We start from the raw sequence: 57,671 nt of genomic DNA, 5'->3' as shown, positions 1-57,671 counted from the left end.
ATGGCTGAGCAAGGAATCGACATAGAATTCGAGAAGTTCTTCTTCTTTGCATTTCCAAAAGAAACACCAGATGAAATTGTCGAAACGTTCTCTCAAGCAGTAAAAGAAGTTGTCGAAAACAACGAAGAATACCAAAGTCGGGCAGAGTCTTACTACACGATTCCCGAATATTTAGACGGAGAAGAAGCCTTTGAACATATGGAAGGCGTTAGAGAATACTATACTGAATTAATTCAAACATTAGAAGCAGATGAAGCGTCATAGAATGAATAAAAATCCCCGTACCGATTCTGGTACGGGGATTATTCAGGCTGTTGAGAAACTTAAACGTACCAAAAGTGTACTCGTAAATGAGTAAGCGGCTTTTGTGGCTACGCTTGCCGCGGGCGTTGCCTCAGCTATCGTGCTTCGCACATGATCTTCGGCTAACGCTAATCCCGCAGGCGTCTTCGCCACGACAGCCGCTTTTTTAGGGCGCATTGGACGTACAAAATAAACACGGAGTCTATTGCTTTAATGCATTCAGATTTATAAATTCATTAGCATTCCACTTCTTTTATAAAAAAACAGCACTTTTTCGACACTCTGAATCCCCGTACCGAACTGGTACGGGGATTTGTATTATGAACCATGAACTTCGGTCATTGCGTTGAGTAGAGCACGAATATATCCAATTGAGTAGGCAAAACCAACACTCTGATAACTCCAGCCGATGTTCGAGTATTGCCAGTTTGCATCAAGGTCAGGAACGTCGCCTTGCATCACAGGAACGTGATCTGGATTTAGACAACCTGAGAATCCAGTTTTCTTTAATTCATAGAGAACTTTATACATGTTCATGTCCCCATCATCCAATAAAGCTTCTTCAAATGCACCTGCCGTAGGTAGTGCACCACGAACATTCCTAAAGTGGATAAGGAATAAGCGTTTTTTTCTTCCGTACTGATTGAGTTCATCCAGTACTAACGAACTGCCACCTTCTTCGGCACGTGTACCTGTACAATAAATGTAGCCCACTTTTTTACTTGGGAATTCATCGATAATTCTTCGGTAGCCAAGCCCTCCAAAGGGCGTCCCTTGTAACGGAGAATCTGATGGATGCATGCCCAGAAGGACATTGGCTTCTTCACAAGCAGGAACGAGCTGTGAATAGGCATTGGTGAAGCGCTTCCAGTAATGCTCATGGTCGTCTAAGGAATGAACGTGGTACGGTTCATCACTAAATACAAGACTTTCACCTCGCGCCAAGGCACCTCCACGTTGTGTCGCTTTGTAACTTTTCGTCAAATGATTAAACGTGTCACCCGCAAATCGCTGACGGACGATATTGACCCCAGCTTCACCGAAGACCTTTACGGCTTTAACGGAATTCTCTAATCCAGAATCATCATCATTCATATACGCTTCTGATAGATCAGGGAGAGTGACACGATTAATGTCTAGACCAAACGATTGAATTCGTCGTCTTTCTTGAAGCAGTGCATCAAGATCTGGCAAACCTTCCTCTTTCACTCCAGGAAACGAAGCGCCCGTTCCAAAATCAATATAGTCAACACCTAACTGTACCATTTGCTTTAAGTCATCATCAGACAAGTGAAAAGTCGTTGTCGTTACCGAAATATCCATGTAGTCAACCCCTTATGTTTGTTAATTTTATTGTAAGACAAATTAAATATTCGGTCAATTGAAATCTCGAGATGAATTATTTTAATTAATGGCTGGGAGATAGGAACACAAGAAGTATACTAATGAAAAAAGTCTTGCTTTATAGTACAAAATACCTTAGGTTTAATAATTGTGTTGAAAAGTATTTATCTATATTTTTCCATACTTGTTACATAGAGGAACGAAACTAGAATAAGGGTAAGGAGTAGTTTTTAAAATGGAAGAAAACAAGAAAGTGAAGAAGCCGTTTTATAAACGGTGGTGGTTTTTTGCAATTGTCGCGTTTTTAGTTATCGGAATGTTCGCGTCGGCCGATGACGAGGAAATGGCAGAAGGAGACGAATCTGCAGAAGACGTAAGTGCAGCTGAAGAGCCTGATGATCGTGAAGAAGAACAAGAGTCTACTTCCAATCAATCGATGACGCTTGAATACGATGAATTCCAAGAAGGCTTATTTGATCTTGTTAGCGTACATGGAACAATTACAATGGATAACGTACCGTCTACACAGCTTGATCCGTTTGTTCTTCTATACGATAGTGGCGATCGCCTAATTGATGTAGTATACGGTGTTAACGCTGAAGATACAGAGGATGAATTCTTTGCAGTGTTCTCGGACGTCCCTGACGGCGAGTATACAGTAAAAGCGTATTTGTCTTGTTTATCAAGTTTCGAAGCAATGCCGAATGAATTTGGCAATACGTGTACTGGATTAACGGATGTTGAGACAGACAATGAGGTTGTAGAGTTCGGATATTTGCCGAACTCATATGCGCTTTATGAGGATTATCACTTAACGGTGGATAATGGTTCAGAAGCTGATGCAATTAGTGAAGTGGATAACTTCTTATATGAAGCGAACTACCTTCTAGAAGATCTACAAATGCTTGTAGAGGACTTTGAGCAACGACCAACGGATGAGCTTGCGAATCATATCGCAGGAGATATGACGCTTGTTTCGTTTATGATGCAAGGGATTGAAGGCATCACTTTAGGGCAGATGAGCTAAGTGGCGCTGAAACCATTAAGAAGGCGAATGCGAATTCTGAAGAATGGTTCACAACGATTGGTGAAGAGCTTGACCGTGAGTCGGTCACATCTTCTTCAATTCAGAATGTGAGTGAACTGCAAGCACAGCTGCATGATTACGCAAATGCGAATGGCATTGAGATTCATGTGCACGAGTTATAAGAGCAAAGGAAAGCCGGGCTCTAGGATGAGTTCGGCTTTTTATGGTGAATAGCGTTCGTTCCGACGATCGACATAGAATTTTCCCTTCGCATTGTGTACAATAAGACTCTAAGACTATATGAAGACAGTGGAGTGAACCTGATTTGGCAAAAAAAATAAAAGCACCTGTAACGAAAAATGAATACCATCATGTCACCTTTGAAGATCTAACCCATGAAGGGGCAGGTGTCGCCAAGATCGATGGATACCCACTCTTCGTTCCGAACGGATTGCCTGGTGAAGAGGCAGAGGTCAAAGTGATTAAAGCGGGCAAAGGCTTTGGCTTCGGCAGGCTCATCGAACGACACACGACGAGCGATGACCGCGTTGAACCACCGTGTCCGATCTATGACCGATGTGGCGGTTGCCAGTTGCAGCACTTGTCTCTCGACGCGCAAAGCAACTTCAAACGCCAACAAATCGTCAACGCGTTGCACAAGTATATGGGCAACAGTGACATTCCGGTCCATTCGACGCTCACGATGGACGAGCCGTGGAGCTACCGCAATAAAGCGCAAGTGCCCGTCGGTGTGAACCGAGACGGTGAGCTCATCGCTGGCTTCTATGCCAAACGCTCTCACCAAATTGTTGATATGGATCATTGCCTTATTACGGGTGAGCAGAATGATCAAGCTGTCCAAGTCGTAAAAGGATTGCTTAAGAAATTCAACATCCCACCTTATGATGAGAAAACCGGTGAAGGCAATGTCCGCCACATCGTTGCCCGTAGCTCTCACCATACGGGTGAAGTAATGATCGTTTTCGTCATTAACAAAAAGCACTTGCCACATATCAATGAGATCATTGAAGAGATGCAAGCACAAATTCCGAAATTACGCTCAGTCGTGAAGAACGTCAATCGTGAAGATACGAACGTCATTTTCGGTGAAGAAACTGAAGTACTGTGGGGCGAGCGGACCATTGAAGATAAGATCGGCGACGTACGCTTCCTCATCTCGCCACGATCGTTCTTCCAAGTGAACCCGATACAGACCGAAGTGCTTTATAATAAAGTCATGGAGTACGCACAGCTTACTGGGAAAGAAACGGTCATCGACGCATACTGTGGCATCGGTTCAATCTCATTATTCCTTGCCCAACAAGCGAAGCACGTCTATGGCGTCGAAGTCATCGGAGACGCGATCCGTGATGCAAAGAACAACGCAGAACTGAACAACATGAAGAACGTCGATTTCGCTGTCGGCAAAGCCGAAGAAGTCGTCCCATGGTGGCAAACCGCCCACGGCATCCAAGCCGACGTCTTCGTCGTCGACCCACCAAGAAAAGGCTGCGACCCCGCCTTACTAGAGACGATGATCCAAATGAAGCCCGAGCGCATTGTCTATGTATCGTGCAACCCAGCGACACTCGCTCGTGACTTAAAAGTCCTCGCTGAAGACGGTGGATATGAAGTGAAAGAGATTACACCTGTGGATATGTTCCCGCAGACGACGCATGTGGAGAGTGTTGCTTGGTTGGAAAAGGTTTAGTCGATAAAAGTGAACTGCTATGAAGTCATGGCAGTTCACTTTTTTGTACAATAATTCTTGTCTAAGGGCTTACATGATAATCGTTAAGTATTGAGTTTATAAAATAGATTCATTACTATAAAACTACAATATAAACTAGGTGGTAGTATAAAATGAAGAAAAACATCCATGTCGTTGGGGCAGTAATAGAAGAAGACAACAAGATATTGTGTGCACAACGTGGTAACACAAAAACGCTTGCAATGAAGTGGGAATTTCCTGGAGGCAAAATTGAAAAAGGGGAAACGCCAAAAGAAGCTTTGTATCGTGAAATCCAAGAAGAAATGAAATGTGAAGTGGAGATTGGAGCTGAGATTGACACGACAGTTTACGAATACGACTTTGGCACCGTACATTTAACAACATTTTATTGTTCACTAAAAAAGGGATCACCAGTATTAACTGAACATATCGATATAAAGTGGTTAGATCGTAGTGAATTAAGTGATTTAGATTGGGCGCCTGCGGACATACCAGCAATAGAAAAAATTACTCTGCATGGTAAAGAGGACTGATTGATACGTGGGGGATTTTACGAATAACTTAGAGGCCTCATTACATAAGGGTTTTATAGATAAAGAATATGAGAAAGCAGCGAATTATGATCCTCAGTTTCTAGTGAACAGAGATCAGCAGCGTGTTCTCACTAGTATTCTTGAAGAGCTTGAAAAAAGTCAATCGTTTATGTTCTCTGTTGCTTTTATCACAGAGAGCGGTTTAGCGATGTTGAAATCTCATTTGCTGGATCTGAAAGCAAAGGGTATTAAAGGTAGAATTCTTACATCTAACTATCTATATTTTAACAAACCAGAAATATTTAAAGAACTTATGAAACTAACGAATGTGGAAGTTAGGATTACTAACGTCGAAGGGTTTCATGCGAAAGGCTATATCTTTCAACATAACTCTCATTATACGCTGATTGTTGGAAGCTCTAATTTAACTGCAAAAGCATTAAAAGTTAACCATGAGTGGAATATTAAGCTCCACTCTCTTAAAAACGGGGATATTGTTGATCAATTTATTTCTGAGTTCATGAATATTTGGGAAGAATCAACACTCTTAAACGATGCATGGATCCAAAGTTATAAAAAGGAATACGAATTAATTAAGCAAACTGAGGTAATCTCTCGAGTTGCAGAGGCAAAGAATATTTATAAACAATCAGATATTATATATACGATTACACCAAATAAAATGCAAGAGCGCGCTTTGACTGAAATTCAATCGGTTCGTGAAGCAGACAACAGCAAAGCGTTAGTTGTATCAGCAACAGGTACGGGGAAAACCTATTTATCTGCATTTGATGTAAGAGCATTTAAGCCAAAGCGAATGCTTTTCGTCGTTCATCGTGAGCAAATTCTGAAGAAAGCGATGAGTGATTATAAAAAGGTACTTGGTGGCAAAGATGAAGACTTTGAAATTATAGGTGGTTCTGTAAAACAATCTAATGCAAAGTATGTGTTCGCTATGATTCAGACTCTTTCTAAAGATGAGAATTTACGAGGTTTCGAGCCGGGTGAGTTTGATTATATTTTAATTGATGAAGTACATAAGGCTGGTGCGCAGTCTTATATAAACGTAATCAATTATTTTACTCCTAAATTTATGTTAGGCATGACAGCAACTCCTGATCGAACCGATCATTACAACCTGTACGAACTCTTTGACTATAATATTGCCTATGAAATTCGACTACAAGAAGCTTTAGAAGAAGACATGCTTTGTCCATTTCACTATTTCGGTGTGACTGATATAGAGGTTGATGGTCATGTACTTGAAGATGCAACATTAGCGGTTAAGCTAGTCACTGAAGAACGAGTAAAACATATTATAGAGAAAATATTTTACTACGGATACTCAGGTCAGAAATTGCGAGGGTTAATTTTCTGTAGTCAAAAAGAAGAGGCTAAAGAATTGGCATTAGCTCTAACAACGATGGGATATCTTAGTGTCGCATTAACAGGAGAGACAAGTGCTCTTGAAAGAGAAAAACAAGTGAAAAGATTAGAAGATGGTGACATCAACTACCTAATCACAGTTGATATTTTCAACGAAGGTATCGATATCCCAAGCATTAATCAAGTTGTCATGTTAAGACAGACAAAGTCTAGTATCATTTTTATTCAACAACTAGGTAGAGGTTTAAGAAAACATGCATCAAAGGATTATGTGACAGTCATTGATTTCATTGGTAATTACCAAAATAATTATTTGATTCCAATTGCTTTATCTGGAGATCGCTCACAAAATAAAGATAATGTCCGTAGGAGTGTAAAAGATACGAGTTATATAAGTGGAGTCTCGACAATTAACTTTGAATATATAGCCAAGCAACGAATCTACAATGCAATTGATGCGACGAACCTTACAAAACAAACGATATTAAAGAATGCGTTTGAGGAGCTAAAAAACAGATTAGGTAGGGCACCTTGGTTAAAGGACTTTGTTGATCATCGTTCAGTAGACCCTTATGTGATAGCGAATAAAAATGATAACTACTACCACTTTCTATTGAAGATGAAAGAAGACATTCCGGTGTTGTCAGCATATGAACAAGCTGTTTTAACTATGCTTTCAGCAGAAGTGTTAAATGGAAAGCGAAAACATGAAATTTATTTATTAGATCTGTTGCTAGATCGTTTCTCTGTTACGAAACAAAACTATGAAGCGTTGTTAAACGAGCTTGAAATTTATGTTGATGAAGAGACTATACGCTCAGTGGAGAGAATATTAAATTTATCGTTCTTTGTTGATCGAGATAAATCGAAGTATGGCAACAAGCCAGTTGTTGAGATGGATAATGATTGTTATTCATTTAATGAAAGTTTAGGGACTAGTATAAGAAACAATTCTTTTTTTAAAGAGATGTTGGTAGATTTAGTTCACTGTGCTAAAGCGAAAAGTAGCCGTTACGATAAAGAGCGACCATTAACAATTAATCAAAAGTATTCTAGAAGAGATGCGTGTAAATTGTTGAACTGGGATAAGGATGAATCATCAACTGTGTATGGATACAAAACAAAGCATGGAACGTGCCCAATTTTTGTTGATTATCACAAGGCAGAAGATGATGAGGACAGTATAAATTATCAAGAGGAGTTTATAAGTAGAGATATTTTTCAGTGGAGTACGAAGCGCAATAGGAAAAAGAGTTCTCCTGAAGTAAGTACGATATTGAATGCTGATCAACTAGGTATTGATCTCCATATCTTTGTGAAAAAAGATAAAGCTGAAGGTACTGACTTTTATTATCTAGGTAAAGGGATCTGTCAAGAAGAAACAGCAATTCAGACGACAATAGGTGAAGGTACAGATCAAAAGCCAATTGTCCATGTGAATATTCAACTCGAAGAACCCGTTGAACATCATCTGTATCGTTATTTGATTGATGCTGGATAATAGATAGTGGTAGGAAACCAAATGAACTTCACTTTTAGAAAAGAGCCTTAGGCATATAAGGCTCTTTTTATTGGCTACTAACAACATAACAGCGATTTAGTTGACTTTAAATAATAAAATAGTAAAGTATTATTTAAATATTTATTATATAGAGAATTATAATTGTAAGTGTATGCGTAGAGTTTTGTGTACATAAGGAGTTGAAGGCAGTGAAGACGACGCTACGTGTTGCTGGGGTGTATGTGGGCGCGGTTGTTGGTGCGGGCTATGCTTCAGGGCAAGAGATGTTGCAATTCTTTGTAAGTCACGGTGTGTGGGGAATTGTCGGTACGGCCGTTACGATGATTTTGTTGCCGATTCTCGGTTACCACCTCGTTCGACTAGGTGATCAGTTAAATGTGAAGAACCATAAGAAGGTCCTTTATCATCTGTGTGGAAAGTATCTTGGACCGGTGATTGACCTTGTCTTAACCTTTTTCTTGTTTGGACTAGGCGCCATTATGATTGCTGGGAGTGGTTCGCTATTTGAGCAATCGTTCGGTCTTGCGCCAATTTGGGGTTATCTATTTATGAGTCTTGTGCTCATCTTAACTCTTGTGCTTGATACGAATAAAATCATCACCATTATTAGTTCGTTAAGTCCATACATACTCGTACTACTGTTTATTATCGTTATTTATTCAATCTTTGCGAGCCAAGCCAATTTTGCGACTCTCGAAAGCTTAGCAAGTCAACAATTGACGGTGTCTCCGCATTGGACGCTGAGTACGTTAATTAGCGTATCCTTTAACTTTATGGTCGGATTTGCCATTATGGTTGTCGTTGGTTCAGTTGAAAAAGATAAGAGAGGCGTTCGGAATGGTGCGATCTTAGGTGGGGTTGCCCTAGGGGTCATTGCGATTATTGTAGCGTTAGGGGTTTACTTGAACTTAGACCGCGTTCACCAAGCTGAAATGCCAATTCTCTTATTGGCTAATGAATTCAACCCAGTTGTAGGGTTCTTCATGGCACTTGGTTTACTCATGATGATTTATAGTACAGCAGCTACTTCTTTTTACACGTTCTTAGTACGCTTTTTTGAGCCGAAAACGAATGGTTACAGAGGAGCGGTCGTAGTTACATGTATTCTCGGTTTAAGCTTTGGCTTTATCGGTTTTGTGGATCTTGTAAATACCGTTTACCCATTATTAGGGTACATTGGGTTTATTGTGATTGTGAGTCTGATCATTAATATTGTGAGAACGAGTAAGAGAGGACGTCAGACTTTGCAACCTTAGTCTAATGTTGATGTTTGAACAATTCTAGTGTGAGGGGTGATGAACATTCGTGTAATCTATGTAGTCAGGCATTGTGAAGCTAAAGGACAGGCGCCAGAAGCAGAGCTTACAGTTCAAGGGCGTAATCAAGCCCTTGAGGTAGCGAAATTTTTTAAAAACAAGAATATAAGTCACATCATTTCTAGTCCATATGAGCGTGCATTCCAAACGATTAAGCCATTTGCTAGGCAAAACAAGCTTTCAATAGAAACAACGACTTTGTTGTCAGAACGCGTGTTAAGCACGAAGAATGAACCGGACTGGCTAGAGAAATTACAAGCGACATTTGAAGATATGGAATTGAAATATGAGGGTGGAGAATCGAGTGTTGAAGCTCAGAATAGAATCGTGGAAGTCATAGAGCACGTCAAAGAACAGCACTCTGGTAATACGGTTGTCGTTACACACGGAGTAGTATTGTCGTTGTTATTAAAGACGATTGGGGAGTTTGACTTCTCAGACTGGCAAGGGCTTCGTAACCCTGATATTTTTCAACTTATCTATGAAAGAGATCAATGGAAGTATCAAAGGGTATGGTGATTTTCTATTAGTCAGGTCAATGCTTACAAACATTTTTAATCTGGTATGGCACTCCGTAAATAATAAGTTCTGTTAAGAGCCTCAAGCCTATGAGGCTCTTTTTTGATTGGCGACTAACGACATAACAGCGATTTAGTTGCATTCTCGGTTACCACCTCGTTCGACTCGGTGATCAGTTAAATGTAAAGAATCATAAGAAGGTCCTTTACCATCTGTGTGGAAAGTATCTTGGACCGGTCATTGACCTTGTCCTAGTTATCTATTTATGAGTCTTGTGCTCATCTTAACGCTCGTGCTTGATACGAATAAAATCATCACGATTATTAGTTCATTAAGTCCGTACATACTCGTGCTAATGTTATTCTATCTTTCTGGGAAGAGTGAATTTTACGAATCTTTACAATTTAACCGGTCAACAAGTGACAGTGTCTCCACATTGGACGCTAAGCACGTTGATTACTGTGTCCTTTTACTTTATGGCTAAGTTTGCATAATGGTTGTGATTGGTTCAGTGGAGAAAGATAAACGTAAGACGCCAGCTTTTCTTAGGCTGGCGTCTTGCTGTAATTATGAATAGACCTCCATAGAGAATGATGGTTATAATCAGATTCTTAAGCTGGTTGATAGCCAGTATCAGATTTGAACTATAACGGATGATTAGACGAATGCTAAATTGTTCATACAACATTGTAAGGTGAAGAGTACTGGTTGTTATGCGATTGTAACCATCTGTCATAGAGGTCATTTCCACACGGTACTAGTGATCGACTAGTTGTCTGTTGACCATGGCGAGTGTTCGCTTAGCTTTCATGTAAATGGGCAAATCAATGAGTTTACCGTCTAATTGAAACGCACCGTCTTGATTGTTATCATCATAGGCTTGCACGACTAATTGACACCATTCAATTTGCTCTTTAGAAGGTTGATAGACGTGGTTTACCCAGTCAATATGCTTTGGATGAATGACCATTTTCCCGAAAAAACCGAGTTGCTTTCCAAATTTGGCGTCACGTTGCAACGATTCTTGATCATGAATGTCGGGGTAGACCGCATCTACTGGAGGTTCTAAGTTATAGTATCGTGATAGTAAAACTAACGTGTTCATTGCGATTTTCCGTTCTTCTCCTTCAGCGGTCCACTCCGCTCCGATGTCTAATGCATAGTCAACAGACCCGAACGCAATGCGTTTTGTTGTTGTGCTTGCGAGAATAATGTCTTTAAGGTTAAGAATTCCTCTAGCTGATTCTATAAGCGGGATAATTTCAAGTTCGGTTTGGTTTTGAGCCCAAATGATGTCACTTGCTTCCTCAACTTTTGGTATCATAATACCATCAAGTTTTAACTGTTGGGCAAGTGAGATGTCTTCTTGAATCCAAGGGGTATTCATGGCATTCACCCGTAAGAATGTACGTTTCTTATGATTGGGTATGTTGTTAACTGCTGTAGAGATTAATCGTCTCGCTTCAACTTTCTCTTCTATTTTGACACTATCTTCTAAATCAATAATAACAACATCTGCCTTACTTTCGAAACTTTTTGCAATTTTCTTTTCACTTGAACCAGGAACAAAAAGGTAAGCAATACTCATAAGATCTCTCCATTCATAACATAATTTTGGAAGGGTGATTGTTTTTGGTCGTTAATACGTTGGTCATTACTCATTCGAATTTTTCACATCTCTTTTATGAAGTGAGTGAGCTCTTAAACATTCCGATGAAGCTTGTCGTTCTAGAAGTAGAATTCGGTAACGTTTGGGAGCACATCACGGTCGATAAAATGATTGATTATGATTTAGTCATCACAAGTGGTGCACATTTAGATTTTATTGTTGAAGAATTCGAAGAACTAACGCAACTTGTTCCTGTATACTCTTTGAAGTTTTCTGAAGCAGACTTAGTGCGCTCATTAGTCAAGGCAAAAGCGTACGGTGATCAGATAGCTACAATCTTTTATCGTGATCATGGCTATGATCTTTATAGCTATCAACTATTATTAGATATTGAGATTACGGATTATCGTTGTGACAATATGGATGACGCTTATAAAAAAGTGAAAAAAGTGAAAGAGCAAGGAATCCACTCCGTCGTTTCAACCTCATCAATCTGTGATGTTGCAAAACAGTTAGAATTTCCGAATACGCTTGTGTATAGCTTAGATACACTTCGAGCTGAAATCATGAAAGCGTTTCAATTTGCTATCTCCAAAAAAAATGCAATCATGAACACACAATTAGTGAAAACGTTATTCGATATTAAAACCGAACCCGCAATATTTGTTGATCAAGATTTCATTGTATTAGACGTGAATCATGCTGCTCTCATGTTTTTTAAAGACATGTCAAAAGCAGAAATTGTAGGGAAGTTTATTCATGATTTGATCCATATGCCTAATTCCTCGTTGATTAAAAAAGAATCGTATAACAGTAAAATCCAAAGTTTTCCTATTACTTACCAAGAACGGATTTATGGTCATTTAGTAACGCTGAGTGATCGTTCAACAAATCGCCTCCACAAAAAACGAGTAACCTTACATTCGAAGTACAAATTCGCGAATATTGTACATGAATCGACGGTCATGAAAAAGGTCGTTGCGAAGTCCATTCAATATGCGACGAATTCTGATGCGCCCATTCTCATTTATGGTGAAACGGGTACAGGTAAAGAGTTGTTAGCGCATAGCGTTCATATGAGAAGTGAGCGTAGAGATCGTCCGTTTCTACCGGTGAACTGTGCTGCCATACCTTCCAATATTCTAGAAAGTGAATTGTTCGGTTATGAAGAAGGTGCATTTACAGGTGCTCGTAAGAATGGCAAAGCGGGATACTTTGAATTAGCGCAAAACGGAACCATCTTTTTAGATGAAATTGGAGAGATTCCTTTAGAATTACAAGTTCGCTTATTGCGTGTCCTGCAAGAGAAAGAGATTATCCGTTTAGGCGGTCAAACAATCGTCCCTTTGGACGTACGAATTATCGCCGCCACAAATAAATCGTTGCTCGAACTTATCCACCGAGGTGAGTTTCGAGAAGATTTATACTACCGAATCAATGTACTTAACATTACAATTCCACCACTTAGGGAACGCTTGAAAGATATCTTATTTATACTCGTACATTTGCTCATTCAAAATGGCATTGACGAAACACAAGCAAGAGATATGGTGAATGCAAATCAGGCGTTATTGCAAGAGTACACGTGGCCAGGGAATATTCGAGAATTAGAGAATTTTGTTTTGCGACTGACTGCTTTAGCACCTCCTAACTCAACTACGATGGTGCTTATTGAATCATTTAATGAAACCCTTACAGAATTTATTTCATTAAACACCTCCGGAACACTCACAAGGCAAGAAGAAAAGACAAGTCTTAAACACATCGATTTAACAGAACACGAGAAAAGTAACATCGTAAAGTTACTGCTTGAACACCAAGGGGATAAATCGAAAGTATCTGAAGAACTTGGAATTTCTAGAACAACCTTATGGCGTAAGATGAAAAAGTACAGCATACTCGATTAGTTGCAATTCAAGTGCCAACTTCATAACAGCGTTGAATCGTATAGTTGATCAAATGAAACGAAATGTATATCATTTCGTTTCATTTTGTTTCTGACGGCATTGCATAAATGAAACAGAGAGGGGAATTTCTACAGGTCTCGATTTCAAATTGTTTGATTCATCGATAGAATTGTATTGGCACGAGAATTGCAATCCTTCTATGGTAAGACACGGAAATGAAGGGAGAATGTGATGAAACGGTCTTTTTTTTACTCAATATTGATAGCGCTTACATTGATGTCGGGGTGTACAGGGCAGACTTCTGTGGCTACAAGCTCAGAGAAAACGTATGAAATGATTATGACAAGTGAAGTACCTGAATCACATTTTAAAAGTCAACTGATGATGGAATTCGCAGAAGAAATCGAAAGGCGTACTGACGGGGGAATTCAGGTTGAGTTTTTTGCTGCAGGTCAATTGTATAAGGATATCTCAGCTGTCCGTTCCTTAGGGACAGGAGCAGTGCACAGTGTCTGGCCCATTTCTTCACAACTAGAATCGATTGATAATGGTTTTGGGATTTTAGCGCTACCGTTTGCGATCACAGATGACAACATGTTAAAGACGGGTTATCGTTTAGAGCTCGTTGACATCCTATCGGAATTACTCACGGATCAAGATATTAGTATACAAGGATTAATTCGCTCATCCGATTTAATGTATATTTCAGAACGTGAAGAACTAACGAGCATGGAAGATTTAAAAGGAAAAAAGGTCAGGCTTACGGGCAGTGTGTTCTTGTTGAATCTAGCTGAGACGTTAGGGTATTCAGCGGTCGCGATTTCTGCTTCTGAGATGTCGACGTCATTATCACAAGGTGTCATTGATGCTGTTTTTACATCAGCAGATGGTTGGTTAACAGTATTAGGTACTTCAGTTGAATATGGTTATCACGCTCCTGGAAAAAATGTACAAACCTATTCGATCTTGTTTGATCAACGTTGGTTAGATGACTTGCCTGAAGACTACAGGTATGAGGTCGAATCATTGGCTCAAGAAATTGCAGCAAGACAGTGGGCAGAGGCGATGCAAAAAGAAGAAGAAATCATTGAGGTATTATTAGAAGAAGGCGTTACGATTCATACAGAAACTGAAGAAAATATTGAAAAAATGAAAGAAGACATGCAACCAGCTGTTGAGAAATTTGGAGAAGAGAATCAACAGCTCTATGACCGATTTTTACAGTTGGAGAGAACGGTTGAGGAGGAGAGTGAGTGATCTTTAAGTGGATATTACAGTTTGAAGAGAAAGTTTTATTTCCGATTTCCATTACGCTTTTCATCCTGTCTGCGTCAATAACTTTTTATGAAGCCGTACAAAGAAATCTATTAAATCACTCCTTTGATTGGGCAAATGAAGTTGGGGTGTATTGCATGATCTGGTCAATTATGCTGATGATCGCACATGCGGGTAAATATGGACATCACTTAAGAATTCAGTTAATTACGAATCTAATTCGTGAAGAAACGAGACGATATATTTTTATCGTTGCGCATGTGTTTAGTTTAATCTTCGCGGTGTTTATTTTATATTCTAGTATTCTTGTCGTTCACCATGCATTCGTGTCCCATCAATCATCTTTAACGACGTTACAGTTACCGATATGGGCAGTGATGTCAATTATGATTATCGCAAGTGTTTTATTAATCTTCTATTATCTTGAGCTTATTTACAGAGGGGTTAAAAATCAACCAATTGAATCGATTGAGTCGGAAGAAGAGATTAAAGAATTGATCTAAACATGTAAAGGGGGTAAAGAAAATGCTTATTGCAATTAGTCTTCTTGTCATCATCGTTTTGTTAGCATCGGGGATGCAAATCGGAATTGCTATTGGATTAGCGAGTATTCTTTTACTTCTAATTTACCAAGGGATCCCAATATCCGTCGTTGCGCACGAGATGTTTAATGCAGTAGATAGTTATACGTTTTTAGCGATTCCATTCTTCATCTTAGCAGGGAACATTATGATGGAGGGTAAGTTAGCCGACCGTTTACTTAACTTTTTTGGATCGTTTATGAGGAGATTTACTGGGGGATTAGGTGTTGGTGCGATGTTTGCATCGATTTTCTTTGCTTCAATAAGTGGCTCAAGTGTTGCTTCGACAGCTGCATTAGGAAAAGCCGTGACAAATTCACTGTTAAAAGAAAACTACACGAAAAAATTTACAGCTGGTTTAGTTTCGGTTGGGGGAACACTCGGTCTAATGATTCCTCCGAGCTTAGTGTTTATCTTAATTGGAAGCATGATGGGAATACCGGTGAAGGATTTATTTATTGCAGGGATAACACCTGGAATTTTAGAAGGTGCATTGCTTGTGGTTATGACCTACATCTTGGCGAAGCGTTATAATTACGGATACAACGACCGATCGAAGTTAAAGAAGTGAAAAGTAATTTCAAAGGGAGCTTTTTTGCTCTATTAATGCCAGTGATTATTCTTGGTGGTATTTATTTAGGAATCTTTACACCTACAGAAGTTTCGATCATTGCGGCAATTTATGCGTTATTCATTAGTTTAATGATCTATAAAACGATTCGAATCGGTTATATACCAACGATTCTAAAAAACACCATTCATTCTACAGCTATGATTTATTTAGTGTTGATTGGAGGAACGTTACTCGGTTTTATCTTAACGAGAATGGGTGTAGCGACTAGTATCTTAGGTTTTATCCAATCGATTGATATGCCTGTGTGGATGTTTCTTATTATCGTGAATATTATCTTGTTGTTGCTTGGCATGTTCTTAGACGGCATTTCTTTAATCGTAATTTTAGCACCAATCTTATTCCCAATTGCAATTGGAATGGGAGTAGATCCGATTCACTTTGCAGTCATTATGGTCGCAAATGTTGAAATTGCAACGATTACACCGCCAGTCGGCTTAAATTTATTTGTGATGAGTGGAGTAACGAAGCTTAGCATTGGGGAAGTGGTTCAAGGAGTGGCACCGTTCTATATTGTAAGAATCATTGGTCTAGCTTTAATTACATTTTTCCCATTCTTTTCATTATGGTTGCTATAACGTTTCATCAGCGAAAAGAAGTGGAACGTTTTGAAACGTTGGATTGAATAAATTAAGCATAACCGTTGGCATTGAATTTGCAATTATTAATCTAAGAGACGAGAAAGGATGAAACCATGACGATTACGACAGAACTTTCTAAAATGGCAAAGGCATTGACCTTCGATGACTTATCAGAAGAGGTCATTGATCGAACGAAGTATCTATTATTAGATTTTGTAGGTTTAGCGGCTCGAGGAAATCACTATGAATCAAATGCACCCATTCTAAACTATGTTAAACGTCAAGGTTTAACAGGGAATGGCGTTGTTATTGGAAATGATGGGGAAACCTATCAACCACACTATGCAGCGTTATTAAATGGGGCGGCAGCGCACAGTCTTGAGCTTGATGATGTCATTAACGAAGCATCCCTACATCCTGCCGTTGTGATCTTTCCTACAGCTCTTGCTCAAAGTGTCAACAGCAAGCGAAGCGGAAAAGATGTTCTCGTTGCATCCATTCTTGGATACGAAGTCATGGGGAGAATTGGAAAAGCGATGAATCCCTCAAGCCTTTATTCAAGAGGATTTCACCCGACAGGACTCGTAGGAACATTTGGGGCAATTGCCACATCAGCGAAACTCATGGATTTGAGTGTTGAAGAAACGGTCAATGCGTATGGAGTTGGGGGAAGTCAAACATCCGCATCGATGGAATTTTTGAATACGGACACGTGGACGAAACGATTTCATCCAGGATGGGCTGCGCACAATGGGCTATTTGCATCTGGCATAGCTTCACTCGGCTTTACAGGACCTAAAACGATTATTGAAGGAGATCGTGGTTTTGCAAAGAGTTATGCAAGTGATTATTCTCTAACCTCAATTGGTAACGATTTTAAGTTGAAAGAGAGTTATGTCTTAAAGACGAGTATTAAACCACATGCATGTTGTCGGTATAAGCAGGCTCCGTTAGATATTATTTTATCTCTTGTTAACAAACACAACATTCAACCAGATGAGGTCGAATCGGTGACCATTGATCTTGTGAAAACCGCATTGCCAATTGTTGCATTGCCAGAGGAGATTAAGCGCAACCCTCAATCTACCGAAGATGCCCAATTTAGTATGCATTACGGCGCAGCGGTAGCGGTTTTGTATCGAAAGACACTGTTAGAGCAATATGAAAATAGTGTTATCCAGCAAGATGCAGTTACAAAAATGATGAAGAACATTCATTGTAGACATGAGCCAAAATTAGATTCGAATTTCCCGATAAAATGGCCAGCTCGGGTATCGATTCAAACGACTCGAGGGACATTTTACGATGAGATTGATTACCCAAAAGGTGATCCAGAAAATCCACTAACATGGGATGAGTTAATTGAAAAGTTCCGTTATGTGACAGAACCGATCTATTCATTTGATCAACAAACAACAATTATTGAAACAATAAGAAATTTAGAAAATATCAATGAAATAAATCAATTGAACGAACAAGATTTATTTAATGGAGGGGTTAAGAAATGGCGACAATTCTCTTGAGTGAAGAAAAACAACAAATTCTGAACGTCGTAAAAGACTTTTGTAAAAAAGAAATTGCTCCTGTAGCGATGGAATTAGAGCATGCTGATGAGTATCCCCATGACATTGTTGAGAAAATGAAAGAGTTAGGGTTTTTCGGCTTTACAATTCCAGAAGAATTCGGGGGAATTGGGTTAGATTATGTAACGTACAGCTTAGTGATTGAAGAAATTACACGGTATTGGATGAGTGTCTCGGGCATTTTAAATAGCCACCTCATTATGGCTCATATTGTTGAGAAATACGGTACAAAAGAGCAAAAAGATCATTATTTACCTAAGTTTGCAACAGGAGAACTACGTGGAGGATTAGCACTTTCTGAAGCTGATGCGGGGACAGATATTCAAAATATAGCTACGAAAGCAGTTCTTCAAAGTGAGCGTTATGTCATTAATGGCACGAAAATGTGGATTACAAATGCTCGATATGGGAACACGTTTATTTTAGCAGCAAAAACTGATCTGCAGGTAACGCCTCGATACAAGGGAATTAGCTTGTTTATAGCAGAAAAAGGTGATGGTTTTTTGTACAAAAGACATCGACAAACTTGGTTACAAAGGAATTAAGACGTGTGAAATTCTGTTTGAGAATTACGAAGTGCCAAAGGGAGCACTAATTGGAGCGAAAGAGGGAGTAGGATTTAAGCAAGTTCTAGGCGGACTTGAACTTGGTAGAGTAAATGTTGCAGCAAGAGGGGTAGGTCTTGCACGCGCTTCATTTGAAGACTCTATCAAATATACTCAAGAACGTAAAACCTTCGGTAAACCTATTGGTGAACATCAAGCCATTCAATTAAAGCTTGCGGAGATGGGGACACGGTTGGAAGCAGCCAGGTTATTAACGCAAAATGCTGCTCAAAAATTGCAAAATGGTGAACGATCAGATTTAGAAGCAGGTATGGCTAAGTTATATGCAACAGAGGCAGGATTTAAAAATGCAGAAGAAGCCATGAGAATTCATGGAGGTTATGGTTATACGAAAGAATTTGCGGTTGAGCGTTATTATCGTGATGCCCCATTAATGTTAATTGGTGAAGGAACAAATGAATTGCAAAAAATAATTATTAGTAAAAGTTTAACGGAAAAATACAAAATATAAATCAAGGAGATTGATGAACATGACTATTATTCATACCCCGTTTGGACGCGCATTTGAAGATTTTGTAGAAGGCGATGTCATTAAGCATTGGCCAGGAAGAACAATTACTGAAGCAGATGATTTGTTCTTTAGTTTAATGGCCTTAAATCAACATCCATTGCACATTGATTCCCACTTTGCTTCTCAAACCAACTTTGGGGAAAACCTTGTGAATGGAACACTCGTATTTTCAATTGCTGTTGGAATGACAGTGAATGATATTAGCGGTGCAGCCATTGCAATGCTTGAATATGAAAATGTGAAACATTTAAAACCAACATTTCGAGGAGATACACTTTATGCAAGTACGAAAATTTTGTCTAAGCGAGAATCATCAAGTAAAAATGATCGTGGAATCGTTAGAGTGGAAACCGTTATAACAAATCAACGAGAAGAAGATGTAATGAGCTATCAACGTAAGTTGTTAATTTCAAAGGCAGATTATTTACAAAGACCTTATACACATAAACGAATTACACATTAGATAGAGGAGGATGAACGATGGGGCCGTTAAGTGGTGTGCGAATAATAGCAATTTCACAATATGGGGCTGGTCCATTTGCAACACTTCATTTAGCAGATATGGGTGCTGAAGTCATCAAAATTGAAGACCCTAATTCTGGTGGAGATGTTTCACGATCAGTCATTCCATATTCTGAGAATGAAGATAGCTTGTTTTTTCAATCTTTAAATCGGAATAAAAAAAGCATCACCCTTGATTTGAAATCAACAGAAGGCAAAGATGTTTTCCTAAAGCTTGTTGAAAAATCAGATGCCGTTTTTAATAATCTTCGCGGTGATGTTCCAGAGCGATTAGGGATTACGTATCAACAACTAAAGCATATCAATCCAAAGATTGTTACATGTTCTTTGTCTGGATTTGGAACGTCAGGATCAATGAAAAAAGAACCGGCGTATGATTATTTATTACAAGCGATGAACGGGCATATGTCACTCACTGGTGAACCAGGTGGTCCTCCTACAAAGTATGGAATATCAATTGTAGATTTTTCGACAGGATGATGGCTGCATTAGGTCTGATGATTGGCTTATATAAAGCGAAAGCGGAAGGCAAAGGGGATGATATTGATGTATCGTTGTTTGATACATCACTGTCCGTGTTGAATTACCTAGCAATTTGGCATTTAAATAAAGGGTACGAACCGTTACGTACGACGAGTTCTGCACACCCAACGCTTGTCCCTTCACAACTATTTGAAACGAAGACAGGTTACATGATGATTATGTGTAACAAAGAGAAGTTTTTCCAAATTCTATGTAAAGAAATCGATGCAGAACATTTACTACACGACACTCGTTACAAGGATTTTCAATCAAGGTTTGATCATAAGGAAACATTAATTACTGAATTAGAACGGATATTTTTAACAGAGACGAAGAACACGTGGTTATCTCGATTGCAAGGAAAAGTACCTATTGCTCCAGTTAACAGTATTCAAGAAGCACTTAATCAATCCATCGTACATGAGCGGAATATGATTGTAAAAGTAGATAGCGAAAACTTTGGTGAATTAGAAATGCTTGGAACACCAATAAAGTGTGAATCATTTACACCAGAATATGAGCCTGGACCGAAGATGGGGCAACATAACGAAGAAATCTTTGAACAACTGCTCGGATTGTCAAAAGAAGAGATTGAACGGCTTACTAATTCAAGTACAACTCACGATCCTCTAAAAAAAGCATAAACAACATTCTAAATTAGTAGGAATAGTAAATCCTATGAATGTCATTAAACTTATGATATTTAATTTTCCTTAAAGTCGATTAGACCAAAGATGCATACATGAAGAAGGTCGTATAGCTATTAATCTAAAGATAGGTTTGAAGGGTGAGGAACTAATTTTACTGTGAAAGATGAAGAGTAGTGATAAAAATAACCCACATAGGATCTTAGATCTTTGAGGGTTATTTTTGCTTTTGATCTTTTAATTGACGAATGTATATCCCTATTCTGTGAAGAATCCTCCCATCGACATTTACAAAGTATCCAGAATTCAGTATTCTAATAATTATATTCAGAAAATTATTACGAGAGAAGGTAGAGAGAATGTACGCATCGGTGAATGGAACGAGGTTGTATTTTGATGTGGATGGTGCTGAAGTTGAGGTGAGAGGCGGGGAGTTGGTAAGAAAGCCCGTCTGCTTTGTCCTGCACGGGGGACCAGGTGGGAATCATATCGGGTTTAAGCCGTCCTTTGAAGCGTTAACGGGTACGATGCAGTTGATTTATGTGGACCAACGTGGATGTGGGTTCTCCGACGAGGCGCCTGAAGAGACGCTACATATTGATAATAATGTGGAAGATTTGGAGGCGCTTAGGCAGCATCTAGGATTGGGGAAAGTCTGGATTCTCGGTCATTCGTATGGCGGTATGGTTGCACAAGCGTATGCAAAGGAATATGGTGAGCATCTTGCTGGCTTGTTGCTCGTAACGACGGCTCCGAATTCGACGTTTCTAGCGGAAGCGAAGGCAATCGTAGAAGAGAAGGGAACACCGGAACAAGTGGCCATTTGCGAGACGTTGTGGGCGGGTGATTTTCAATCCGATGAACAGCTAACTCAATTTTATGAGTTGATGGGTACGTTTTATTCTGTGCGGGTGCAACGTGAAGGCGCAAGACCGCGGCCGAAGACGAAGCGTAACTTCCGTGCATTAAACCAAGGGTTCGGTGGCTTTATGAAGACGATGGATTATACGAAGAGCAATGCAGCGATTACGGTTCCTACGCTCGTCATTGCGGGCGCATGACTGGATTACACCACCTTCAGCGAATGAAGCGGTTGCAGCGTCCATTCCAGGGGCGAAGTATGTGCTGTTTGAAGAGAGCAGTCATCGCGTCATGTTCGACGAGTATGAGCGGTTTATGGCACTAGTTAAAGAATTTGTCCTAGAAGCAGGAGCAGAGTCATGAGTAGGCTCTGGAAGATTGGGGCACTCGTTAGTGCAGTCGGTATCATCGTCGGCTGCAGTCAAGAGGTAGATGATCAAGATGATGGAACTTCAGATGCGGACGGCGCTACGGGTGGAGATTTGATTTTTGCGATGTCTAGTGATGCGGTTGATTTGAGTCCGCACGGATCTAATGATACGGCATCCACACAAGTGAGAAGTCAGATTTATGAAAATCTAACGATCATGGATGAGAACATGGACGTGCAGCCGCATTTGGCTCAATCGTTTGAGCAAATTGATGAGCATACGTGGTCCTTTGAACTTCGAGAAGACATTATCTTTCATGACGGGGAACCGATGACGGCAGAGGCGGTAAAGCTGTCACTTGAGCGGGTAATTGATCCTGATGTTGCTTCGCCTCGTGCGTTTTTATTTGACATGATTGAATCGATTGATGTTGAAAGTGAGTATGAAGTGACGATTACGACGTCGTATCCATTTGCGCCTTTGCCCGCGCACTTAGCTCATAATGGTGGGAGTATTATTAGTCCGAAGGCACTTGAGGCGGCAGAAAATGACGAATTCAATCTCGATACTGAAACCGCTGGGACAGGTCCGTTTACGTTAACGCATTGGTATCAAGGGAATGAAGCGGTCCTTACGAGAAACCCTGATTATTGGGGCGATGACGTTTCTATTGAAACGGTGACGTTCAAAGTCGTACCAGAAGAATTAACGCGAATTGGTATGGTCGCAAACGGTGAAGCCCATGTAGCGGATACAATTAGTCCGCTCAATACGAATCAAGTGGAAAGCACTGAGAATGTAGAACTCGTGAGTGGGCCAAGCTTAGGAATGACCTACCTTGGATTCAATAATCAACATGAGACGTTTGCAGATGAAGACGTTCGTCGAGCGATTTCGATGGCGATTGATAAGGAAGTGTTACTTGAAGGAATCTTGCAAGGAAATGGAAAGCTCGCAACCGCTCCGATTAGCGATTTAATCTTCGGCTATGATGAAGGGTTAGAAGGCATCGACTATGACCCAGAAGCTGCTGAAGCATTGTTACAAGAAATCGGGGAAACCGATCTTCAGTTTACACTATGGGTCGGCGACGCAGACGAAGTCACACAGCAGATGGCAGTCATCATTCAGGATCAACTCTCTGAGATCGGTGTACAGGTCGATATTGAGTCGTTAGAGTGGGGAACATTGCTTGATGGAACGGCGAATGGAAGTCATGAAGCGATGATTATGTCTTGGACCGCCGTTTCTGGTGATAGTGATAACGGGCTGTATAACCCGTTCCACTCCGATAACTGGGGAGGTTCTGGCAACCGAACGTACTACGAGAATGCGGAGGTCGATGAATTGCTCTTTGATGCTCGTCAAGAAACAGACGTGAACACGCGTGAACAAATGTACCATGATGCACAGGCCATCATCGTAGAAGAAGCGCCGATGGTGTACCTCGCTCATCAAGACAACATCTATGCGCAAGCAGAGAACGTTGAGGGACTCATTAAAATGCCTGACAACTTGTACCGTCTGTTTGTCACAACAATAACAGACGATGAATCGTATTAACTAGCTAATAAAAACGGAAGTCCCGCTCACAAAGATGGCGGGACTTCCGTTTTTTTATTTTCTGCGAATGCCCATCGGCACATTTGCACCATTAGGCCAGTCGGTTGATTTAATGTTGGTAATTGTTGAATCAGATCGTTCACGTCTTCAGGAAATGGTCCTGGTCTGCCAGTGGATTCGTCCATCCCCATGACCATTTGTTCGCTCGTTGCAATCACATCACCGGTTGCATTCTTCATTTCAAACCAAAGGTGCATCCGTTTGGCATCTTGATCTAAGACCGTTACGGCTGTTTCCAAAGGCGCCTGGTCATGAGCTTCTTGCAAGTACTTAATGTGCGCTTCTAACGTAAAAATCGTGTACGTATGCTTCTTGCGTCCAGCTGCATCAAGCCCGATCGTCTCCATAAGGCGTCTAAGCTATGGCTGAACACTGTGGCATAGGCGGCATCGGTCATGTGACCGTTGTAATCGACCCACTCAGCGAGCACACTGCCATTCCAAACTGTCTTACTTTCTCTCATAAGCAATCAACCTTTCTGATGGCCAGAACCCTTCTTCTTCGAGTAGATCCATCAATTTAATTAAGAAACGGTCCCGGCGGTGTTCGAGATCTTGTACAGGGACAGTGCCACATTGTTCGCTCGTTCCTTGAATGACTTTTTCACTTAATTCTTCCGTCAATTCTGGAGCGACAAGTCGTGTCCATGGAAGCTTTAATGCTGGGCCGAACTGTTCCAACATATGGCGCATGCTTCGTTCCCTCCAGCGAGGTGCAAGGTCATGAACGGTCCCATTAGTGCCCAACGAAGACCCGGCCCGTAGACGATGGCTTTGTCGACTTCTTCGGTCGTTGCCACGCCGTCATTGACGATGTGAAGACTTTCTCTCCAAAGGGCTTCCATCAGACGGTCGCCGATATGCCCATCAATTTCACCGCTCATCATGAGTGGCTTCATATTCATATGATCATAAAGTTCTTGGGCTTTCTCCATGTAAGCACGGTCTGTCTGTTTACCGCCCGCAATCTCAACGAGGGGGATCAAATAAACCGGATTAAACGGATGCGCAACAATGACACGTTCTGGATGGTGCTCGCAGGCTTCTTGAAGAACAGAAGGCATGTACTGACGTGCTAGATGCAATGATGGCATCTGGTTTTGTCGCGGCATCGACTTGTTTCAACACAGACTTCTTTAATTCTTCGCGCTCAGGAACATTCTCTTGGATTAGATCCGCAGACTCAACAGCTTCTTCCAATGTTTCAAAGAACGTTAGATTGTCGAGCGTTGCTTCCTCAGAAGTCCCATATTCATCGAGTGTTGGCCAGATGTCGCTTAATAGTGATCTCGTTTTCTCTTCGGCGCCTGGTGCTGGATCAAATGCGTGTACGCGGTGACCATTAGCTAGAAAGCGAGCGATCCAACCGTTACCAATTACTCCAGTTCCAATTACTGCAAATGTCTTCATACTTCCACCTCTATTGATTAAATGCTGTTAAGTTTAGATGTTGACGTGCTTCTGCTGGTGTCATTGGTTCAAGGTTCACGCTGTTTAGAACCGATACGGCTTTGTCGACGAGTTGTTCGTTCGAACCGAGTACACCTTTTTCAAGGTATAGGTTGTCTTCAAGACCGACGCGAACATTCCCACCAAGTAACGCAGATTGTGCAACCATAGGTAGTTGCATACGTCCAATTCCAAAGGCAGACCAATGTGCGCCTTCCACGATGCGTTTTCTCATGTAGTCTACCGTTTCAGCATCAGCATCTGCGCCCCAAGGGATTCCTAAGCAGAATTGATACATCGGTGTGCCTTCAATTAACCCTTCTGAGATCAATTGATTCGCCAAACGAATGTGACCTGTATCAAAGATTTCCATCTCAGGTTTTACGCCGCTATCTTTAATGAGCTGTGCATGCTCACGAAGCCAACTTGCAGGTCCGAAATACACCTCATCACCGAAGTTCAAGCTTCCGCAGTCAAGTGTACAAATTTCAGGAAGTAGTTTTCCAACCGGCTCGTGGCGCTCTTTTGGCGTTTGGATATCCGTTCCAGGACCGCCAGCACTAGGCGTATCAAGGCTTGGGACGAAATCGCCACCGCCACCTGCGGTAATGTTGATGATCACGTCAGTGTCAGCTTCTCGGATTCGTTCAACGGTTTCTCTGAATAATTCTACGTCATGGCTCAGCTTGCCAGTCTTTGGGTCGCGAACGTGAATGTGTGCGATCGCTGCACCTGCCTTTGCGGACTCAATTGCAGAGTCTGCAATTTCTTTCGGTGTCACGGGCACGTGTTTACTTTTATCCGCTGTATCTCCTGCACCGGTTAGGGCAGCCGTAATAATTCGTTTATTTTTCATGATGATTGTCCTCCTTATGGCTGTCTTGAATTGGAACATGATCAAAAATCTTACCACTTTCAAAGAAATCTACAAGGCGATCAATCCAGTTGTAATACGCTTGCCATGCGTCAAGTTCATTGGATAGCGTTTCAATTCGTTCGACGATTTCCTGAGGGGTTGCGTCTGTGACAGCGTTGTTCATTTGTTCAACTCGCTCCCGCAATCGTCGCTCAAGTGTCATGTTGCGCGAGACAACGTCTTTCCAATTCGTCGTAAACAAGGAGATAAAGGTTTGTGCATAGTCGCTTTCTACATTGTAATGTTCTTTGCGACTTCCTTTGACGAATTCTTTTTCAGCAATATTTAATGCAAGCATTTGGCGCATCACTTGGCTCATTCGCGTCTTACTCATGCCGGTCTCTTCGGCTAATGAATCAAGCGTCATTGATTCACGATTCATATAAATGATGCCAAGCAGTCTTCCAACCGTCGATGATACGCCGAATGTTTCCATGTTATCCGCAATACGGTCTGTAATTTGATCTTCTGCAGATTGTAATTCTTCAAGTAGTTGATCGTTTGATAATGATTCCACTGACAGGCCTCCTTAAATCACTGTGATTAACTGTACCATTCCACAAATCATTTGCAAAAAAACAAGTAAGGCAGAAATAAAGAGCAATTGCTAGCAATTCTAAGATATACCCTTGCGTAAAGTTTGTAAAGTTTAAATTGCACAGATTACACAAACTGTATCGGTTTTTTCAGACTTTAGTTTTTTAGCGACTTATTATTATACTGAACAAGTTGCTAACGAAGCGTAACAATCGATGGAGGTGCTTGATTTGCTAGAATTTAAGGAAGTTACAAAAACTTTTGAAGGCAGTAAGAAGCCTGCTGTTCATAAACTAAATCTATCTATTAACAAAGGTGAGTTTGTCGTTTTTATCGGACCGAGTGGGTGTGGGAAGACGACGACGATGAAAATGATTAATCGGCTCGTAGAGCCATCAGACGGTCAAATTCTTGTGGAAGGTACGAACGTATTAGACCAAGATTCGGTTCAGTTGCGTCGGTCAATCGGTTATGTCATCCAACAAATTGGATTAATGCCACATATGACAGTCGGAGAAAACATTTCCCTCGTTGGTTCTCTATTGAAATGGAGTAAAGAGAAACAACGTGAACGAGCGAAAGAACTCATTTCCTTAGTGGACTTACCGGAAGAATACTTAAATCGCTATCCCCATGAATTAAGTGGAGGTCAACAGCAACGAATCGGTGTTCTTCGTGCACTTGCTGCCGATCCACCACTTATCTTAATGGACGAACCGTTCGGTGCGCTTGATCCGATTACCCGTGACGGTTTGCAAGAAGAGTTCAAGAAGCTACAAAAAGAAGTCGACAAAACGATCGTCTTTGTCACGCATGATATGGATGAAGCGATCAAGCTTGCGGACAAAATTGTCATTATGAATGCAGGTGAGATTGTTCAGGTCGGAAGTCCAGACGAGATTCTAAAGCATCCTGCTAATGAGTTTGTTGAGGACTTTATCGGGAAAGACCGTTTGCTTCAAAGTAGACCAGATGTTACGCGTGTCGAACAAATCATGAATGCAAACCCAATTACGGTAAAAGAAGAACGTACATTAAAAGAAGCAATACAAGTGATGCGTGACAACCGAGTCGATTCACTGCTTGTTGTTGATGAGATTGGCACGCTTAAAGGATATATCGATATCGAAATGATTGATGCACAGTATAAAAAACGCTCCTACGTCTATGAAGCGATGGATACAGAAGAATATTCGGTTCATAAAAGTGACTTACTCCGCGACACGATGTACCGCATGCTACGACGTGGAAGCGCGTACGTTCCAGTGATCGAAGAAAACGACCGACTCGTCGGCATTGTAACGAGAGCTGCACTCGCCAACATGGTCTATGACACGATCTGGGGTGACGAAACAGCTGAAGTGGCCGCAGCGGATTAAGGAGGAAAACGACGATGGAAGCAATTATTACGACGTTATCTGCTTACGGATGGGACTTGCTTGAGAAAACAGGCGAGCACATGTTCATCTCATTGGCAGCAATTTTATTAGGCGTGAGTGTTGCCATCCCGGCAGGTATTTTACTCACGAGAATTCCGAAAGTGGCAGACCGAATCATTTCGTTTGTTGGCGTGTTGCAGACGGTTCCGAGTCTAGCGATTCTTGCATTTTTAATGCCATTTCTAGGGGTTGGTGTCTTGCCAGCAATTATCGCCCTTTTCATATACTCGGTACTTCCAATCCTTAGAAATACGTATACCGGTGTTATGGAAGTGGACAGTAGTTTGAAAGAAGCGGGTAGAGGTATGGGGATGAGCAACTGGGAAACCGTTCGTAAGATTGAACTGCCCCTCGCTTTACCTGTCATTATGTCAGGAATCCGATTTGCAACCGTGTACTTAATTGGTTGGGCAACACTTGCCGCATTTATTGGTGGCGGAGGCTTAGGTGACCTTATTTTCGACGGACTGAACTTGTATCAACCGAGTTGATTATTTTAGGTACCATTCCAGCGACGATTCTTGCATTGCTCGCAAACGGTGGCCTTTCGCTCCTAGAAAAGAAATTAACACCGGTTGCCATGAGAGGTGAGACTGCATGAAAAAAATGATACCAACAGCGATGGCATCAGCACTCGTTCTTGCGGGTTGTTCGTTGCCAGGTCTTAGTGGACCATCAGAACAGACCATTCGCATCGCAACGTTAGATACGATTGAGTCAGAAATCTGGGGATACACCCTTTCACATATGATCGAACATTACACCGATCTTGAAACAGAGCTCGTAACGAATCTTGGGTCGACGATGGTCTTACACCAGGCGATGATGCAAGAAGAAGTGGACATTACAGCAACGAGGTACACAGGAACCGACATTGCAGGTGTACTAAATTATGAAGATATTACGGATCCAGAAGAAGCGATGGAGATCGTTCAACGGGAGTTCGAAGAGAAGTTTGACCAAACATGGGCAGAATCCTACGGATTCGACAACAGTTATACCGTCTCTGTTACGGAAGAATTCGCTGAGCGTGAAGGCATTGAACATGTGGACGATTTAGAACCATTTGCCGATGAATTGAATTTTGGCGTTGATAATGCCTGGGTAAACCGTTCCGGCGACGGTTATGCATCATTTACAGAAACACACTTTGCCTTTGGCGATGTGTACCCGATGGCCATTGGTCTCGTCTATGAAGCTGCCGCTTCAGGCAACATGGATGCCGTACTTGGCTATTCATCAGACGGGCGAATTGCCGCATACGATTTAACGGTTCTAGAAGATGATTTCTTCCCACCGTATGATGCATCACCTGTCGTACGAAATGAAGTACTTGACGAACATCCCGAAATAGAAGCGATACTCGAGAAATTAAGTGATACAGTAACGACCGAAGACATGCAAGAAATGAACTACATGGGAGACGTTGAACTCGTTGGTCCATCTACAATTGCACGAGATTTTCTAGAAGAACACAACTACTTTGAAGATGGGGAGGATGAGTAATGGAAACGTTTATCACGTATGTTTCACAAAACGGCTTTTACATTTGGGAAGAGTTTTATCGTCATTTTCTAATGGCAGCATACGGCGTTCTCTTCGCCTCTATCATCTCTATTCCCATCGGTATCCTCATTGCTAGATACGGAAAGCTAAGCTCATGGGTATTAACTTTCGGGAGTATTATTCAAACGATCCCCGTACTAGTTTATGGCGATTACGATGGTTGCGATGGGATTAGGAACAACTACGGTCATTACGACCGTATTCTTCTACTCGCTCCTCCCGATCATCCAGAACACGTACGTTGGCATCAAAGGCGTTGATTCCACAGTAACGAATGCAGCCTACGCCTCAGGGATGACAAGACTGCAATTGCTCACGAAAGTCGAGCTACCCCTTGCTGTGAGCGTCATCATGGCAGGAATCCGTACCGCCCTCGTCGTCGGAATCGGAATTGTCGCGATCGGTACGTTCGTCGGTGCCGGCGGACTCGGCGCCATCATCGTCCGCGGCACGAACGCAACCGACGGAACCGCGATCATCCTCGCGGGTGCATCCCAACCGCTTTGATGGCAATCGTTGCCGACCTCGTGATGGGTAAAATCGAGCGCAAGCTCAACCCAGTGAACAAAACCGCAACGGCGTAATTGATTAAGAAGCCATTCCTTCTCTCTTTCCTAAATAGGACAAGCGGAAGGAATGGCTTTTCTTTTTAGGGTATTAAGCGGAGCCGGGCTGGCGTGGTGAAGCTAGCGGGTTAGGGAGTGTAGCTAGCGGGTGAGGGAGTGTAGCTAGCGGGTGAGGGAGTGTAGCTAGCGGTTGGGGTGGTGAAGCTAGCGGTTGTGATGTAGCTAGCGCGGAGCAGGGAGTGTAACTAGCGGCGCAGAGGACGTTTGTTTGCTAGCAGGAATTAGATACATACTAGGTTGACTCCGTTAAGATTCGTATTTTTACAACACTTATATTAGAATGAATAAAAGATTATTGAACCTCGTAATACTTTGATAGATGGAAAGGAACGATTGTTTGAATTCGAAAACACGTAAGCAGTTTGAAGAAGCTTTAATTAATGCGAGAGAACATCAAGAAATTTTAATGATGCAGGCGGAAAAAAACGAATGTACAAGCAAGTCGAGTTTCCGATTACTTTTAAGGAATCGCTATTTAGGTTAACAAAGTCAGAAATGAATCACCTTCGAAATATGTATCAAATTACAGGAGTGAGTCAGCTAAATAAAACTAATTTAGTTGATGCATTGAGCAATCCAATTCTAGATTCAATCGCATATTATTTTTCGATTTTGGACGAAGAACGCTATTCATTAATTCAACGAGTGGCAAAAAGTCGAAATGGAATTTCTGTGGATATAACTTACTATGAGGTTTTATCACTATTAGATTTAGGCATGACTTTCCCTGCTGAGGACGAACGAGGCAGAATCATCTTCATGCCAGAGGAAGTAAAGCAGATCTTTTTTGAGATAGATGGAAAGGAGCTGCAAAAAAGAATTCAGCTGAATACGGAGTGGATCCGTTTAACGAATGGCATGTTGCATTATTACGGTGCATTGTACGTGCATACATTAGTAATTTTTATCGACGAGTATTCTACGTTCAATTACAAAAAAGACATTGAACGTTATTTTGATGTAATGAATTTGTATATGCAAATGGAGGATCGGATAGAGTCAGAGCGATTCTACTTCTCTCACATAGATGTAGAGGACATGGACGAGTTGATCGAAGAACAAGAGATGCGGCCGGAAATTGATTACTACAAATTTACTAAGCAACAACTACTAAAAGCTTCTGCTGAAAACTATTTTGACCGAACACCACAAATGAAAGAGTTTCTTGATTATTTAAATCGAAATTATGATTTATCAAAACAAGAATTAGACTATCTTGGAATAGAAATTACGTTAATTGTGAGAATCTCTAGAGATGTAAATGTTGTCGGAGAATATCTGGAAGAAGTTATTGAATTTCTTTCAATAGAGGTTTTGCATGGGCTTATTGATCGATTAGTCGAGGTTTACAATCATACAAGGTCATGGATGCTAAAAGGTCATAGCCCAAACGAATTGAGTAGAAGATCAGAGCTCTTAAATGAAACACCTTCAGACGATCAAACAAATGTCATTTCTTTTGAATCGGGTAAGAAAGTTGGTAGAAATGATTCTTGTCCATGCGGTAGTGGTAAAAAGTTCAAAAAATGTTGTCTGCACTATGAAATCTAGATGGAAGAGGGGACTACTCATGGTTTCTTCAAAAGATGTAGCAAAGCGGGCGGGGGTGTCGCAACCGACGGTGTCGCGGGTGATTAATGGTTCGACGAACGTTAATAAAGCAACGATTGAGAAAGTTCAACGAGCGATGGAAGAGCTGAACTATCGTCCGAATTTAATTGCTCGTAGTTTGAAACAACAAAAGACGAAATCGATCGCATTAATTTCAGGTGCATTGCACAATCCTTTTTTTGTTGACTCGACAACGACGATCGTAAATGCGGCAAAGGCACATGGGTATCGGACGTTGGTTTACTTTGAGGAACAAGGCAACAACGGGGCTGTCTACGAAGAAGTATTAAAGCAACAAGTGGATGGTATCGTATTATCGTCGATTTTTATTGATGACCCTGTCTTTAAGGAATTGGAACATTCGAAGATTCCTTTTGTTATGTTCAATCGTCGCCATCAGACTGGTGGGAATTTTGTTGAAATTGACAATGAGCAGGCAGGGTGCTTGCGACCAATCACTTGTTAGAACTCGGTCATTCGAAGATTGCTTGGATTGGTGGACCGACGAATTGTTCAACGTTCCACGGTAGGCTTCTTGGATATAAAAAAGCATTAGGAGAATCAGGGAAGGCAGCGTGGATTAAAGAGACGGATACGACTGAATCAGATGTGATCATTGCCGTTGATCAACTACTTGCATTAGATGAACCACCTACGGCGATCTTTGCAGCGACGGACGCAATGGCTTTGAGTTGTCAAAGTTACCTGATGAACAAAGGGTATCGCATTCCTGAGGACATGAGCATTTGTGGTATGGACAACATTCCGATGAGCCGTCACGCCGCGATTCAATTAACAACGGTGACCCATGAAGCAACAAAACCGATGGGACAGTTTGCGGTTGAACATCTATTACATTTGATTGATTCGCCGAAAGAAGTAAGTGAAACGATGAAAGTCACATTAAAACCGAAACTCATTGCGAGACACTCCAGTGGAATGAAAAACTAAAATTCTAATAATTTTGTTTGTAAGTGTTTACAAAAAAGTGTGTTGAAGATATACTTACGCTAAGATAAAAATGAATACGTATTCACGATTTTCTTTTTTCTTTTATGAATACGTATTCACGAAATTAGGAGGCACAACCAATGGCAGAGGTACTTAAGCTCGGTAAAAGTGAAACAGAGATTCAAGAGACGAGTGCAAAGGTTCAAGATACGGTTGCAGGTTTAATTGATCGGATTAAGAATGATGGCGAAAAAGCCGTGCGTGAGCTTTCTGAACAATTCGATAAGTGGAGCCCAGCTGAATTTCGATTATCAAAAGAGCAAATTGAAGAAGTTGTGGCTTCCGTTTCAGATGAAGTGAAAGACGATATTCGTTTTGCGCAAGAACAGATTCGTAACTTCGCGCAAAAGCAACGAGAATCGATTCAAGATATTGAAGTAGAAACTCGTCCAGGCGTTTTTCTCGGTCATAAGAACATTCCAGTCAACAGTGTTGGTTGTTACGTTCCAGGCGGGCGTTATCCAATGGTTGCTTCTTCACATATGAGCATTCTAACTGCGAAAGTAGCAGGTGTGAAGCGGGTGATTGGATGTACACCGCCACTGAATGGAGAGATTCCAGCAGCGACGGTAACGGCGATGCACTTTGCAGGTGCGGATGAGATTTATATTTTAGGTGGCGTTCAGGCGATGGCTTCGATGGCGCTTGGTACAGAAAATATGGATTCTGTAGATATGATCGTCGGACCAGGGAATGCGTTTGTTGCAGAGACGAAGCGTCAACTTTTTGGGAAAGCAGGAATTGACTTGTTAGCTGGTCCAACAGAAGTGTTGATTGTTGCGGATGAAACGGCAGATGCCGAAATGGTCGCAACCGACATTCTCGGCCAAGCCGAACATGGACCGACGTCACCAGGCGCATTAATTACGACGTCCCGAACGCTTGCGGAAGAGACGGTAAAAGAAATTGACAAACAATTAGAGACGCTGTCAACAGCTGATATTGCGCGGGTCGCTTGGGAAGAGAACGGCTCAATCATTCTCGTTGATTCACATGAAGAAGCGGTCTTAGAAGCAGATAAATTGGCCTATGAGCACGTGCAGATTCTTACTGAAGATCCGAACTATTATTTGGACAACATGACGAACTACGGCGCGTTGTTCCTTGGGCCAGAAACGAACGTCGCATACGGAGATAAAGTGATCGGTACGAATCATACGCTACCAACGCAAAAAGCCGCTCGTTATACAGGTGGACTATGGGTCGGTAAATTCCTGAAAAACTGTACGTATCAACGATGTACAGAAGAAGCGAGTGTGGAAATTGGTCGTTATGCGGAGCGCCTATGTGAACTTGAAGGATTCATGGGGCATAAAGCTCAAGCAACGTTACGTGTTAATCGCTATAGCAAGTAAATAACCGAAGTAAAGAAGCTGAACGGTGAGAATTCCTTCATCGTTCAGCTTTTTCGTGTGATCGTAAATGTTTTTGTAAAAGACTCAAGAATGTCGATCAGTTGTTGCGACATCTCTTCTGGTGGGATGGGGTATTGTTTTTCAATCCAATCTAATAGGAGTCCAGCCGTGCCATGAGCCATATACAATTTATGAGCGTCGTGGTTAATATTGTGGTCTTGATTGATCGCATAGAGATGAAATTGTTCTTTTAACACTTCGTAGATCGCTTGCGGTAAATCCTTGAGAAGACTAGGTAATGTGTCATCTAATGAGTACAAGTTAAAGAACGATTGATTCGCATAAATAAACTCAGTAAGCTCAAAAGAAGACGGACCCATCGATAAGGTTACGATACTTTTTCCTTCTTCATAGTTACTAATACTCGTTTGCTTTATCTGTTGAAACATTTCAGCTCTTAGCTCATCGGCTAGACAGTATTTATCTTGATAATGTAAGTAAAATGTCGAGCGATTATAATCAGCCTTACGAATAATATCAGTCACTGTAACATGACTGAATCCTTTTTCATGAATCAGTTCAATGAATGCTTCTTTAAAAGATTTCTTCGTCCGTTTGCCTTGTTTTGATGATCGGTGATTACTTGAGACCATGTATGTTTCCTCCAAAAATCAACATATTAAGTAAAGGTGTCGATTGTATAGACAGATCAGAGAGGATTAACGATTGTTGAGGGTCATGAAGCCGTTTACACTTAAATCGTTAAAACCGTTTCGCTTAGTATAGCATCAACGGAAGGAGAAGGTTTTATGAAGCGTTTTGAAGGAAAAGTATCAATTATTACAGGTGGAGGCTCTGGTTTAGGAAGAGCTGCTGCAAAGCAACTTGCATCTGAAGGAGCTAAGCTCGTTCTCGTTGATTTAAATAAGGAAGGTCTTGAAGAGAGTAAGCAAGAAATTCTTAAAGACACACCTGAAGCTACCGTTGAACTAGTAGAAGCAAATGTAGCAAAAGAAGAAGATGTTGAGAAGTACGTTCAGTTCACGATCGATAAATTTGGACAAATTGATAGCTTCTTTAATAACGCAGGTATTGAAGGAAAACAAAACCTAACCGAAGATTATGGAATTGAAGAGTTCCAACGAGTGATTGATGTGAACTTAAACGGTGTCTTTTATGGTATGAAGCACGTGCTTAAAGTGATGAAAGAACAAGGCCATGGTTCCGTTGTGAATACTGCATCTGTCGGAGGTATTCGCGGGGTAGGGAATCAATCTGGGTATGCCGCAAGTAAACATGGGGTAGTCGGGCTAACGAAGAACTCTGGAATTGAGTACGGTCAGTTTGGGATTAGTGTTAAGGCGATCGCACCAGGTGCCATCATGACCGCGATGGTAGAAGGATCACTCCGCCAAATGGGTGGAGACAACTGGGAAGAATCAGGGAAAGAGTTCGTCAAAGCAAACCCAATGCTTCGCTTCGGAAAGCCTGAAGAAGTCGGTTACCTCGTTGCTTTCTTATTATCAAACCAAGCAGACTTTATTAACGCCGTGGTTGTCCCAATTGATGGTGGACAGTCTTATAAATATTAAATTAGTGAAAACGGCATGGCTATTCTTAGCCTTGTCGTTTTTATTATTCATTAATAGATTGACAATACCCCAACAAACTCTTATGATAATGAGTATTACAAAAATTGAATACAATGATTACTTATCTAGAGTGACCGAGGGAAAGGCCCGATGACGTCCAGCAACCTCCTGAAATAGGAAGGTGCCAAATCCTACAGAATGAATTCCATTCTGAAAGATAAGTCGATAGCCGATCGAGATCGGTCATAGAGACTTTTTTTCAATGGAAAAGGGGTCTTTTTTTATTGGATTGGAGGAAGAAGATGATCGACATTAAGCAAGTCACCAAGGTATACCATACGAAAAAGAAAAGTGTTACTGGTGTGAAAGATGTTTCCTTGACGATTCATAAAGGTGATGTTTTTGGGATTGTTGGGTATTCTGGCGCTGGTAAGAGTTCGCTACTTCGTTGTATTAATATGCTCGAAAGACCTTCTAGTGGAACGATCAGCGTAGACGGTATGGAGATGACGAAGTTAAAGGGAGAGGCACTTCGTCAGCAGAGACTTAAAATTGGCATGATCTTTCAGCATTTCTACTTAATCAATCAGAAAACGGTCTATGAGAATATTGCGTTTGCCCTTCGTGCTGCGGGGACATCGTCTGATAAGATACCTCGTCGCGTAGAAGAGCTACTACGAGTCGTTGAGCTTTCTGATAAGCGTGATGTGTACCCTGCACAATTAAGCGGTGGTCAGAAACAACGGGTCGGTATTGCTCGAGCATTATCCAATAATCCGACTGTACTGTTGTGTGATGAAGCAACATCAGCGCTTGACCCGACAACAACGCAATCGATCTTACGATTACTACAATCATTGAATAAAGAGCTTGGCTTAACGATTGTGCTTATCACACATGAAATGGGTGTCGTAAAAGAGATCTGCAATCGGATGGCGATTATGCAAGATGGTGAAGTTGTCGAACACGGAAATGTGTATGATTTGTTCGCAGATCCAAAGAACACGTTAACGAAGGAATTTATTACGAATGTTGTTTCCTTTGATGTTCCAGAAAAAACCCTTGCAAAGTGTACAGGAACGATCATTAAAGTGATGTTCCAAGGTTCATCTGCAGGCGAAGGAATTATCGGAGATATGTTGCAAGAAGTACAGGTAAAAGGAAACTTTTTGCACGGTGCGATTGAGTATATTGAGGGCAAACCACTTGGGATTTTCATTCTGGAGCTTACGGGTGATTATGAACAAGTGAATCAAGCGATGGATTACATCCAAAAACGTCACGTACGAGTGGAGGTCATCTCCCATGGATATTGAACAACTTATTAATCTACTCCCAGAAATGACAGAAGCATTTCTTGAGACAATGCAAATGATTGGGATTTCAACAGCAGTAGCAATACTGATCGGTCTGCCACTCGGTGTAATTTTGTTCGTGACCGATCGAGGGTTGTTTTGGCAAAATCTCGCCGTGCAACAAATCTTAAGTTTTATCGTCAATGTCGTTCGTTCCATTCCTTATATTATTTTACTCGTCTTATTATTTCCAATTACGGGATTACTTGTCGGGACGACGACGGGACCGATTGCAGCAAGTGTATCGCTTTCTGTTGCAGCCATTCCGTTTTTTGCACGAATTGTGGAAACCGCACTTCGTGACATCGATAAAGGCATGATCGAAGCCGCCATTGCCACAGGTGCAACACCGTGGATGATTATGAAAGATGTGCTATTTCCAGAAGCTCGTTCAGCTATTATTCAAGGACTCACGCTTACGATTATTAGTCTCATTGCCTACTCAGCAATGGCTGGTGTCGTAGGTGGTGGCGGTATTGGTGATTTGGCTATTCGTTACGGTCACTATCGCTATGATACGACCATTATGATTTCGACAGTTGTGCTACTCATCGTACTAGTTCAAGTAATTCAACAAGTTGGCGATAGTGTCGCAAAACGATTAGATCGTAGATAAAGAAAAGGAGAGAAATCAAATGAAAAAACAGGTAAGCATTCTACTAGGAGGTCTGCTCCTCATAACGGCTTGTAGTGGAGAAGATGAAGCAGGCAATACAGATGATCAACAAAACATTACGATTGGTGCAACAGCAGGACCATATAGCGACATGCTATCATCAGCATCGTCCCTGGGTTAGAAGAGAAAGGCTATAGTGTTGATATCCAAGAGTTTTCCGATTATGTATACCCGAACAATGCGCTAGCCAACGAAGAAATTGACGCGAACCTTTTCCAACACACCGTGTATTTAGAGAATTTCACGGAGCAAAACAACTTAGATCTCGTGGGACTCATTGCGGTGCCAACTGCGCCGATGGGATTGTATTCTGAGGAATATGAAACGATTGAAGACATTGAGAGTGGTGATGAAATTGCCATCCCGAACGATCCAACCAATGCGGCAAGAGCATTTATGATTCTAGAAGAAGCTGGTCTTATCGGTTTCGAAGACGGCATTGATGAACTAACAGCATCGGCTCGAGATATAACAGATAATCCGTTAGATTTGCAATTTGTGGAACTTGAGGCCGCGCAGTTGCCTAGACAAGTAGGAAGTTCAGAAATTACAGCTGTGCCAGGAAACTTTGCATTAAGTGCCAATCTAGATCTTTTAGAGGCACTAGAGTTAGAGAACATGCCAGATCAGTATCGAAACGTTGTTGCTGTTCGGGCAGAGGATGAAGAAAGTACATTAGCGAATGATATCGTTGAAGTCATTCAATCCGAACAATTTGAAGAAACGATTGATGAAGAATTCGAAGGTTTTGGAAAACCAGAGTGGATGGAGTAACAAAGCAAGAAAAAAGTCGAACGAGGTTAAGCTCGTTCGACCTTTTTCATTTTGTAGATGTTATAAATGGTCATTACAATAGAAGTAATTGTTAAGAGGAGAGGCATATAGAAAGAAAAAAAGAGTGATGAACTCGTTGAAACCATTCCCCAGTACAAAAAGACTGCGGGTGCAACAATGACACTAGATATAACACGTAGTCTGTACTTTTCAATTGTCCCTTTTAGTAAGGAGTGCACAATAACATTAGAGAACATGATAAAAGCAAAGGCGAAGCTCGACCAAGCAGCAACAATCATAGAAACTATCACTCCAAAGAAGTGCTTAGGATAGCAATTACCCCTATCGTAGTCTGAATAAACTTGTTATTGTTAGTCGCCTGATCAAAGACGTAACTCGTAAAAATAGTTAAGTGCTATAACAAATCATGACATTACCACTCTCTATATTACTTATGATTCAACCAACAGTGATTGCATCGTTGCATCATGAATGTACTGATGGGTAACCTATTCGTTCATTGATTTAGAAACGTTTTTTTAACTATAATAAGTGTTCTACAATCGTTCCAATAAAAAAGTCCAATGAACAAATTCCTGGTTCATTGGACTTTTTATCAATTGAGATTTAAGCTTCTACTAAACTTCCTGCTCCACGATTTTTATCTTTGGTTTTCATAAAGTAAGCGATTGCAAGTATTCCAAGAACAATACCCGTAATGGATGTAGTGAGATCTGGGAGAATGACGAGAATGGCGCATAGTAACATGAATCCTCTCTCGAATACTCCATACAATGGTCGAATCATGTAACCGGAGACTGTAGCGACTAAGAATACCGTTCCAATTAATAGAATGATAGCCGCTTGTATGGTCTGCCAAGGAGTTCCAATTAATAGCAATTCTGGCTTAAAGACAAATACAAATGGAACCAAAAATCCAACGAGGGCATAACGGAAAGCAAGCAGTCCCGTTTTCCAAGCCGGTGCTTTAGCAATTCCTGCAGCTGCAAATGAGGCTAAGCAAACAGGTGGTGTAATTTGTGCAATGATTGAAAAATAAAAAACGAACATGTTTGCTGGTAATGGTGCGATTCCGAGTTCTGTTAGAACCGGCACGAATAAGATGAACGATGCTAGATAAGCTGCGACAGTTGGTAAGGCAAGACCAATGAGTATACAACCAATACCAGTTATGAGTAATGGTAAGTATAGTCCCCCTGAGCCAAGATCAGCGATCATATCTCCTGCACTTGAAGAAAGTCCTGACATAATTACTACCCCAATAATAATTCCACAAGCGGCTGTAGGAATAGCAATTTGAGCGACTTGTTTCGTTCCTTCTAAAAAGGTTTCAAATAATTCTTTGAGACGAATACGGGACTTAAATCGAAAGAGATTGATAAGTAAAATCGCTGCAATGCCTGATAATGCGGCGTACATAAGCGACGTCCCGCTAAGGATGTTATAAATCACGAGTAACATCGGTGCCAACAGATAAAGACGTTTTAAGATTGGATCTGTGTCAATAACAATCTCTTTAGAAAGTTGCGTAATCTTATTTTTCCTAGATATAAAGTCTACTAGAATGAACAGAGAAAGTAAGTATGCGGCAGCGGGTATGATTGCAGCAATTGCAATCTCGCTGTATGGAACACCGATCATGTCAGCCATGATAAACGCCCCGACACCCATGATTGGTGGTAAGATTTGCCCGCTTGTGGATGCAGAAGCTTCAATTGCAGCTGCTTCTTCTGGTTTATAACCCGCTCGTTTCATAAGTGGAATCGTCATGACTCCTGTTGAAGTAACATTGGCAACCGCGCTGCCGTTTACCGTACCAAGAAGTGCGCTACTCGCGATAGATGCTTTGGCAGGGCCACCGCTACTATTGTTTCCTATTTTCATACCGAGGTTAATAAGCACATTTCCACCTCCACAAACAGCAAAGAGGGTTCCAAAAAGGATAAAGTAATACAAAAAGCCTGCTGAAGCGTTTAGCGGTGCGCCGAATATACCGTCTGCTCCCATAATCATTAGATCAGTAAAATGATTTAGGTTTGTGCCTGCATGACTAAAGATAGAAGGAAGGAAGCCCCCGACCCATAAGTACGCAATAAAAAGTAAAATGAAAATTAATAAATTCCAACCTATGGTTCGACGTACGGTTTCTAATAGGATTAGCATTGTTGCGAATAAAATAAAGTAATCCAACCATAGTAGGCTATCTAGAAATTGAATACGGTTCATTAATCGATCAGCTTGCGAAAAGAAATAACCTACCATAAATAACAGCGTTACGAGAATAACGCCATCAATGATGACACCGAGTCGCCGATGTCGTTCGTTTTCGGGTTGTCCTTCTTTCGGCTTAAATAATGGAAACCAAAGAATGGCGACCGCCAATGCAAGTATTAGATGAATCGGGTTTTGCAAAAGTGGCGGAAGTGGTTGAATAAATGCCAAGTACAATTGAAACAGTAAGAATGACACGGAAACGATGATGATTAGTGTGCGTCTTAGCGGAAATGCCATACCTATACCCCCCTCGAATTATGATTCTAAACAACCAGATTCTTTATAGTATTGCTCAGCCCCAGGATGAAGCGGTGCACCAGCTCTCGTTGGCTCACAAGCATTCTCTGGTTCAAAGTCTTGAAACGCTGAAAAGCTGCTCACAAGTGCTTCTTTATTCTCTGCCATTTCTTTTGCCAAGATATAGGCATGATCGTCAGGCATGGATTGATGAACGAGAAGGGTTGTCGGTGAACCGACGGTCTCCATATCATCTGAAACGACGCCATTAAAGCTTCCAGCTGGGATCGTTTGTCTAGCATAACCTTGTTCAAATAATCGGTCTTGTAATGATTCACTTAGTTGTGCAAAATGCAAGCCTGTAGTGAGCGACAATTCTACATAATTGGCTTGATTTAAATTCGTGTGATCAATGGTAATATCGGCTCGGTTATCCCGTAACATGTCAATGACATTGCTTGAGTCAGTGAGTGTTACGTTTCCGCCCCATGAACGAATGTCATCGTATGTTGCACCAAGTTCAGAAAGAATAACATTTTGAGTTACTTCACCGAATGAACCGGTATCTTTAGAGGCAATTCGTACGGGGTATTCGTCATCAATGACCTCTTCTAGTGTCGTATATCCGGTTCTGTTAACGAAATTCTCTGTAAATACAACGATCGCAACCGGAGCGTCTAAACCACCTCCGACGGAGCGGACGTCTTGAACGGGTGGTCGGTCGAGGATGCCGTCTTCATAGGCCCAGATTGCAGGAGCAGCATTACCGATCGTAATGTCTGCAGTTTGTTGTTCAATAATGTACGAGGCAGCAATTCCACCAGGTGACGTCGTCTGTGAATGAATTTCAGTTCCGTCATCAAATTTCTCATCATAGATTTTGGTAAATGCATTCGTCATCGTATTAAACGAAGTTCCCAAACCTTGAGTAGAGAATACATATTGATTTCCTGATTCGTTCGCATTACTCTCATTTGAACAGCCAGCAATGATCAAGACGATACTAATCAATAGAAAAGAAACAATTCGAGACTTCATGTTTTTACACCTCTCATTTATGAGATTTAGTATTAGCAAGGGTAATCGCGGTGAGGAGTGCTTGTACCATGCTTTGCTCATCTGCGAGGTTTTTGCCCGCAATGTCAAATGCTGTTCCGTGGTCAACGCTCGTTCGAATAATCGGTAAACCGATCGTGATGTTGACGCCATCGTCGATTCCAAGCACTTTAATTGGTGCGTGACCTTGATCGTGATACATCGCAATAACAGCATCATAATCACCACGTTGCGCTAAATAAAACAATGTGTCAGCAGGTAGTGGACCAACAGCATTAATGCCAACAGCTTTGGCTTTCTTTATGGCAGGTTCAATCTTTTCTTCTTCTTCGCCGTACCCAAACAATCCATTTTCTCCAGCGTGAGGATTAATACCACATACGCCAATCCTTGGAGAGGAGATATCCATTGCTTTTAGTGTTTGATGTGCAAGTTCAATGGTCGTCAGAACACGTTCAGGTGTAATGCGTTGAATGGCATCGATCAGCCCCATGTGCGTAGTCACATGCATGACGTTTAATTTAGGAGAACTTAGCATCATAGAAAAGTCATCGGTGTCTGTTAAAGTGGCTATAATTTCTGTATGACCAGGATATACATGCCCACCAAGATGGAGGGCTTCTTTGTTAAGCGGAGCTGTGCAAATGGCATCAATGTCACCATTAAGAGCTAACTGTACTGCTTTTTCCACATAGTGATAAGCTGCGTTTCCGCATGTAGCTGATACTTTACCGAGTGACCATTCGTCTGGTAGTAGATTCAGATCGAGAATAGGGATTCCATCTTTTGTATCCTGGATACTAGAATGGTAACGTTGAAACTGTAATGGAGCACCTATGTTTTTCATGCTCTTTCAATAGCTTTTAAGTCGCCGATTACAACAGGTAGACAGTGTTCCAAGATTTCAGGTCGTTGTAATGCGTTTACGATGATTTCAGGGCCGACGCCTGCAGCGTCGCCCATCGTAATGCCGATTATTGGTTTGCCCATTTTGCATCCCTACTTTTCACGTGATTGTATGCATGTACAAGTGATCGTTCATTACCATATGCACCGGCTTTTGTAATGATCGTGCACTTCGTTTCACCGATCAATTTCCCAAGAGGAATTCCGTCTTCGATTTCTTTAACCAACGTTATTCCTTTTACACCAAGCTTAGATACAATTGCTTTAGCGGTATCTCCGCCTGTTAAGATTAAGTTACTTACTTGCCCAGAGCCTACACCTTGTGCCGTAATGGCTGCGAGTGTGTGTACAATAACGTAGCTGATATCTTCTTGAGAGTGTTCTGGTACTTTGTCTACAGTGAGTAACACATCTCGTCTTTGAGATAACATGTATTCTAATGTTCTTATATACTCACTTATAAAAGCAGGTTTCGTGGTGATTTCTGTCATATTAATAGAAAGCGTTTCGATGTCACAGTCTTGCTTGAGATGTTCAATTTGTGTAGCAGTTCTTCCGCTAGCACTACCTGAAACGAGTAGTGTTTGACCCTCTTGTGGCAGTGATTTGCTTTCTGCTTTTGTTATCTCAAGTGGTGTAAAAAGATAATCATAGAGCATTTCAATTAGCCCTGCTGAACCTACCCAAAGTGTACGATACGGTAGGGTAGAGTGAAGCATTGCGATTTTTTGAAGGTCTTCGTCGCTAGTTGCATCACACACAACAAAAGGTGATGTAGTTAGGAGACGTTCAACTTCTTCTTCCCATTGCAATGGATTCTCGTATAGTGAAGGGCGAATATGATTGACTGCTTGATTTAATTGTTCTGTTAATAAAGTTGGTATATGTGACTCGAAAACGGGTGTTTTTGGATCGGTACGTACTTCTGTATAATGAAGCAATTGATCATGAACGTAATGAAAGCCATCTTTTGTTGTTCGTCCAGCTTTTGGAAAGGCTGGTGCAATAATTACAACATCAAACGAGCCAGAATCGTATAATGCATTAATCTCTGCCCCTAAATTCCCCCTTAAGGTTGAATCAATTTTTTTGTAAAAGTGGGGAGTGGGGGCGATTTCTTTTAATTCATTAATTAACGATGCGATGCAATGGTAGGCGATGGAGGGAGAGAGTGCTCTAGAGTCTGTATCAAGGATTGTGACATCCTCTCCATGTTCAATGGCATCTTCAGCGTTAAAAAAGACTTTTGCACACCTTCCTTTTTTGGCAAGTTGTATACCGCTATCATTCGCGCCAGTTAAATCATCGGCAATAATAACGAGTTCATGAGGTCTTTTCATAATGATCTCTCCACATAGTTAAGGTTTGAGTTTCCTCCATAATGTTGAACGACTAATCCCAAGCTGCTCTGCCGCTTTTGATTGATTCATTTCATAGTGTTGCAGTGTACTTTCAATGATGATCTTTTCCATTTCATCAAGTGAAAGGTTGTTTTCTAACATAATGCTATTTTCATACGGTGGAGATGTCGTTTGTTCAATACCATCCCGTATAGCAGTAGATGTAATATACGAAGATTCGGTATTCATTACTGCGTATTCAATCACTTCTTCCAATTGATTGAAATTCCTTGGAAGATCGGTTGTCGTTAAAACGTCAAGAGCTTCTGGTTGAAAGCCTGAAATTTGTTTTCCATGTTTGAAATTAAAATGCGCTACAAACAGTTTGCTAATGCTCGACACATCTTCTTTACGTTCAATCATTGTTGGAAGATGAAGCGTTTGTTTTTGTAACCAGCGTTTCAGGTAGATGCTTTTAATGTTCTCAGTAGAACTAGTAGCAATGATCTTGCACTGTTGCTCTGCCGATTCTAGAACTCGACAAAGTGTCGTACCATCTTGTTCAGTGATATAATCAATATTTTTTATATGAATGGTTCCAAATTTAAGATGGGGTATTGTTTTCGCAAACGAACCGATGAACCAACGACAGTCCATGGTCATATAAATGCTCTCGTTTCCATGTGCGTGAGTGTCGTGGATTGCGCGAGCAAACATTGATTTCCCAGTTCCAGGCTTACCGATAATCCAAATAGGTTTAGGATTTACACTGCATTGTTTTGCACGTGCAATTGTTTTTTGAATCAATGATTGGTCAGAAGCAATCATTTTTGAGAATGAAGCAACGTCCGTTTTTCTCGTGCGTGTGATACTGATTCCTTGTTCTTTATCCAGCAAATCCAAATTACTCTGGATGTGCGAAATCCAAAAATACGATTGAGACCCCTTCGTAAAAGGAACGCGTTGGAAGCTCATGGTTTCGCCATGAATTTCATAGTGGAAGGTGCCTGGATGTTGTTCAATCGCAAGTTTGTAGAAATCAGGATATAAAGAAGCAATTGAATCATTTTTTTTAAGTTTAATGGGTTGTTGAATTGTAGAAGTTTTGACGTTGCCAAACTGATCGATGATAAATGCATGATCGCAAGATCGATTGACATGTTCTTGCAACAGCCGGACATCTTCCAGTAATGTCTGTTTGAAAGAGGTCATCTTTTTGGCTGTTTGCACGGCTTCATTCACAGCTTCAAACCCGGAAGTAATGAGAACGCCGTTCAGACCAAGGTGATGAGCTGTGCGTACGGTAATGGCATCTCCGATGATGACATTAAAGCTTGGTTGCAACCTTTGAAGTTGTTCTAAAGCAGAAGACTCATCGTAAATCGTATGAACATCATAGTGACGATTCATAATCTCTGAGATAACGGTTGCACCTTGCGTGATGTTTTTGAATCCGACAATCGCAACACCTTCTGAAAACTCTTCCATTAACTTCATGCTACGAATAATGTCATAAGCAGATACTTGAATATCTATGACTGGAATAGTCACTTGTTGTTCGATGAGTGTCGCAGTACCACCACGGCTAACAATCGCATCGTATCCGTTGGCTTCAGCCAACTTCGCAAGCTCAAGTCCTTCTACTAAATCCCCTTGTTGAACGTCGAATTGAATATGCGGTTCTTCAGCGGCTACTTTCCACATGACTTCTTTAAGCCCTGGATAAGGGGCAATGCCCATGATCTTCATGGTCATCTTCCTCCTTACACTTCAATGAGTTTACGATAAATGTTTTCGATTTCTGGAATGTTTAATGGTTTTGGGTTGTTGTTGAGTAAGCGTTTTACGTTAAATGCTGCTTCTGCTAGTGCTTTAATATCCTGTTCTTTCACACCAAATGATTGCAAATCTTGTGGGATATGAAGTTTGTTTGTTAAGCGTTTGATCTCTTCCACAACGGACGAAGCTGTTGCTTCATCGTTTTGAAGTTTAGGAAGATTCATCGCTTCTGCTACGTTAACAAGCTTTGTTGTTATCGCTTCTTGGTTTACATCCATAACATGGGGGAGAAGCATTGAATTGGCCACTCCATGGGTAATGTGGAACGTGCCTCCTAATGGATAAGCAAGTGCATGAACCGCGGCAGTTCCAGCACTTGTTAATGCCATGCCACCGTACATAGATCCAATCAAAAGATTTTCACGATCTTCAAGTGATGATCCATCAAGATACGTGGGTACAATGCTTTTAGAAATGCGACGTATAGCCTCCAATGCGAACATATCACTAATCGGATTTGCTTTTATTGAGATGTACGATTCTAATGCATGGGTAAACGCATCCATCCCAGTAGCTGCGGTTATTTCTTTAGGCAGTGTCAAGGTTAAAACTGGATCAATAATAACAAGTTCAGGTAAGAAGTACGGGCTAACAATTCCAACTTTTAATTGTTGATCTGGGATGGTGACAATGGCATTTGGTGTCACTTCTGAGCCAGTCCCAGAGGTTGTTGGGATCAAGATTGTCGGTAAACCTTTGGATTGAACACCGTTTTCAAGCATTTCCTCAATTGATTGCGATTCGTCATTCAAGACAGCAAGTATTTTTACTGCATCGAGAACACTGCCACCACCGATTCCAATGATTGCATCCCAATTTTTGCCACGTACCGTTTCTTCAAACGTGTTTTCGATATTTGCAATCGTAGGTTCTGGCTGAATACTTACGGTGAAATCAAATTCTATTTGGTTATCAGATAAATTGTGTTTCATGGTTTCAAATTGTGATTTGTTTACCATTGATGGTTGTGTAACAATGAGCACCCGATGTGCATGGATCGTTTTTTGTAGTTCAACGGCTAATTGTTCAAAACGATAAGCACCGGCGATTATTTTATCTGCTGTTTGAAATTGATACTGTGTTTGCATGAGAAGTATCCCCTCGCTTAATAGTTGTAATGCTGTTTAAGCATATCTTGCAATTCAGTAACCAAAGCTGGTGAAATTTCTTTTGTAGGAAGGCGTGGTGGACCGATTGGTAAACCTAATAACTCCATCGCTTTCTTATTAACAGAAGGAATGCTTGCTTTTTGCATCATGTGACGAATAGGTCCTAATTGTTCTTGTGCTTTGTTTGCTCCTTCAATGTTCCCGTTCTGATAGTGTTGATAGATCGAGACGACAAGTTCAGGAAAAAGGTTAGACGTAGCAGCAATACCACCATGACCACCAATTGAGAGTGTATCGAGAATCAGTGAATCGTTTCCAGATAATAGTAAGAACGTTTCATCGCACCGTGCCTTGTATTGTTTTATGGTTTCTAAATCGCCACTGCTGTCTTTAATACCGATAATGTTTGGGTGTTTTGAAAGTGCTTGAACCGTTACAGGTTCAAGGTGATTACCAGTTAATCCAGGAATGTTGTAAAGCATAATCGGTACATCCACAGCATCAGCAATTCGTTCGAAATGTTCTTGCAATTCATCTTGTGATAATTTTACAAAGTAAGGAGTAATAACAGAAAAAGCATCAATAAAAACTTCTTCGAGTTGCTTAGAAAATGCAATCGTGGCTTCAGTGCTTATACCGCCAGTTCCAACAATCACTGGGATTTGACCATTAACTTCGTGAACGACTGTTTTCGTAAATGCAATTTTTTCTGAAGATGATAACGTATGGAATTCCCCATTTGTCCCAAGTGCGAACAATCCGTGTACACCTGAATTAACGAGATGACGAACGAGAGAACGTGTTTGATCATGATCGATGGTTTGATTGTGGTTCATTGGTGTCATTAGTGCAGTAAGTATACCGTGAATCATCGAAAAACTCCTTTCAATTAAAACGCTTACAAGTTACGTTAACGGACAGTGTTTTATTTTGCAATTAGAGATTGAAAGAGAAAGGTTGTATTTAGTGATTTAACTAAAAATGATTGCGTGATTTGCATGTTAGCGTTTCATTTTGAATCACTTCAATGCAGGAGAGGACTTTAGGTACAGAGTGAATAGATTGAAGCGAAGCAAATAGTAACACTCGATATTAAAAACTAGAAGTTAAGAAAAGCACTACTGATTTACAGAATTTGTTAATAAAACAGCTATTTAGCCGAACGAGAAGGTTGGATGTATTGCTTGAGTATTAGGTATATAGGGATGTAAATGGACTTTGAATAGGTAAAATATGTAATAGTAGATAGGAATAAGATTTAGGACAAGGCTCAAAAGTGTGGCTAATGACGATTTGGACAATGTCAACTTATCTCACACGAAATGTTGTAAATTATAGTAATATTCTATAAAGTGTGTCGTAATCGATCGAAAGGGAGAAGATTATGATACTAAAACAGAAACGTTCGTTTTATTTCGCGATTAGTGCACTTGTATTTGCTATTCTAAGCATCGTTGGTATTTCGGCTTCAATCGCACAAGCCGACAGTAATGAGAAGCCTAAAGTAACGATTGTTGCTACTGGTGGTACGATTGCTGGTGAAGCATCTTCTCGTGCGAGTTTCACGAGTTATCGTGCTGGCTCAATTCCTATGGATGAGATGCTCGAGTATATTCAACCAGAGATTAGTGAACACGTTGATGTTGATGTCATACAGTTTGGGAACAGCGGTTCAGGCGGTTATACGTTAGAAGAGTTTCATGAACTAACATTAGTCGTAGAAGATGCACTTGAAGAAGCTGATGGGGTTGTCGTTACGAGTGGAACAGACACGATGGAGGAATTTGCATATTGGCTTGATCTCACTGTACAAAGTCAGAAGCCTGTCGTCATGACCGGTGCGATGCGTCCATGGAGTTCTGAAGGGGAAATGGTTCTTGGAGCTGACGGTCCTGCTAACTTATACAATTCAATTCTTCTGGCAGGTAGTCAATCAACGTTTTGTTTTGGAACAGTTTTAATGTTAAATGATGAAATTCACGCGGCGAAAGACGTGACGAAAGCTGATACATACCGAATGGATACGTTTGAATCTCCGAACAACGGCCCGCTCGGATTTATTGATGGTATGAATATTTCAACCGACCGTGCACCAGCACGTGTTCAGTCTTGTGGCGACCTCGATGAATGGATGACCCCATTTGATATGACTGAAGTGGAAGCTGAAGATTTGGCAAGAACTGAAATTGTCTACACGTATCAAAATGCCGGTGGTGAAGCAATCACAGCATTTGCTGAAGCGGGTGTAGACGGAATTGTTACTGCAGGCACAGGTGCTGGTGGAATTTCTTCAGCACAACGTGCAGCACAAAACGATGCGATTGAGAACCACGATGTTGTCTTTGCAACATCAAGTCGAACAGGTGCTGGGAATGTGTATGGTGGTCGTGATCAAATTATTGCGGCAAACGATTTAATCCCTCAAAAAGCGAGAATTTTACTGACGCTAGGATTAACGTATGCACCTGACAACACTGAACAAGTTGCAGAATGGTTCCATACAATTGGAAACCCGCAGTTTAATGCAACGAATGTAGACCATGATGATGAGTATCCAACATGGCAAAACAACGCCATTTATGTTGCAGGTGATCGCGTATGGTATGAAGGTGTGTTGTACGAAGCGAAGTGGTGGACAGTTAATGACATTCCTAGCGAATCGGGTGAGTGGGACGTTTGGAAAGTCGTAGAGTCAGAAGTAACTGCGAGTTAAGTGAATCGTAGTGTAAAGCAGGCTCAGTTCAATATATTGAACTGAGCCTGCTTCTTTGATTATTGCTTTTGATATCAATGGATGCGATGCTAGCATGAATTAGATATTTATTGAGGTGTTACGGATCATGAGCAGGTTCTCAAACGTAGAAATTCCTAAAGAAGCGTATGATGCTTTCACAGTCGTAAAAGAAGTCATCGGTCATGGAATCATTGCTGTTAGTCTTTATGGATCTGCAGCTAGTGGTGGGTTACGAAAGAATAGCGACGTTGATGTTCTTGTTGTCGTGCGCGAGGCACTCTCTGAAAAGACTCGCCAAGTACTGACAGAGCAATTGGTGCGAATTTCAGGTGAGATTGGCAACGAAGAAGGCAAACGATACCTTGAGTTGAACGTGATTCAAAAAACACAAGGTACACAATTTCAGTACCCACCAAGAAGCGAATTTATGTACGGTGAATGGCTTCGTCAAGAGTTTGAAGCTGGTCTAATTCCTGAACCGATGTATGATCCCGATTTAGCAATCGTACTTGCACAAGCAAGGGAGGATGGTGTTTCGTTATTTGGCCCTGAACTGTCAACCATTCTTGAGCCAATTCCTAAAGAAGATATAAAAAAAGCGATTCTTGATTCGTTACCATCGTTGGTAGAGAAACCCGAAGGTGATGAGCGGAATGTGCTATTAACACTCGCGCGCATGTGGCGAACGCTTGAAGACGGTACGATCTTATCAAAAGATATCGCTGCACAATGGGCAATTCCGCGACTTTCTAAAGAACATGGAGCGATCCTTGATCTAGCTCGACGAGCTTATCTTGATCAGCTGAACGATCACTGGGACGATAAGCAAACTGAGGTGAAGTCTCTTATTCATCAGTTAGTAAGGATTATTGAGGGTTATCGTTAGGTTGTTGGTATATCAAATGAGGCAAAAAAGTTCGAATTATCGCTCCTGATGACCGAGCTTTTTATTCTTAGATTTATGGAGCTCATCACTAATTGTAATAAGTTCTTATTGTGTATAACATAGACTAGAGGGTACTATAGAGGAATAATCATGAGATTCTAGTGCAGATTGAATATTATGAATGGATCGAAAGTGAAAATCCCCTGCATTTGAAGATTAGAGATTCCATGTTCAACAAGTGAATTTACACATATAGAGTTTAGAATATTTAGAATTATAATTCGGGAAAAGATTCATTAACAAATCAAGTTCAAATTAAGGGAGGTAAGTGTATGATCAGGAATGTAGGAAGCTCAGTAGTTACATTAATGCTATTCGGATTACTTATGGGATGTGCGTCAGACACCGATTCAGAGGAAGTATCAGAAGGAGCAATTGAAGAGGGTGGGGAACTTAACGTTGCTTATGGTGTACAACCACCAAGTCTCGACCCACATTCCGTAACGGACGTATCCACTCGGGACATTTCTCAACATATGTTTGAACCGCTCGTAACATTAAATAGTAGTCTAGAAGTAGAACCCATGTTGGCTGAGTCTTATGAAGTGAATGAAGATGAAGAAACCGTTACGTTTTATCTCCGTGAAGGGATCCAATTTCATAATGGAGATGAAATGACTTCTACGGATGTAATTGCCTCGATGGAAAGGTGGCATGAATACTCTTCGCAAGCACAAGAATATTTAGATGGGACTGAGTATGAAGCCCTCGACGATTATACGGTTGTTGCCCATCTTGAAGAGTATACGACGATTGATATGTTTGTTTTTGCGGACATGACTCAGTTTGCTGCAATTATGCCTGAAGAAGTTATTACTAATGCTGGAACGAACCTCGTTGATGAACTTATTGGGACTGGCCCATTTCAGTTGGAAGAGTGGCGACAAGATCAATTTATACACTTTAAGAAATTCGAAGATTATCAATCTCGGGAAGAACCAGCAGACGGTTTAGCCGGAGCAAAAGAGCCTAAAGTCGATGACATCTATTTTCATCATGTAGGCGATGCGTCCACTCGTGTTTCAGGTATTCAATCCGGAGAATATGATATCGCGACAGCTATTCCACAGGATAATGCTGAAATGCTAGAAGGCAATCCAGATCTTCATAATGAACTCATTTCGAGTTCATACCCAGCACTTATATTCAATAAAGCAGAAGGCATCTTCACAGAGCAAGCCGCTCGTCAAGCGGTTAATGCAGCAGTGGATACAGAAGATATGTTACTAGCCGCTTATGGCAGTGAAGAATTCTACATTAATGACCATTCATTGGTTCAAGAAGAACAAGAAGGATGGTACTCTGAGGCTGGTCGTGATGTACACGCTACGTTTGATTTGGAGCTCGCAGAAGAGTTGTTAGAGGAATCAGGGTATGACGGAGAAGAAATTGTCATTCTCGCGTCGCGTGAAGTTCCGGATGAGTATAATATGACGATCGTTCTACAACAACAATTGGAAGCGATCGGAATGAATGTTAACTTGCAAGTGAGCGATCGTGCCACAGTGCTCGATGTGCGTGATGACCAAGAAGTCTGGGATATTACGTTTTCGCCGTTTGCCTTTCGACCAATGCCAGTTCAATATCTGTATTTAAATTCAGGATACCACGGATGGACAGACAGTGAAGAGCTATCACAATTAACCGATGATATTCTATATGCAGGTACGCCAGAAGATGCACATGCATACGCCGATGAGTTTCATGAGGTGTTCTGGGATTATCTTCCAGTGCTAAAGCCTGGTAATAAAATTGATATTGTTTCAATGAGAGACGGAATTGAAGGGTATCAGCATATTACGGGGCCAATTTTGTGGAACGTATCCGTAAACGACTAAATGTTGCCTTAAATTATAGCGTGTGACCTTCCAGTTACTGAAGGTCACACTTTTTATTGTGTAAACAGGAAAAGACCCAGACATACATCTCAATCTATACTAGATTCCTCTATATAATAAGTAAACAGCGGCCCCTTACACTCTCTCAAGCTGTCGAAATCCAAATAATAAATTCTCTCCGCTCCATTGAACTAAATGTTCCATCCCATACATGTGAACGGCTAACAGTTGCTCGCCGACCATTCGTGCTGGCACTTCTTGGTCTTCTACGACGATGAACATCGCATTGTCTTTTTCAACAATCTCTAATGATTGTCCTTCGTTTGCTTTATAGGTACCGAGCATAAATTGTTTGCTTTCGTTTGATAGTTCTACATCTTCATAAGTGACTGTTGGTGTGTCAGGGTTCTCTCCAAGGGTCACTTTCAAAGCACTTTCAAGTACAGAGGAGGCGGGCGCCCCGGCGATGTTCGTTAAACAAACTCCGGCAGTTTTCTCACCGGGTAGCACAGTAAGTTGTGCAGAGACCCCTTTAATACCTCCGGCATGCTCAAGTGTGCGTCGACCGAAGAAGTCAGTACGAATCATGATGCCATAACCGTAGTAAAGATCAGGTTCAATTTGTACGTGTTGTGTGGTGAGTTGCTTCAAACTATCTGTAGAAAGAATAGAAGCTTCGCTTTCAATTAATTGGTTTCCGAATGAAAGCATATCTTTTGCGGTTGATTTAACATACCCTGCTGACCACATGGTTGGCGCATCCCACCAAGTAGGCGATGCTTCGGTGAATGCTTCGTTATCTTTTTGTTCCATTGTGTATAACATCGCAACATTTTCATAGTCTTCAAGTTTCTTGGGAGAAAAGAACGTTCGTTTCATACTAGCTGGAGAAAAAATCACACGCTGCATATAGTCTGCATAAGAGAGACCACTTACTCGTTCAATAATGTATCCGAGAATAGAGTATCCATCGTTGGAATAACTAAAGACTTCACCAGGATCAGCGAGTAAACGATAAGATTTCGATCGCAAATACGAGAAAAACTCGGTCTCTGTATCAATGCTCGGCGAATTTACGTCTAAATGATCGCTCATTGCTTTGAATTCTTCATTTGAAATGCTCTTCTTATTCGCATAAAAAAGCGTATCGAGTGGCGGAAGTCCAGAAGTGTGCGTCATCATATGATGAATCGTCATGTCTTTCGAGCGTTCATCTTCAGAAGCGGAGAACTCAGGTACATAAGTACTGACTGTTTCGTGCACAGACAATTTTCCTTCTTCTTGTAGCTTCATAATTGCCATGCACGTCATCACTTTCGTGACGCTGCCGATGCCAAAGATCGTATCTTCATCAATTGGCTGTTGTTCCTCTACGTTGCGGTAGCCAAAGCTTTGTTGATACTTCGGGTTCGAGAGTGCAACTATCGCTCCAGGTGTTTTGAATGTCTCTAAGAATGGTGTGGCGTAGGATTTAAATGCGTTCATTTCCATGTAATCATTCCTCCCTTTACTTGTTCATACGTTTTGAATTGGAAAAAGGTTCAAATATTTTTATAGTCGTTTTAAAACGCATTGTAGAGATTGCATTTGTTAGGACTGTCACATTAAGTGTGAATGCTTGTTCCTTTACGTGTTCGATATAGCGCAGCCACTACGTTCATGAGCCATTTTGGCAATTTAGAAGGAAAGTAAGCTTTGTGATAGTGCTTGTAATAGCCTGATTTTAGGTCGTTCCACTGCTCACATTGCTTAGACTGAGAGAAGCGTGCAATATCAATAATACAGACGTCTCCATGTTTTGTAATAATCAGGTTGTGTAAGTGAATATCCGATGGATTAAGCCCACGCTCACGAGCAGAATGTAGCGCATCGTCGACTTGTTTCACATGCTCAGGGAGAATAGGAACTCCTTCCTGTAAACACTGGAAAAATGTTTTTCCCTCGATGAAATCGAGAACAATGTAGTTACGACCAACTTCATAGAGCTTAGGATAACGTGAGTCTCCTTCGACTTTCATGTAATTGATCTGTTCATTTTTTGCAAGATGTTTAAAAGGTGGAAAATACACTTTTACTACGCGTTTCTCTTCTTTAATTTTAAACACGACAGCACTTCTGCCTATCCCGCATATTGATAGATCCGGATGGGCGTTTGTCACGACATAAGATGGTTTTCGTTGTTCGCATAGTGCTCATAATTTGTAGCTAGGCACCCCATTATCTTTTTTTCGTTCCTTTTCTTTTTGCTAGTTCCTTTTTTACGAAGGGAACGACGTGCTTTTGTGCCTCTTTAATTCCTTGACGAACGGCTTTTGACTTAAGTAGCTTCATTAGCTTACTCATTGAACAGGCTCCTTTACGAATGGCGGCAAAGGAATACAAAAAGAGACCTTTGCCCACCGTTGGATGGACAAAGGTCTCGCAAGCAACAACATCGTTGCCAGCAGTGCCGAGGATCTCTCCCGTAATGACGACAGCTGCTTTTATGCTACTCCCCTTTGGGATGACGCGTTTCATGTTAAAATTAGTATAAGGGTGCTTTGTCGTCAAGGCAATGCTTTCCATAACTTTACACGAGTCACCGCAATCACTCATGAAATCTTAATATAATCTATAAAAAGTTCGTTTAATCATAAAGGAGGAGGAAACATGAGCCATTACCCACCGGTTAATTATTACGATGAACGAATCTATCACATTGATGAACAGATCTGTGCCCTATTGCATCAGCGTAAGGCGATGACTAATAACAATCCTGGATGCCCTCCAATGAGCGATGTACGTGATTGGGCAAACCAGTTTAATTTAGCACAACGCTTTTTGGAATTGTTGTTTAAGGATGCATGGGACGAAGAAAGGTACCGACCTCAAATTGAGCCTCAACAGTTAAGAAAGTATCTACCGCTATTGAAGTGGTTCGAGAAAGATAATTATGTGTATTCAACGACGTATGTTGCTCAATATGCAAATGCGAGTGTGATTAAGTTAACAGTGGATTGGGATACGAGTAATGAAGAGCGAGGCTTTATATCATCAAAAGTTTCTCATTTGGAATTGGACATCGGAAAGGGCTATAACGTTAGAAGAAAAGGTGGGGTGGAACGCAAGGACACCGACATTACGAATATGTTGTTACACCGGCCTTACCAGATGACTTATCTCAATTAACACTAGTCATTCAAGAATATCAGGATTTTTATAAACAGACGCCTACAGATTTAATTATTAAGTGGGAGTTGTCTTAGACGATTTATGTATTCCTAAATGCTTTAATATATCTATAAATTAAGAGTGAAATGATAATTTAGAATATCGTTGTATAGGGGTGAACTAATTGATGAATGTGGATCTCGCTTACGAAGAGTTAAGAAGAATATCGAAGAAACGTACGTTTCTAACTATACCTCTATCCACTATCATTGTTGTCGCGATTGGTTATTTTCTAATTTATTTTCAATTACCTCCTTTACGATATTTACTATTCTTTTTCGTATTCACATACATCGGAACAACGCTCGGTTGGATGATTAGGTCAGAAGAAAGAAACATAGAGTTGGAGCGCCGATGGATAGAGAAGAAAGCGAGAAAAACAAGAAAAAGAAGAATCATTGAATTCATACTCATCTGGTCGGTCATCATTATTGTTTTACGTTTGTTTATCTACATTCTTGGCTAATTCTGTTGAACAAACTTACGTATTGCTAAGCGACTCGTTTAAAGGCACGTGAACCATCGATTTCCGGTACCATTGAAAACAGAACGCTCCGATCAGACATGCATCAATGAGATCTCCTCCATAGTACATGAAAACTGCACCTTGTTTTGCATCAGCTATTGGAACACCGGGAAGTGACGCTGAGTAAATGATTTTTGAAAGTATAGAGTGCAAAGTGAAACCAAGGATCATAACGAGTGCCCGAAAGCGAAAGGAAAAGCGATGGGGGACAGGATCAATATAAAGGATGGAAGACGTAAAAACAAAGCCAGCAATAAAAAGGTGGACATGTACGGCTACATTAACAATTCTAAACGTGTGCATCCATTCAAACAGGATCGTTTGATACAAGATCCAAAGCCCTCCGAAGTTCAATAGCATGGCAACAAAAGGATTTGTCACAAAGCTGACGAAACGTAGCCTCAACAGTCGTGTTAGGAATCGAGCAAAGGAAACCGGTAAGGTTCTTAACAGTAAGGTGATTGGTGCACTTAAGACGAGGAGTAGTGGGGCAAGCATACCGAGAAGTAAATGAACGAACATGTGAACTTGAAAGTTATGATGGCTTTGCGCGTGAAAGGATAAAGCGACAGAGATTGAGCAAATGCCAGCTGCAAACAAGGCATAGCGGGAAATTGGCCAGTTACGTAGCCTCGCGGATTGACTTGTGCGGATTCCAAACCAACAATAAAGCATGATCGTGACGACCGTTACGAGCAAAAGCATCATATCGATCCTCTCGTGTTTGTAGTGTGAGGAAGCTACCTAGAATAATCATAGAAACGGCAACAACTCCCCAGATCCAATCATAAACAGCGACATTTTCTACGTAACGAATTTGATGAATTTTCATCAATTTATGCTGAACAACCCCATCATAGAGCTGAAAGACGCCAGCGCCCAGAAAAACGCCACCTAACCATCGTTTTAGCCAAAAGTTGTGATTTTTTCTAAGACCAGCGAGCATAAATAACGAAGCGATCGTTGAAAACCAACTAAAGGCATGAAACAACCCATCTGATACGAGACCAACATCGGTCGTAGACTTGTCATAAAAGTGATGCCAGTGAAGCAGTTGATGAAATAAGACTTCGTCAATAAATGCAACCATACCGAGTCCAAAAAGCAGCCCGGACCATAAATTATAAGTAGCCGATGTTTGAGTCATCATAGTCCTCCCATTTACGAATGCAGTTAGGTTTTGTTAGTAATAGGAAG

The 57,671-nt window shown here is 41.1% G+C and carries 49 protein-coding genes, 7 pseudogenes and 1 riboswitch (1 of these 57 running past the window's edge); of the genes and pseudogenes, 37 read left to right on the top strand and 19 right to left on the bottom strand.

Going from position 1 to position 57,671, the window contains the following annotated elements; genetic code table 11:
* Positions 1-264: the 3' portion of a tripartite tricarboxylate transporter substrate-binding protein gene (locus tag JCM19038_RS17580; protein WP_052361919.1), read on the top strand. Its footprint begins 438 nt before the window's first position; 264 of the gene's 702 nt are visible here — the last part of the coding sequence; its start codon lies off the left edge, out of view; it ends in the stop codon at positions 262-264.
* 357 nt (positions 265-621) lie between these two features.
* Here the strand turns inward: JCM19038_RS17580 and JCM19038_RS17575 are convergent, their stop codons facing one another.
* Complete coding sequence (locus JCM19038_RS17575; protein WP_042420518.1) at positions 622-1,626, bottom strand: mannonate dehydratase; 1,005 nt, start codon at positions 1,624-1,626, stop codon at positions 622-624.
* 256 nt (positions 1,627-1,882) lie between these two features.
* On the opposite strand from JCM19038_RS17575, the gene JCM19038_RS17570 reads away from it, so the two are divergent.
* From JCM19038_RS17570 to JCM19038_RS17545, 6 genes are all read left to right on the top strand, one after another.
* A complete protein-coding gene (locus JCM19038_RS17570; RefSeq protein ID WP_042420516.1) occupies positions 1,883-2,674 on the top strand; it encodes a hypothetical protein in 792 nt (263 codons plus the stop codon).
* 325 nt (positions 2,675-2,999) lie between these two features.
* Positions 3,000-4,385 (top strand): 23S rRNA (uracil(1939)-C(5))-methyltransferase RlmD, encoded by a 1,386-nt coding sequence (gene rlmD / locus JCM19038_RS17565; RefSeq protein WP_042420514.1) that lies wholly within the window; start codon positions 3,000-3,002, stop codon positions 4,383-4,385.
* A 152-nt stretch (positions 4,386-4,537) separates the two neighbouring features.
* The gene (locus JCM19038_RS17560; protein ID WP_042420512.1) at positions 4,538-4,939 is read left to right on the top strand and encodes a (deoxy)nucleoside triphosphate pyrophosphohydrolase; all 402 of its coding nucleotides are present in this window, start codon (positions 4,538-4,540) and stop codon (positions 4,937-4,939) included.
* A gap of 7 nt (positions 4,940-4,946) precedes the next feature.
* A complete protein-coding gene (locus JCM19038_RS17555) occupies positions 4,947-7,826 on the top strand; it encodes a DUF3427 domain-containing protein (protein WP_042420509.1) in 2,880 nt (959 codons plus the stop codon).
* A 209-nt stretch (positions 7,827-8,035) separates the two neighbouring features.
* Positions 8,036-9,103 carry a hypothetical protein gene (locus tag JCM19038_RS17550; protein ID WP_042420507.1) on the top strand — a complete coding sequence of 356 codons (1,068 nt, stop codon included), beginning with the start codon at positions 8,036-8,038 and terminating at the stop codon, positions 9,101-9,103.
* A gap of 39 nt (positions 9,104-9,142) precedes the next feature.
* A complete protein-coding gene (locus JCM19038_RS17545; protein ID WP_042420505.1) occupies positions 9,143-9,682 on the top strand; it encodes a histidine phosphatase family protein in 540 nt (179 codons plus the stop codon).
* Positions 9,683-10,439: 757 nt separating this feature from the next.
* Here the strand turns inward: JCM19038_RS17545 and JCM19038_RS17540 are convergent.
* Positions 10,440-11,270 carry a CoA ester lyase gene (locus JCM19038_RS17540; RefSeq protein ID WP_042420503.1) on the bottom strand — a complete coding sequence of 277 codons (831 nt, stop codon included), beginning with the start codon at positions 11,268-11,270 and terminating at the stop codon, positions 10,440-10,442.
* A gap of 44 nt (positions 11,271-11,314) precedes the next feature.
* On the opposite strand from JCM19038_RS17540, the gene JCM19038_RS21315 reads away from it, so the two are divergent.
* The 12 genes and pseudogenes from JCM19038_RS21315 (at position 11,315) to JCM19038_RS17490 (ending at position 23,472) form a co-directional block, all read left to right on the top strand.
* Positions 11,315-13,198, top strand: a complete 1,884-nt coding sequence (locus JCM19038_RS21315) for a sigma 54-interacting transcriptional regulator (RefSeq protein WP_052361916.1) — start codon at positions 11,315-11,317, stop codon at positions 13,196-13,198.
* Positions 13,199-13,501: 303 nt separating this feature from the next.
* Positions 13,502-14,455, top strand: coding sequence for a TRAP transporter substrate-binding protein DctP (gene dctP / locus JCM19038_RS17530; protein WP_052361914.1), 954 nt, complete (start codon positions 13,502-13,504; stop codon positions 14,453-14,455).
* Positions 14,452-14,976: a TRAP transporter small permease gene (locus tag JCM19038_RS17525; RefSeq protein WP_042420502.1), complete on the top strand. Its 525-nt coding sequence runs from the start codon at positions 14,452-14,454 to the stop codon at positions 14,974-14,976. The genes dctP and JCM19038_RS17525 overlap by 4 nt, the downstream gene beginning before the upstream one ends.
* 22 nt (positions 14,977-14,998) lie before the next feature.
* Positions 14,999-16,263 (top strand): annotated as a pseudogene (locus JCM19038_RS25620) (TRAP transporter large permease).
* A gap of 116 nt (positions 16,264-16,379) precedes the next feature.
* A complete protein-coding gene (locus tag JCM19038_RS17515; protein ID WP_042420500.1) occupies positions 16,380-17,789 on the top strand; it encodes an MmgE/PrpD family protein in 1,410 nt (469 codons plus the stop codon).
* Complete coding sequence (locus JCM19038_RS23965) at positions 17,771-18,394, top strand: acyl-CoA dehydrogenase family protein (protein WP_238554478.1); 624 nt, start codon at positions 17,771-17,773, stop codon at positions 18,392-18,394. The genes JCM19038_RS17515 and JCM19038_RS23965 overlap by 19 nt, the downstream gene beginning before the upstream one ends.
* Positions 18,345-18,926, top strand: a complete 582-nt coding sequence (locus tag JCM19038_RS23960; protein ID WP_238554477.1) for an acyl-CoA dehydrogenase family protein — start codon at positions 18,345-18,347, stop codon at positions 18,924-18,926. The genes JCM19038_RS23965 and JCM19038_RS23960 overlap by 50 nt, the downstream gene beginning before the upstream one ends.
* Before the next feature lie 19 nt (positions 18,927-18,945).
* Complete coding sequence (locus JCM19038_RS17505) at positions 18,946-19,449, top strand: MaoC family dehydratase (protein WP_042420499.1); 504 nt, start codon at positions 18,946-18,948, stop codon at positions 19,447-19,449.
* A gap of 17 nt (positions 19,450-19,466) precedes the next feature.
* Positions 19,467-20,674, top strand: a pseudogene (locus JCM19038_RS17500) (CaiB/BaiF CoA transferase family protein).
* Positions 20,675-21,036: 362 nt separating this feature from the next.
* Complete coding sequence (locus JCM19038_RS17495; RefSeq protein WP_052361912.1) at positions 21,037-21,738, top strand: alpha/beta fold hydrolase; 702 nt, start codon at positions 21,037-21,039, stop codon at positions 21,736-21,738.
* Positions 21,695-21,901, top strand: coding sequence for an alpha/beta fold hydrolase (locus JCM19038_RS22465; RefSeq protein WP_152549503.1), 207 nt, complete (start codon positions 21,695-21,697; stop codon positions 21,899-21,901). Before JCM19038_RS17495 ends, JCM19038_RS22465 begins: the two co-directional genes overlap by 44 nt.
* A complete protein-coding gene (locus JCM19038_RS17490; protein ID WP_042420496.1) occupies positions 21,898-23,472 on the top strand; it encodes a glutathione ABC transporter substrate-binding protein in 1,575 nt (524 codons plus the stop codon). The genes JCM19038_RS22465 and JCM19038_RS17490 overlap by 4 nt, the downstream gene beginning before the upstream one ends.
* A 26-nt stretch (positions 23,473-23,498) precedes the next feature.
* Here the strand turns inward: JCM19038_RS17490 and JCM19038_RS17485 are convergent.
* The 4 genes and pseudogenes from JCM19038_RS17485 to JCM19038_RS17470 form a co-directional block, all read right to left on the bottom strand.
* A pseudogene (locus JCM19038_RS17485) lies at positions 23,499-23,929 on the bottom strand (thioesterase family protein).
* Positions 23,930-23,981: 52 nt separating this feature from the next.
* A pseudogene (locus JCM19038_RS17480) lies at positions 23,982-24,941 on the bottom strand (3-hydroxyacyl-CoA dehydrogenase NAD-binding domain-containing protein).
* A gap of 10 nt (positions 24,942-24,951) precedes the next feature.
* A complete protein-coding gene (locus tag JCM19038_RS17475; RefSeq protein WP_042420494.1) occupies positions 24,952-25,836 on the bottom strand; it encodes a 3-keto-5-aminohexanoate cleavage protein in 885 nt (294 codons plus the stop codon).
* Positions 25,826-26,356 (bottom strand): GbsR/MarR family transcriptional regulator, encoded by a 531-nt coding sequence (locus JCM19038_RS17470; RefSeq protein ID WP_373903316.1) that lies wholly within the window; start codon positions 26,354-26,356, stop codon positions 25,826-25,828. Before JCM19038_RS17470 ends, JCM19038_RS17475 begins: the two co-directional genes overlap by 11 nt.
* A gap of 307 nt (positions 26,357-26,663) precedes the next feature.
* On the opposite strand from JCM19038_RS17470, the gene JCM19038_RS17465 reads away from it, so the two are divergent.
* From JCM19038_RS17465 to hisD, 8 genes and pseudogenes are all read left to right on the top strand, one after another.
* Positions 26,664-27,812, top strand: a complete 1,149-nt coding sequence (locus JCM19038_RS17465) for a betaine/proline/choline family ABC transporter ATP-binding protein (RefSeq protein ID WP_042420489.1) — start codon at positions 26,664-26,666, stop codon at positions 27,810-27,812.
* 14 nt (positions 27,813-27,826) lie between these two features.
* Positions 27,827-28,473: pseudogene (locus tag JCM19038_RS17460) on the top strand (ABC transporter permease).
* Positions 28,470-29,378, top strand: a complete 909-nt coding sequence (locus tag JCM19038_RS17455) for an osmoprotectant ABC transporter substrate-binding protein (RefSeq protein WP_042420487.1) — start codon at positions 28,470-28,472, stop codon at positions 29,376-29,378. Before JCM19038_RS17460 ends, JCM19038_RS17455 begins: the two are co-directional and overlap by 4 nt.
* Positions 29,378-30,022, top strand: a pseudogene (locus tag JCM19038_RS17450) (ABC transporter permease). Before JCM19038_RS17455 ends, JCM19038_RS17450 begins: the two are co-directional and overlap by 1 nt.
* Positions 30,023-30,493: 471 nt before the next feature.
* A complete protein-coding gene (locus JCM19038_RS22460; RefSeq protein ID WP_042420486.1) occupies positions 30,494-31,615 on the top strand; it encodes a YecA family protein in 1,122 nt (373 codons plus the stop codon).
* Complete coding sequence (locus tag JCM19038_RS24615) at positions 31,512-32,141, top strand: LacI family DNA-binding transcriptional regulator (protein WP_307190059.1); 630 nt, start codon at positions 31,512-31,514, stop codon at positions 32,139-32,141. The genes JCM19038_RS22460 and JCM19038_RS24615 overlap by 104 nt, the downstream gene beginning before the upstream one ends.
* On the top strand, positions 32,117-32,626 hold the full coding sequence (locus JCM19038_RS24610; protein ID WP_081831887.1) for a LacI family DNA-binding transcriptional regulator: 510 nt from the start codon (positions 32,117-32,119) through the stop codon (positions 32,624-32,626). The genes JCM19038_RS24615 and JCM19038_RS24610 overlap by 25 nt, the downstream gene beginning before the upstream one ends.
* A 140-nt stretch (positions 32,627-32,766) precedes the next feature.
* Positions 32,767-34,041: a histidinol dehydrogenase gene (gene hisD / locus JCM19038_RS17435; protein WP_042420485.1), complete on the top strand. Its 1,275-nt coding sequence runs from the start codon at positions 32,767-32,769 to the stop codon at positions 34,039-34,041.
* A gap of 44 nt (positions 34,042-34,085) precedes the next feature.
* On the opposite strand, the gene JCM19038_RS17430 is transcribed toward hisD, so the two are convergent.
* Positions 34,086-34,694 (bottom strand): TetR/AcrR family transcriptional regulator C-terminal domain-containing protein, encoded by a 609-nt coding sequence (locus tag JCM19038_RS17430; protein ID WP_042420484.1) that lies wholly within the window; start codon positions 34,692-34,694, stop codon positions 34,086-34,088.
* A gap of 156 nt (positions 34,695-34,850) precedes the next feature.
* Here JCM19038_RS17430 and JCM19038_RS17425 point away from each other — a divergent pair, with 156 nt between their 5' ends.
* From JCM19038_RS17425 to JCM19038_RS17410, 5 genes are all read left to right on the top strand, one after another.
* Positions 34,851-35,633 carry a glucose 1-dehydrogenase gene (locus JCM19038_RS17425; protein WP_042420483.1) on the top strand — a complete coding sequence of 261 codons (783 nt, stop codon included), beginning with the start codon at positions 34,851-34,853 and terminating at the stop codon, positions 35,631-35,633.
* A 118-nt stretch (positions 35,634-35,751) separates the two neighbouring features.
* Positions 35,752-35,857, top strand: a riboswitch (SAM riboswitch).
* A 78-nt stretch (positions 35,858-35,935) separates the two neighbouring features.
* Positions 35,936-36,949, top strand: coding sequence for a methionine ABC transporter ATP-binding protein (locus JCM19038_RS17420; protein WP_042420538.1), 1,014 nt, complete (start codon positions 35,936-35,938; stop codon positions 36,947-36,949).
* Positions 36,939-37,604, top strand: a complete 666-nt coding sequence (locus JCM19038_RS17415; RefSeq protein ID WP_042420482.1) for a methionine ABC transporter permease — start codon at positions 36,939-36,941, stop codon at positions 37,602-37,604. Before JCM19038_RS17420 ends, JCM19038_RS17415 begins: the two co-directional genes overlap by 11 nt.
* Positions 37,605-37,623: 19 nt before the next feature.
* The gene (locus tag JCM19038_RS25165; RefSeq protein ID WP_307190058.1) at positions 37,624-37,785 is read left to right on the top strand and encodes a hypothetical protein; all 162 of its coding nucleotides are present in this window, start codon (positions 37,624-37,626) and stop codon (positions 37,783-37,785) included.
* Positions 37,761-38,438 carry a MetQ/NlpA family ABC transporter substrate-binding protein gene (locus JCM19038_RS17410; RefSeq protein WP_307190060.1) on the top strand — a complete coding sequence of 226 codons (678 nt, stop codon included), beginning with the start codon at positions 37,761-37,763 and terminating at the stop codon, positions 38,436-38,438. The genes JCM19038_RS25165 and JCM19038_RS17410 overlap by 25 nt, the downstream gene beginning before the upstream one ends.
* 627 nt (positions 38,439-39,065) lie before the next feature.
* On the opposite strand, the gene JCM19038_RS17400 is transcribed toward JCM19038_RS17410, so the two are convergent.
* From JCM19038_RS17400 to dapA, 7 genes and pseudogenes are all read right to left on the bottom strand, one after another.
* A complete protein-coding gene (locus tag JCM19038_RS17400; protein ID WP_042420478.1) occupies positions 39,066-40,970 on the bottom strand; it encodes a TRAP transporter fused permease subunit in 1,905 nt (634 codons plus the stop codon).
* A gap of 18 nt (positions 40,971-40,988) precedes the next feature.
* Complete coding sequence (locus tag JCM19038_RS17395; RefSeq protein ID WP_052361905.1) at positions 40,989-42,008, bottom strand: TAXI family TRAP transporter solute-binding subunit; 1,020 nt, start codon at positions 42,006-42,008, stop codon at positions 40,989-40,991.
* 13 nt (positions 42,009-42,021) lie between these two features.
* Positions 42,022-43,016, bottom strand: a pseudogene (pdxA, locus tag JCM19038_RS17390) (4-hydroxythreonine-4-phosphate dehydrogenase PdxA).
* Complete coding sequence (locus tag JCM19038_RS17385; RefSeq protein ID WP_042420476.1) at positions 43,001-44,272, bottom strand: four-carbon acid sugar kinase family protein; 1,272 nt, start codon at positions 44,270-44,272, stop codon at positions 43,001-43,003. Before JCM19038_RS17385 ends, pdxA begins: the two are co-directional and overlap by 16 nt.
* 18 nt (positions 44,273-44,290) lie before the next feature.
* Entirely contained in the window at positions 44,291-46,021 is a 1,731-nt protein-coding gene (locus JCM19038_RS17380; protein ID WP_042420474.1) for a sigma-54-dependent Fis family transcriptional regulator, read from the bottom strand.
* A gap of 14 nt (positions 46,022-46,035) precedes the next feature.
* Entirely contained in the window at positions 46,036-47,199 is a 1,164-nt protein-coding gene (locus tag JCM19038_RS17375; RefSeq protein ID WP_042420472.1) for an iron-containing alcohol dehydrogenase, read from the bottom strand.
* Positions 47,200-47,216: 17 nt separating this feature from the next.
* A complete protein-coding gene (gene dapA / locus JCM19038_RS17370; RefSeq protein WP_042420471.1) occupies positions 47,217-48,092 on the bottom strand; it encodes a 4-hydroxy-tetrahydrodipicolinate synthase in 876 nt (291 codons plus the stop codon).
* A gap of 512 nt (positions 48,093-48,604) precedes the next feature.
* On the opposite strand from dapA, the gene JCM19038_RS17365 reads away from it, so the two are divergent.
* From JCM19038_RS17365 to JCM19038_RS17355, 3 genes are all read left to right on the top strand, one after another.
* Positions 48,605-49,933, top strand: a complete 1,329-nt coding sequence (locus tag JCM19038_RS17365) for an asparaginase domain-containing protein (RefSeq protein ID WP_081831884.1) — start codon at positions 48,605-48,607, stop codon at positions 49,931-49,933.
* A gap of 127 nt (positions 49,934-50,060) precedes the next feature.
* Positions 50,061-50,840, top strand: coding sequence for an aminoglycoside nucleotidyltransferase ANT9 (locus JCM19038_RS17360; protein ID WP_042420470.1), 780 nt, complete (start codon positions 50,061-50,063; stop codon positions 50,838-50,840).
* A 332-nt stretch (positions 50,841-51,172) separates the two neighbouring features.
* Positions 51,173-52,738, top strand: a complete 1,566-nt coding sequence (locus JCM19038_RS17355; protein WP_042420469.1) for an ABC transporter substrate-binding protein — start codon at positions 51,173-51,175, stop codon at positions 52,736-52,738.
* 135 nt (positions 52,739-52,873) lie between these two features.
* On the opposite strand, the gene JCM19038_RS17350 is transcribed toward JCM19038_RS17355, so the two are convergent.
* The 3 genes from JCM19038_RS17350 to JCM19038_RS17340 all read right to left on the bottom strand — a co-directional run bounded on the left by JCM19038_RS17350 (position 52,874) and on the right by JCM19038_RS17340 (position 55,303).
* The gene (locus JCM19038_RS17350; protein ID WP_042420468.1) at positions 52,874-54,229 is read right to left on the bottom strand and encodes a serine hydrolase; all 1,356 of its coding nucleotides are present in this window, start codon (positions 54,227-54,229) and stop codon (positions 52,874-52,876) included.
* Between the two features lie 113 nt (positions 54,230-54,342).
* A complete protein-coding gene (locus JCM19038_RS17345) occupies positions 54,343-54,843 on the bottom strand; it encodes a protein kinase family protein (RefSeq protein WP_152549501.1) in 501 nt (166 codons plus the stop codon).
* A 112-nt stretch (positions 54,844-54,955) separates the two neighbouring features.
* Complete coding sequence (locus tag JCM19038_RS17340; protein ID WP_042420466.1) at positions 54,956-55,303, bottom strand: hypothetical protein; 348 nt, start codon at positions 55,301-55,303, stop codon at positions 54,956-54,958.
* Between the two features lie 84 nt (positions 55,304-55,387).
* Between JCM19038_RS17340 and JCM19038_RS17335 the strand changes: the two genes are divergently transcribed.
* Together JCM19038_RS17335 and JCM19038_RS17330 are read left to right on the top strand one after the other, a co-directional pair.
* Positions 55,388-55,906 carry a hypothetical protein gene (locus tag JCM19038_RS17335; RefSeq protein ID WP_052361903.1) on the top strand — a complete coding sequence of 173 codons (519 nt, stop codon included), beginning with the start codon at positions 55,388-55,390 and terminating at the stop codon, positions 55,904-55,906.
* A 166-nt stretch (positions 55,907-56,072) separates the two neighbouring features.
* Positions 56,073-56,414, top strand: coding sequence for a hypothetical protein (locus JCM19038_RS17330; RefSeq protein ID WP_152549500.1), 342 nt, complete (start codon positions 56,073-56,075; stop codon positions 56,412-56,414).
* Between the two features lie 15 nt (positions 56,415-56,429).
* On the opposite strand, the gene JCM19038_RS17325 is transcribed toward JCM19038_RS17330, so the two are convergent.
* Both JCM19038_RS17325 and JCM19038_RS17320 read right to left on the bottom strand, forming a co-directional pair.
* Positions 56,430-57,182: a cytochrome c oxidase assembly protein gene (locus tag JCM19038_RS17325; protein ID WP_081831883.1), complete on the bottom strand. Its 753-nt coding sequence runs from the start codon at positions 57,180-57,182 to the stop codon at positions 56,430-56,432.
* The gene (locus tag JCM19038_RS17320; RefSeq protein ID WP_152549499.1) at positions 57,097-57,624 is read right to left on the bottom strand and encodes a DUF2243 domain-containing protein; all 528 of its coding nucleotides are present in this window, start codon (positions 57,622-57,624) and stop codon (positions 57,097-57,099) included. The genes JCM19038_RS17325 and JCM19038_RS17320 overlap by 86 nt, the downstream gene beginning before the upstream one ends.
* Positions 57,625-57,671 lie beyond the last annotated feature (47 nt).

Origin of the sequence: Geomicrobium sp. JCM 19038 (assembly GCF_000698125.1) — a bacterium.
Lineage (GTDB): Bacteria > Bacillota > Bacilli > Bacillales > Marinococcaceae > Geomicrobium_A.
Note: the sequence above shows the minus strand (reverse complement) of the source record. Positions and strands in the feature narration are given on the sequence as shown.

Bases quoted from the DNA above. Each gene is read 5' to 3' on its own strand.
- dapA (WP_042420471.1), bottom strand. From the start codon at position 48,092: ATGATTCACGGTATACTTACTGCACTAATGACACCAATGAACCACAAT.
- JCM19038_RS17325 (WP_081831883.1), bottom strand. From the start codon at position 57,182: ATGATGCTTTTGCTCGTAACGGTCGTCACGATCATGCTTTATTGTTGG.
- JCM19038_RS17375 (WP_042420472.1), bottom strand. From the start codon at position 47,199: ATGCAAACACAGTATCAATTTCAAACAGCAGATAAAATAATCGCCGGT.
- JCM19038_RS17505 (WP_042420499.1), top strand. From the start codon at position 18,946: ATGACTATTATTCATACCCCGTTTGGACGCGCATTTGAAGATTTTGTA.
- JCM19038_RS17355 (WP_042420469.1), top strand. From the start codon at position 51,173: ATGATCAGGAATGTAGGAAGCTCAGTAGTTACATTAATGCTATTCGGA.
- JCM19038_RS17545 (WP_042420505.1), top strand. From the start codon at position 9,143: ATGAACATTCGTGTAATCTATGTAGTCAGGCATTGTGAAGCTAAAGGA.
- JCM19038_RS17570 (WP_042420516.1), top strand. From the start codon at position 1,883: ATGGAAGAAAACAAGAAAGTGAAGAAGCCGTTTTATAAACGGTGGTGG.
- JCM19038_RS17515 (WP_042420500.1), top strand. From the start codon at position 16,380: ATGACGATTACGACAGAACTTTCTAAAATGGCAAAGGCATTGACCTTC.
- JCM19038_RS17475 (WP_042420494.1), bottom strand. From the start codon at position 25,836: ATGAAAAATAAACGAATTATTACGGCTGCCCTAACCGGTGCAGGAGAT.
- JCM19038_RS17360 (WP_042420470.1), top strand. From the start codon at position 50,061: ATGAGCAGGTTCTCAAACGTAGAAATTCCTAAAGAAGCGTATGATGCT.
- JCM19038_RS17425 (WP_042420483.1), top strand. From the start codon at position 34,851: ATGAAGCGTTTTGAAGGAAAAGTATCAATTATTACAGGTGGAGGCTCT.
- JCM19038_RS17495 (WP_052361912.1), top strand. From the start codon at position 21,037: ATGTACGCATCGGTGAATGGAACGAGGTTGTATTTTGATGTGGATGGT.
- JCM19038_RS24615 (WP_307190059.1), top strand. From the start codon at position 31,512: ATGTCATTTCTTTTGAATCGGGTAAGAAAGTTGGTAGAAATGATTCTT.
- JCM19038_RS17340 (WP_042420466.1), bottom strand. From the start codon at position 55,303: ATGGAAAGCATTGCCTTGACGACAAAGCACCCTTATACTAATTTTAAC.
- hisD (WP_042420485.1), top strand. From the start codon at position 32,767: ATGGCAGAGGTACTTAAGCTCGGTAAAAGTGAAACAGAGATTCAAGAG.
- JCM19038_RS17335 (WP_052361903.1), top strand. From the start codon at position 55,388: ATGAGCCATTACCCACCGGTTAATTATTACGATGAACGAATCTATCAC.
- JCM19038_RS22460 (WP_042420486.1), top strand. From the start codon at position 30,494: ATGTACAAGCAAGTCGAGTTTCCGATTACTTTTAAGGAATCGCTATTT.
- JCM19038_RS17455 (WP_042420487.1), top strand. From the start codon at position 28,470: ATGAAAAAAATGATACCAACAGCGATGGCATCAGCACTCGTTCTTGCG.
- JCM19038_RS17415 (WP_042420482.1), top strand. From the start codon at position 36,939: ATGGATATTGAACAACTTATTAATCTACTCCCAGAAATGACAGAAGCA.
- JCM19038_RS23960 (WP_238554477.1), top strand. From the start codon at position 18,345: ATGGTTTTTTGTACAAAAGACATCGACAAACTTGGTTACAAAGGAATT.
- JCM19038_RS17350 (WP_042420468.1), bottom strand. From the start codon at position 54,229: ATGGAAATGAACGCATTTAAATCCTACGCCACACCATTCTTAGAGACA.
- JCM19038_RS17380 (WP_042420474.1), bottom strand. From the start codon at position 46,021: ATGAAGATCATGGGCATTGCCCCTTATCCAGGGCTTAAAGAAGTCATG.
- JCM19038_RS17490 (WP_042420496.1), top strand. From the start codon at position 21,898: ATGAGTAGGCTCTGGAAGATTGGGGCACTCGTTAGTGCAGTCGGTATC.
- JCM19038_RS17365 (WP_081831884.1), top strand. From the start codon at position 48,605: ATGATACTAAAACAGAAACGTTCGTTTTATTTCGCGATTAGTGCACTT.
- JCM19038_RS17320 (WP_152549499.1), bottom strand. From the start codon at position 57,624: ATGATGACTCAAACATCGGCTACTTATAATTTATGGTCCGGGCTGCTT.
- JCM19038_RS17540 (WP_042420503.1), bottom strand. From the start codon at position 11,270: ATGAGTATTGCTTACCTTTTTGTTCCTGGTTCAAGTGAAAAGAAAATT.
- JCM19038_RS17575 (WP_042420518.1), bottom strand. From the start codon at position 1,626: ATGGATATTTCGGTAACGACAACGACTTTTCACTTGTCTGATGATGAC.
- JCM19038_RS22465 (WP_152549503.1), top strand. From the start codon at position 21,695: ATGCAGCGATTACGGTTCCTACGCTCGTCATTGCGGGCGCATGACTGG.
- JCM19038_RS17430 (WP_042420484.1), bottom strand. From the start codon at position 34,694: ATGGTCTCAAGTAATCACCGATCATCAAAACAAGGCAAACGGACGAAG.
- JCM19038_RS17420 (WP_042420538.1), top strand. From the start codon at position 35,936: ATGATCGACATTAAGCAAGTCACCAAGGTATACCATACGAAAAAGAAA.
- JCM19038_RS17395 (WP_052361905.1), bottom strand. From the start codon at position 42,008: ATGAAGTCTCGAATTGTTTCTTTTCTATTGATTAGTATCGTCTTGATC.
- JCM19038_RS17560 (WP_042420512.1), top strand. From the start codon at position 4,538: ATGAAGAAAAACATCCATGTCGTTGGGGCAGTAATAGAAGAAGACAAC.
- JCM19038_RS17385 (WP_042420476.1), bottom strand. From the start codon at position 44,272: ATGAAAAGACCTCATGAACTCGTTATTATTGCCGATGATTTAACTGGC.
- JCM19038_RS25165 (WP_307190058.1), top strand. From the start codon at position 37,624: ATGAAAAAACAGGTAAGCATTCTACTAGGAGGTCTGCTCCTCATAACG.
- JCM19038_RS23965 (WP_238554478.1), top strand. From the start codon at position 17,771: ATGGCGACAATTCTCTTGAGTGAAGAAAAACAACAAATTCTGAACGTC.
- JCM19038_RS17400 (WP_042420478.1), bottom strand. From the start codon at position 40,970: ATGGCATTTCCGCTAAGACGCACACTAATCATCATCGTTTCCGTGTCA.